We start from the raw sequence: 42,084 nt of genomic DNA on the forward strand, positions 1-42,084 counted from the left end.
CCCAGCCCCGTGCGCAGCCCGGCCAGCAGGCCGGGGGCCGAACCGGGCACCACCACCGTCCGCATCCGCGCCCAGAACCCGCCATGACCGAAGGAGGCCGCAACCTCATACAGTTCCGGGTCAATGGCGTGGACGGCCCCATAGGCCGCGTAGAAATTGATCCAGAAAACCGAAATGGCGATGACAAACGTGGCGCCCGCCGTGTTCAGTCCGAACCACAGAATGGCGAAGGGCACCCACGCCAGCCCCGGAATGGGGCGCAACACCCGCACCACCCCGGAGAGCAGCGCATCAAGCACTGGCATCGCCCCGCAGAGCAGCCCGATCACCGCACCCGTCACGGACCCGATCACCAGCCCGGTCATATAATGCGTCAGGCTGTCGCGGATGGCCTGGAGCCATGCCCCGTTACGCACCTCCCCCAGCCAGGCCGGTCCTAACGAAGAAGGCGCTGGCAACAGCCCGAACGGCACCCATCCCAGCCGGATCGCGGCTTCCCACCCCCCGAACAATACGATCAGGCCAATGGCCCCCAGCAGGGGGCGCAGCAGGATGGACCCCTTCAGGCTCACTGCGGGATCTGCCGGTAACTATCCAGATCGAACAGGGACGAGACCGGCTCCGCCTTCTGCAGTACACCCATCTGCACCTGAAAATCCTGCAGCTGGCCCACGGCGGTCACAATGGCGGCGGGATCGGACACGTAACCCGATGCGGACGCCTTCAGCGCCTCGATAATGATTTCCCGTGGCAGCATACCCCCACCCAGCGCCTGCTGCACATAGGGTTCAACCTGCTCCGGGTCGGTGGCCAGCAGATGCGTCGCCTTGACGAAGCTGGCTATGAACGGGCCTTTCCACGCCGCCCGGTCGGGCGCGTTTTCATTCACGATCGCCAGCACGGAACCCGGCTGGCCGGGCATCAGGTCATGACCGGTCGCCAGCACCCGCATGCCGGGAATCCGGTGGCGGATAATGGTCAGCGCCGGTTCACGCAGGATCGCGCCATCCACCGCCCCGGCCAGAAACGCCTGCTGGGCCGCGTCAATATCAATACCGATGATGTTGGCCACCCGCGCCGGGTCGAGCCCGTTGCGGGCCTTCAGCCAGTAGCGCAACAGGGTATCGGGCACCGAACCCTGCGGCTGGGCGGCAATCTTGGGCATGCGGTCCGTCACGGAAGCAAAATCGGCAAAACGCTGGCGCAGGGCTTCGGGCGTCAGCGCCTTGGGCTCTTCAGGCAGCCCCGAAGCCAGCGCCCCACGCGACACGACCTCCAGTTCCTCGATCGCGGCGCTGGCCACGACCTTTACATCCACGCCGTGCGCCCGCGCCTGCAACAGCGGCAGCACCCCCGCCACGTACGCATCAATCTGGCCCGAAACCAGCGCCTGCACTGCCTGCGGCCCGGACTGGAAGCGGACCAGCTGCAGGTCGATGCCCGCATCATGCGCCCAGTTCTTGCCCTGCATGACAAAAAGCGGCGCCGAACCGATGACCGGGATGTAACCCACCCGCACCGTCGCCGCCTGCGCGCCGCCGACCAGTCCAATCATGGCCACAAGAGCATAAAAGCCCCGACGGAATGCACGCCTGAAATTCGATCCTGTCATGAATAAAGCCCTGTCGGAAATGCAGGGTACGCCCTGCGTGGTGATGCCCTTTTCTAAACATACACAATATGGATTGAATATCTATATAACGATAGAAAAATGTTAGATTAAAAATGGGCACAAAAAAAACCCGGCCAAAGCCGGGCTTTTCAGGGAAAGACGAAGTCTCTCAGGCAGCCAGATCAGCTTCCTGCGCCGTTTCCGGGCGCGGGCCGCTATCCTGCCCCTTGGCCGAGACATCGCGATCCACCAGTTCGATCACGGCCATATCGGCCGCGTCACCATGGCGCATGCCGGCACGCAGCACGCGGGTGTAACCACCCGAGCGCGTCTTGTACCGGTCCGCCACCGTGGCGAACAGCTTGGACACGATCTTGTCGTCACGCAGCTGGGCGAAAGCCTGGCGGCGGGCATGCAGATCACCACGCTTGCCCAGCGTGATCAGCTTTTCCACAACCGGGCGCAGTTCCTTCGCCTTGGGCAGGGTGGTGGTGATCTGTTCGTGCTTGATCAGGGCGACAGCCATGTTGCGAAACATGGCCAGTCGATGGGACGAGGTAACGCCGAGCTTACGGCCGGCAACACCGTGACGCATGATGTAATTTCCTGTTTTTCCGGTTCAGAGGATCAGAACGGCTCGTCGAGCCTCTTTGCCAGATCTTCGATATTTTCCGGCGGCCAGGCCGGGACATTCATACCCAGTGAAAGCCCCATGGCGGTCAGGACTTCCTTGATCTCGTTCAGCGACTTGCGGCCGAAGTTCGGGGTGCGCAGCATCTCCTGCTCGGTCTTCTGAACCAGATCACCGATATAGACGATGTTGTCGTTCTTCAGGCAGTTCGCGCTACGGACCGACAGTTCAAGCTCATCGACCTTGCGCAGCAGGTTACGGTTGAACGGCAGGTCATCCTGCGGCTCTTCCGTGCGGACCGTGCGCGGCTCGTCAAAGTTGATGAAGAGCTGAAGCTGATCCTGCAGGATACGCGCGGCAAGCGCCACGGCATCTTCAGGCGTCACGGCGCCGTTCGTCTCGACCGTCAGCAGCAGACGGTCATAATCCGTCACCTGCCCCACGCGGGTCTGCTCGACCTTGTAGGACACGCGCCGCACGGGCGAATAGATGGCGTCCACCGGGATCAGGCCGATCGGCGCATCTTCCGGGCGGTTCGCCGCTGCCGGAACATAGCCCTTGCCCATGTTCACGGTGAATTCCATCCCGAACTTCACCCCTTCATCAAGGGTGCAGATCACCAAGTCGGGGTTCATGACCTCGATGTCATGGCCGGTCTGGATCTGGCCCGCACGCACTTCACCCGGCCCCGTGGCCGTCAGCACCATGCGCTTGGGCCCCTCGCCATGCATGCGCAGGGCAAGCTGCTTGATGTTCAGGACGATATCGGTCACGTCTTCACGAACACCCGCCACCGACGAGAATTCATGCAGCACGCCGTCAATCTGGATTGCCGTAACCGCAGCCCCCTGCAGGGACGACAGCAGAACCCGACGGATCGCATTGCCCAGCGTCATGCCAAAACCGCGTTCCAGCGGCTCGGCCACGACGGTGGCAACACGTGAAGGTTCCGCCCCCGGTTCGACTTCCAGCTTTTCCGGCTTGATCAGGGATTGCCAGTTTTTCTGGAGGACCAAGGTAATGGCCTTTCAAGACTGATCTGCCGCCCGCGGGGGCGACAGATGGTACCCCACATGGAGATACCGGAATGACAATCTTCCCCCGCATGCGGGGGAATACGACTTACAGATTGCGGATCAGACGCAACGGCGCTTGCGCGGACGGCAGCCGTTGTGCGGGACTGGCGTCATGTCACGAATGGCCGTGATCGAAAAACCGACAGCCTGCAGGGCGCGCAGTGCGCTCTCACGCCCCGAACCCGGACCGGAAACCTCGATTTCCAGCGTCTCCATGCCGTGCTCGCGCGCCTTGCGGCCCGCGTCTTCGGCGGCAACCTGCGCCGCGTACGGCGTGGACTTGCGCGAACCCTTGAAGCCCTGGGCACCAGCGGAGGACCAGGCAATCGCATTGCCCTGCGCATCCGAGATGGTGATCATGGTGTTGTTGAAGGTGGACAGCACATGCGCCACACCGGAAATGATGTTTTTCCGCTCTTTCTTGCGAATACGCGGAGCCGCAGCTTTCGCCATAGTTTTCTCGATCCTGTCAGTTCAAACGGTGCATGGAGCGCATACCGCCCCACGCATACCGGGCAATCCGCTGATTAGCGGGTAGCCTTCTTCTTGCCCGCAATAGCCACGGCCTTACCCTTGCGGGTACGGGCGTTGGTATGTGTCCGCTGACCATGGACAGGCAGCCCACGCCGATGACGCAGACCACGATAGCAACCCAGGTCCATCAGACGCTTGATGTTCATCGCCACTTCACGGCGCAGATCACCTTCAACGCGATACTCGCTGTCGATGAGTTCACGGATCTTGCCGATCTCGTCATCCGACAGTTCGTTCACGCGGCGCTCGGCCGGGATCGCCAGCTGATCGCAGATCGCCTGGGCCTTGGTAGCCCCGATACCATAGATATAGCGCAGGCCAATTGTAACCCGCTTGTTGGTTGGGATGTTCACGCCGGCAATACGCGCCACGCCACTTACTCCTCGTCCGCCCTTTCGGGGCACTAACATTCAGGCAGGGCTGCGTCACACCACCTGCCCTATCTGGCAGGAGCGCCGTGAACATACCGGCTTGAAACCGGCCAACCCCATCATCATTCATTCAGGCCGCACCTGCCGTGTCATCGTGACCGACTCATGCGACGCTCATACCTTGAGGGCGCGCAATATACCGCCGCCCCCTTCCGAGTCAATTATTTTGCATCACTTTTTAGTGATACGGTCGATAACACCAAAGACTTCCCGGGTTACCGTATCAATGTCCGCCATGCCGTCCACACGGTACAGACGCTTCTCCGCCTCATAATAAGGCAGGATCGGCGCGGTCTGTTCACGGTAGGCCCGCAGCCTCGCGGCCACGGTGTCGCGCCGGTCGTCGTCACGGCGGATGAAGTCGTGGCCCCCGCACACATCGCAGGTGCCAGCCACCTTCGGCCGCTTGAACAGGTCGTTATACCCGGCGCCACACTTCGCGCAGGTATAGCGGCCCGCGATACGGTCGGCGAGGGCGTTCTCATCCACGTCCAGCAGCAGCACGGCGTCGATATGCCGCCCGCTGCGCGCCAGCATGGTGTCCAGCGCCTCCGCCTGCGCCCGCGTGCGCGGGAAGCCGTCCAGAATGAACCCATGGGCACAGTCCGGCTGCTGGATGCGGCTCTCGATCATCGTAATGATCAGGTCGTCGGGCACCAGCCCGCCTTCCGCCATGATGCTCTTGACCTTCTGCCCCAGCGGACTTCCCGCCGCGACTTCGGCCCGAAGCATGTCGCCCGTGGAAATCTGGGCGATTCCATACCGTTCTTCCAGCCGCTTGGCCTGGGTGCCCTTTCCGGCGCCCGGCGGTCCGAGAAAAATAATATTCAACGCATTCTGCCCTTTCTGCCCCGTCCCCTGCGCATGAGTCCCTGATACTGGTGCGCGACGAGGTGAGACTGCACCTGTGTCACCGTATCGATCGTCACGGTCACGATAATGATCAGACTGGTGCCGCCAAAATAGAAAGGCACGTTGTAATGGCTGATCAGGATCTGGGGCAACAGGCAGACGGCAACAAGATACAGCGCGCCGATGGTCGTGATGCGCGTGAGGATCCTGTCAAAGAAGGTGGCCGTATTCGCACCCGGACGGATACCCGGCACAAATCCCCCCTGCTTGCGCAGGTTCTCCGCCGTTTCCTGCGGGTTGAAGGTCACCGCCGCGTAGAAATAGGAGAAGAAGACGATCATCCCCGCATAGAACAGCATGTAAAGCGGCTGTCCCTGCCCCAGTTCCTGCCCCAGGAAGGACAGCCATCCCGGCATCGAACTGTTGTTCACGAAGCCGGAAATCGTGACCGGAATCAGGAGAACGGAAGATGCGAAGATCGGTGGAATCGAACCCGCCGTATTGACCTTCAGCGGCATATGGTCGAATCGCCACCGAACATGCGCTGGCCGACCTGCCGCTTGGGGTACTGGATGACCACACGCCGCTGCGCCAGTTCCATGAACACGATGAACGCAATGGTCACGGCGGCCAGCACCAGAAACACCATGACGAAAAATGGCGAAAGCGCCCCGGTATAGCCAAGCTGGAACAGGCTCGCCATCGCATTGGGCAGATTGGCCACGATACCGGCGAAGATGATCAGCGAAATGCCGTTCCCCACCCCCCGGGACGTAATCTGCTCGCCCAGCCACATCAGGAACATGGTCCCGCCCACAAGGGTCAGCACACACGAAACGATGAAGAACACCCCGGGCGACACGACGGCCGACCCGGCCTCCGTATGCATGTTCTCAAGCCCGATCGCGATGCCGTAGGCCTGGAACAGCGCGATGATTACGGTCAGGTAGCGCGTATATTCATTCAGCTTGCGCCGCCCGCCCTCACCTTCCTTTTTCAGCGCCTCAAGCGACGGAATCGCCGCCGACATCAACTGCACGATGATCGAGGCGCTGATGTAGGGCATGATATTCAACGCGAACACGGTCATGCGCCCCAGCGCACCACCCGTGAACATATCGAACATGCCAAGTATGCCGCCCTGGTGCCGGGCCAGAAGCTGCCCCATGACCGTCGCATCGACGCCAGGAACGGGAATATAGGTGCCGATCCGATACACGATCAGCGCACCCAGCGTGAACCAGATGCGCTTCTTCAGTTCCGTCGCATTGGCAAAGGAACTGAAATTCAGATTGGCAGCCAACTGTTCGGCCGCGGAGGCCATGCGCCCATCCTTTCACAAGAACAGCGTCACCGCAGGAAACGGGGACGCTGTCATGATAAAAAAAACCGCAAAAAGTAATAAAGCGATGCGCCCGCCAAGTGCAAGCAGCATCGCTTTTATCATGCTTCAGGGACAGAACATGTCTGTGCCCGGAAACGGTCATTCTGCGGCAGGAGCCTGCTGCTTCTGCGCCTTGACCTGCACCTTGCCGCCCGCTTTTTCAACGGCGGCGACGGCACCGGCCGAAGCTCCGGCCACTTCAATCGTGACGGCATGGTTCAGTTCACCATCCGCCAGAAGGCGGATACCGGCGAAACGACCGGAACCGACCAGACCAGCCTTCGCCAGCACTTCCTCGGTCACGGGAGCCTTGGCATCGACCTTGCCCGCGGCAATCGCCTTGTCCAGCGCGCCCAGATTCACGATGGCATATTCCTTGCGGAAAATGTTCTTGAATCCACGCTTGGGCAGACGGCGGTAGATCGGAAGCTGACCACCCTCGAAGCCGTTCAGCGACACACCGGAGCGCGCCTTCTGGCCCTTCACACCCTTGCCGGATGTCTTGCCCTTGCCGGAGCCGATACCACGACCAAGGCGCTTTTTGGTGTAGCGCGCGCCTTCGTTGTCACGGAGTTCGTTCAGGTTCATCTCAATCCTCCACCTTGATCAGGTGGGACACCTTGCGGATCATGCCGCGAACCGAAGGCGTATCCTCCAGCTCACGGGTCCGACCGATCTTGTTCAGGCCGAGACCAACCAGCGTCGCCTGCTGGCCCGGCTTGCGCCCGTTCCCGGAATGCACCTGGGTGACGCGGACAGTCGCCTTGGTATCAGACATCAGCCGAAGCCTCCGTTGCTACCGCCGCCTCGCGACGCCCCAGAATGTCCGAAACCTTCTTGCCACGGCGGTTGGCGACCGAACGCGGGCTGGCGCAACGCTCCAGCGCGGCGAATGTCGCCTTGACCATGTTGTGCGGGTTCCGGGTTCCAAGGGACTTGGCCACCACATCGTTGATGCCCAGGCTCTCGAACACCGCGCGCATCGGACCACCGGCAATGATGCCCGTGCCCGCATCCGCGGAGCGCAGGACAACCTTGCCCGCCCCGAAGTGACCGGCCACATCGTGATGCAGCGTACGGCCTTCCTTCATCGGAACGCGGATCATCGCGCGCTTCGCACGGTCGGTTGCCTTGCGGATCGCTTCGGGAACCTCACGGGCCTTGCCCGCGCCAAACCCGACGCGTCCCTTCTGGTCACCAACCACGACCAGTGCTGCGAATGCAAAGCGACGACCGCCCTTTACAACCTTCGCAACACGATTGATCGTGACCAGCTTGTCGACCAGATCATCGCCCTCGCGGTCGCGATCGCGACCACCCCGGCCGCCTTCTCTCGGTTCACGTGCCATTATGCGTGACCCTTTCGTCAGAACGAGAGACCGCCCTCACGGGCAGCCTCCGCCAGGGCCTTGATACGCCCATGATAGAGATAAGCGCCGCGGTCGAAAACGACCTTCGACACACCGGCAGCCACCGCGCGTTCCGCCAGAAGCTTGCCAACCGCACCCGCCGCCTTGACGTCCGTGCCACCCGACAGGATGGAACGCAGGTTCTTGTCCAGCGACGATGCCGCGGCCAGTGTACGGCCAGCAGCGTCGTCGATCACCTGGGCGTAGATGTTCTTGCCCGAACGGAACACCGACAGACGCGGACGGCCACCGCTCTTGCGGCGAAGCTGGAAACGGAGACGCTGACGCCGCCGTTCCCGCAGATCCTTCTGCGTGCTCATTATTTCTTCTTGCCTTCCTTGCGACGGATGGTTTCCGTTTCATAACGGACACCCTTGCCCTTGTAGGGTTCGGGCTTGCGGAAGCTACGGATGTCAAGCGCAACCTGACCGACACGCTGCTTGTCGATACCTTCGACGGTGACAGCGGTCGGACGCGGCGTCGTGATCTTGATCCCTTCGGGAATCGCATAGACGATGTCATGCGAATAACCGAGATTCATGACCAGGTTCTTGCCCTGCACCGCGGCGCGATAACCCGTTCCGGTAATTTCCAGCGTCTTGGAAAACCCTTCGGACACGCCCTTGACCATTCCCGCGATCAGGGAACGGGTGGTCCCCCACATCATGCGGGCCTGGGCAGCGGTATCGGTCGGCTTGACCGCAACCTTGCCATCCGCAACGTCAACCGCGACATGACGGGACAGCGGCAGCTTGAGTTCGCCCAGCTTCCCCTTTGCCGTCAGCACGCCATCAGCAATGGAAACCTGCACACCCGACGGAACTTCGACGGGATATTTGCCCACTCGCGACATTTATCCCTCCTCAGAACACACGGCAGAGGACTTCACCGCCAACATTGGCAGCGCGGGCCTCCGCATCGGACAGGACACCGCGCGGGGTCGACAGGATCGACACACCCAGCCCGGCATAGACACGCGGCAGTTCCTTGATCTTGGAATAGACGCGGCGTCCCGGCTTGGACACACGGTGGATTTCTTTGATGACCGGCTCGCCATCGAGATACTTCAGCTCGATACGCAACTGGGCCACGCCCTTGCGCAGTTCCTCACGGGAGAAACCACGGATATAGCCCTCGCGGCGCAGGGCCTCCAGGACACTGGCGCGCAGCTTGGAAGCCGGCGCGACGCATGCGGCATGCCGTGCACGCTGCGCATTGCGGATCCGGGTGAGCAGATCACCCAACGGATCAGAAAGTGACATCGTTCCCTGCCCTTACCAGCTCGATTTGACCATACCCGGGATCTGACCATTGGAGGCCAAGTCGCGCAGGGCGATACGGCAGAGTTCGAACTTTCTGTAATTGGCGCGCGGACGCCCCGTCAACTTGCAGCGCAGGCGCACGCGGACGCGCGAACCATTGCGAGGAAGTTCAGCAAGCTTGAGCGATGCATCGAAACGATCTTCAACCGGCAGAGACCGGTCCATGATGATGTTCTTCAGTGCTGTCCGCTTAGCCCGGTCCCGGATTGCCATGCGCTCGCGCTTGACATTCCGGTTAACGGCGGAAATTTTGGCCATACCTTGTTTTACCCTCCGGAACCTGTCGGGCCATTCCCAACGGTTTTCCAAACAACGTGTCTATTAGGTCTTCTGGACTTCAGACGGAAGCCCTTTCGCTACATTTTTATGCAGCGAAGGGCAGATCAAACGCCTTGAGCAGAGCCTTTGCTTCCGCATCCGTCTTCGCGGTGGTCACGAAGATGATGTCCATGCCCCGGATCTCGTCTACCTTGTCGTATTCGATTTCCGGAAAGACGATCTGTTCCTTCAGGCCCATGGCGAAGTTGCCACGACCGTCAAAACCCTTGTTCGCCGGCAGCCCACGGAAATCACGCACGCGCGGCAGGGCGATCGTGACAAAACGGTCCAGGAATTCGAACATCTGCGTGCGACGCAGCGTCACCTTGCACCCGATCGGCAGACCCTCACGGATCTTGAAGCCCGCGATCGCCTTCTTGGCAACCGTCTTGACCGGCTTCTGCCCCGCGATCAGGGTCATTTCCTTGACGGCGGCGTCCAGCTTCTTCTGGTCACCGGCGGCTTCGCCCACGCCCATGTTCAGGACGATCTTTTCGAGACGCGGAATCTGCATCTCGTTTTCGTACCCGAATTCCGCGCGCAGCTTCGCGCGCAGCTCGTTCCTGTAGCGCTGCTGCATGCGCGGCACAGGGCGGGCCTCTTTCACTTCAGACATACCCGCCTCCTCAGCCTTCGATAACTTCGCCGGTCGCCTTGGCGACGCGAACCTTGCGACCATCTTCCAGAACCCGGAAACCCACCTTGGTCGGGTCGCCGCTCTTGGGATCGATCAGCTTCAGGTTGGACAGGTGTACAGGCATTTCCTTCTGGATGATGCCCCCCTGCTCACCCATGCGGGACGGACGGGTATGCCGCTTGGCGATTGCCACGCCACGGACGACAGCCTTGTTGGCCGCCGGCAGGACTGTAACAACCTCGCCACGGATTCCCTTGGAACCACCAGTGGTGACCAGAACCTGGTCACCCTTCTTGATACGAGCAGCCATTACAGCACCTCCGGTGCCAGCGAGATGATCTTCATGAACTTGCGCGCACGCAGTTCGCGCACGACCGGGCCAAAGATACGCGTGCCAATCGGCTCCTGCTGCTTGTTGATCAGCACGGCCGCGTTGCGGTCAAACCGGATGGCGCTGCCATCCGCACGGCGCACGGGGTAGGAAGTACGGACGATCACCGCCTGGTGAACGTCGCCCTTCTTTACCTTCCCGCGGGGAATGGCCTCTTTGACGGACACGACAATCACGTCGCCGACCGAGGCAGTCTTCCGCTTGGAACCGCCCAGCACCTTGATGCACTGCACCTGACGGGCACCGGAATTGTCGGCCACGTCAAGGTTGGTCTCGGGATGGATCATGGTCTATGCCCTTCTTTACGCCTGCGTACCAGACGCGGCACCGGCGGCAGCCGCGAGCGGCTGACCATTCCGGACAACGACAGTCCAGGTCTTGCGGCGGGAAATCGGGCGGCATTCTTCAATGCGCACCATGTCCCCCACCTTGCATTCATTCAAGCCGTCATGCGCCGCATACTTCTTCGAGCGACGAATGAACTTCTTATACAACGGATGGATAACGCGACGATCGACAAGAACCGTTACGGTCTTGTCCATCTTGTCGCTGGTTACCCTTCCGGTCAGGACGCGCCTTGGCATCGCCCGTCTCCCTTCAGGACTTTACTGCCGGCGCCTGGCCAGCGGAACTCTTCTTCACAACTTCGGTCGCAATCGTCTTCACACGCGCGATGTCACGACGGACCTCACGCATGCGGGACTGCCCCTCGGTCTGGCCGGTCGCGTGCTGAAACCGAAGATTGAACTGCTCGCGCTTCAGATCGACGAGAAGCGTATCCAGTTCTTCAACAGTCTTGGCACGCAGATCGGCCGGCTTTGTTGCCTTCGCCATCTCACGCCTCTCCGATACGGGTCACGAACTTTGTCTTGATCGGCAGCTTCGCCGCGCCAAGAGCCAGCGCTTCACGCGCGACTTCCGGCGGCACACCTTCGATCTCGAACAGAATTCGACCCGGCTTCACACGAGCCACCCAGTATTCAGGCGACCCCTTGCCGGACCCCATACGCACTTCTGCGGGCTTTGTCGAGACCGGAAGATCAGGGAAAATCCGAATCCAGACACGACCCGCACGTTTCATGGCGCGGGTAATGGCACGACGGGCAGCTTCGATCTGGCGGGCCGTGATCCGTTCAGGCTGGAGAGCCTTCAGGCCAAAAGCCCCGAAATTCAGGGTTGTGCCACCCTTGGCCAACCCATGAATGCGCCCTTTGTGGGCCTTGCGGTACTTTGTCCGCTTGGGAGAAAGCATTTTCTAAATCCTCACGCGCCGCCTGGCGCATCTAGGTCCATTTGACCGCGCAGATCAGCGCTGCGGGGCCTGTTCGGCGGCGCGACGGTCCTGCGCCAGCGGATCATGGGCAAGAATCTCGCCCTTGAAGATCCAGACCTTCACACCACAGGTGCCATAGGTCGTCTTGGCGGTCGCCACACCATAATCGATGTCCGCGCGCAGCGTATGCAGCGGCACCCGACCTTCGCGATACCACTCGATACGCGCGATTTCCGCGCCGCCCAGACGGCCCGAGCAGTTGATCCGGATACCCTGCGCGCCAAGGCGCATGGCGGACTGCACGGCGCGCTTCATGGCGCGACGGAACGCAACGCGACGTTCGAGCTGCTGCGCGATGTTCTCGGCCACGAGGGTCGCATCGATTTCCGGCTTGCGGATCTCGACGATGTTCAGCGCGACATCGGTCTTGGCCATGCGGGCCAGATCCTTGCGCAGCACGTCGATATCCTGCCCCTTCTTGCCGATCACCACGCCCGGACGGGCCGCGTAGATGGTAACGCGGGGCTTCTTGGCCGGACGTTCGATAACCACACGGGACACACCCGCACCGGACAGCTTGCGACGCAGATAGGCGCGCAGCTTCAGGTCATCATGCAGCAGGCGCGCATAATCGGCATCGGCGTACCAGCGGCTGTCCCATGTCCGGTTAATACCGAGCCGCAGCCCGATCGGATTAACTTTATGTCCCATGGATCAGGCTGCCTTTTTTTCGGTTTCAGCTTCGGACTTCTTTTCAGCCACAACGATGGTCAGGTGGCTGAAAAACTTCTCGATGCGGGCCGAACGGCCACGACCACGTGCGTGGAAACGACGCATCACGATCGACTTGCCCACCTCTGCGCGGGCGACAACCAGCTGGTCAACGTCCAGCTGATGGTTGTTCTCGGCATTGGCGATCGCGCTTTCCAGGGTCTTCTTGACCTGCTGGGCGATACGCCGCTTGGAGAAAGTGAGCGTGGCGATCGCCTGCCCGGCCGGCTTGTTGCGGATCAGACCCGCAACAAGGTTCAGCTTGCGCGGGCTGATGCGGATATTCCGCGTCATGGCCTGCGCTTCGGTTTCCGCGAGCGTGCGCGGATGCTTAGGCTTGCTCATGATCAGCCCCGCTTCGCTTTCTTGTCCGAAGAATGACCCGTGAAGGTACGGGTCGGCGAAAATTCACCGAACTTGTGCCCCACCATATTCTCGGAGACCTGCACGGGCAGGAATTTGTGCCCGTTATAGACGCCGAACGTCAGCCCGACGAACTGCGGCAGGATGGTGGATCGACGCGACCAGATCTTGATCACTTCGTTACGGCCCGATGCGCGCGATGCATCGGCTTTGTTCAGCAGATACCCGTCCACGAACGGGCCCTTCCAGACGGAACGTGCCATCTTAAATGCCCCTTACTTGCCGGTCTTCCGGCGACGGATAATCAGACTGTCCGTACGCTTGTTGACCCTGGTCTTGTAACCCTTAGTCGGCTTGCCCCATGGCGTAACCGGATGACGCCCGCCCGAGGTGCGTCCCTCACCACCGCCATGCGGATGGTCAACCGGGTTCATGACAACACCACGGTTATGCGGACGGCGGCCCAGCCAGCGGCTGCGGCCGGCCTTGCCCATATGCTGGTTCATGTTGTCCGGGTTAGACACGGCGCCAATGGTCGCCATGCATTCCGCGCGGACAACACGCAGCTCACCGGACTGCAGCTTGATCTGGGCGTAACCCATATCCTTGCCGACCAGCTGGGCATAGGTGCCAGCGGAACGTGCAATCTTGCCACCGCCACCGGCCTTGAGCTCGATGTTGTGGATGATCGTGCCCACCGGAACGGCGGACAGCGGCATCGCGTTGCCCGGCTTGATGTCGGCGCGCGCACCGGCGACAACCTGATCACCCGCCTTCAGGCGCTGCGGCGCGATGATGTAGGCCAGTTCGCCGTCTTCATACTTGATGAGCGCGATGAACGCCGTGCGGTTCGGATCGTATTCCAGACGCTCCACCGTGCCGACTACGTCGAACTTGCGACGCTTGAAGTCAACATAGCGATAGGACTGCTTGTGTCCGCCACCGATGAAACGCGAGGTGGTGCGGCCGTGGTTGTTACGACCGCCGCTCTTGTTCTTCCCCTCGGTCAGGCCCTTTACGGGCTTGCCCTTCCACAGCTCCTTGCGGTCGATCAGAACCGTTCCGCGCAGGCTGGGGGTAACTGGATTAAAGTGCTTCAATGCCATTTCTTGTCACCCCGCGTCAGACCAGCTTCGCGGTCAGGTCGATGGACTGACCTTCAGCAAGCTGGACAAACGCCTTCTTCACATCCGAACGCTGGCCGGGACGTCCCTTGAAGCGCTTGGCCTTCCCTTTCTGGATGAGTGTGTTCACACCCAGAACCTTCACACCAAACAGCGTCTCGACCGCTACCTTGATCTCCGGCTTCGTCGCGGTGATCGCGACCTTGAAACCGACCTGATTCTTCTCGGACAGGGCTGTCGCCTTTTCCGTGATCAGGGGGGAGCGGATGATGTCGTACATCGCTTCCCGGGACATACGCTCCGCCTTCTTGCGGATTGCCAGGATGTTGGTCATGCCAGACGCTCCTTCAGGCCCTCAACCCCGGCGCGGGTGATCGCCAGCACCTCATGGTTGAGGATGTCATAGACATTCGCGCCCACTGTCGGAAGAATGTCGATCTTCGGCAGGTTGCGCGCGGCGCGGCCGAAGTTCTCTTCAACCGCCGCATCCACGATCAGCGCAGACGTCCAGCCCAGAACCTTCAGCTTCCGGGCCAGTTCGGCCGACTTGCCCGACGCGGTCGCCGCTTCGAGCACGACCAGCTTTCCTTCCGCCGCCTTCTGCGACAGGGCGGAAATCAGGCCCAGGCGACGCACCTTCTTGGGCAGGTCATAGCCATGGTCACGCACGACCGGGCCATGGACCGCACCACCGGTACGATACTGCGGCGAACGCAGCGAACCCTGACGGGCGCTACCCGTGCCTTTCTGGCGGTAGGGCTTCTTGGTCGTGCCGGAGACTTCCCCCATGCCCTTGACCTTGTGCGTCCCTGCCCGGCGCTTGGCCAGCTGCCAATGCACCACACGCGCCATGATATCCGTGCGCGGCGTTGCGGCGAAAATCTCGTCCGGAAGGCTGGCGGTACCTGCGCTCCCGTTATCGAGGGTTTTGATTTCGTAATCCATTGCCCTCTATCCTCAGCCCGCAGCCTCAACCAGGGCCGCCGGATACGGCGCCTCGGCATGACGGGCCTTCTTGATCGCATCACGAACCAGAACCACTTCATTCTTTCCGCCCGGCACGGAGCCACGGATCATGATGAGGTTCTTCTCGCGTCGACAGCCGCTACCTCAAGGTTCAGCGTGGTCACACGCTCGGAACCGAGATGGCCAGCCATCTTCTTGTTCTTGAAGACCTTACCCGGATCCTGACGGTTACCCGTCGAACCATGGGAACGGTGACTGATCGAGACACCGTGGGTGGCTTCGAGACCGGCAAAGTTCCAGCGCTTCATCGCGCCAGCGAAACCCTTACCTTTGCTGGTGCCGGTAACGTCCACCTTCTGCCCCGCCACGAAATGGGCGGCGGACAGAGAAGCCCCGACTTCCAGAACGGCATCATCCGCAACGCGGAATTCAGCCAGCTTCTTCTTGGGCTCGACCTTGGCCTTGGCAAAATGGCCGCGGTTCGGCTTCGATACATTCTTGACCTTGGCCTTGCCCGCGCCGAGCTGCACGGCCGTGTAGCCGTCGCGTTCGGTGGTACGGACATCAACCACCTGCAGATCATCAACCTGCAGGACAGTCACCGGCACATGTGTGCCGTCTTCCTTGAACAGCCGGGTCATACCCAGCTTTTTTGCGATCAATCCGGTGCGCATCGTCTGGACCTTAGAGTTTAATCTCGACATCCACGCCAGCGGCGAGGTCGAGTTTCATGAGAGCGTCCACGGTCTGCGGGGTCGGCTCGACAATGTCGAGCAGCCGGCGATGGGTCCGAATTTCGAACTGCTCGCGGCTTTTCTTGTCCACGTGGGGGGAGCGGTTTACGGTAAACCGTTCAATATGCGTCGGCAGCGGGATAGGACCCCGAACCCGCGCACCCGTACGCTTCGCCGTATTGACGATCTCCTTCGTGCTGTTGTCTAGCACCCGATGATCGTACGCCTTCAGGCGAATGCGGATGTTCTGGTTGTCCATCTTTCTGTTTCAGTCCAACTTTACCTGATTCGGGGGAACCCGATCCGCAATGGAAACCCGGCCGGATTGCTCCGACCGGGATGCCACAGTTCAGTTACGTCCGATCACGCCGTGATGGAAGCAACGACACCTGCACCAACGGTACGGCCACCTTCGCGGATAGCGAAGCGCAGGCCTTCATCCATGGCGATCGGAGCGATCAGCTCCACATCCATGGCGACGTTGTCGCCCGGCATGACCATTTCCGTGCCTTCGGGCAGGTGCACAACACCCGTCACGTCGGTCGTACGGAAATAGAACTGCGGACGATAGTTGGTGAAGAACGGCGTGTGACGGCCACCCTCTTCCTTCGTCAGGATGTAGGCTTCGGCCTTGAACTTGGTGTGCGGGGTGATCGAACCCGGCTTCGCCAGCACCTGGCCACGCTCAACGTCTTCACGCTTCGTGCCACGCAGCAGCGCGCCGATGTTGTCACCCGCTTCACCACGATCAAGCAGCTTGCGGAACATTTCAACGCCGGTCACGGTCGTCTTCTGCGTCGGGCGCAGACCAACGATCTCGATTTCGTCGCCAACGTTCACCGCGCCACGCTCGACACGGCCCGTCACCACGGTGCCACGACCGGAGATCGAGAACACGTCTTCGATCGGCATCAGGAACGGACGGTCGATCGGGCGTTCCGGCTGCGGAATGTATTCGTCAACAGCGTTCATCAGGTCGAGAACGCGGTTTTCGCCCACTTCCGGGTCACCATCTTCCAGCGTCACCAGGGCGGAACCCTTGATGATGGGGATATCGTCGCCGGGGAACTGGTAAGCGGACAGAAGCTCACGCACTTCCATCTCGACGAGTTCCAGCAGTTCCGGATCGTCAACCTGATCAACCTTGTTCAGGAACACGACCAGAGCCGGCACGCCGACCTGACGGGCAAGCAGGATGTGCTCGCGGGTCTGGGGCATCGGGCCGTCGGCGGCGGACACCACCAAGATCGCGCCATCCATCTGCGCGGCGCCGGTGATCATGTTCTTCACATAGTCAGCATGGCCGGGGCAGTCGACATGCGCGTAGTGACGCTTCGCGGTTTCGTACTCGACGTGTGCGGTCGAGATCGTGATGCCACGGGCGCGCTCTTCCGGCGCCGCGTCGATCATGTCATACGCCTTGAACTCGGCGCCGCCGGACTTTGCCAGCGTCTTGGTGATAGCAGCGGTCAGCGATGTCTTGCCATGATCGACGTGGCCGATCGTGCCAATGTTACAATGCGGCTTATTCCGCTCAAATTTAGCCTTTGCCATCGTTTTCTCCGTTAACTCAGCCTCATGCCGAGAGTCGGGTTGGAAAGTTCCGTTTCGGAAGTCGAGCCGGTAGATAGACCGGCCAGACCGCCTTTACCAGCGGTAATGACTGAACGCCTTGTTGGCTTCGGCCATGCGGTGCGTGTCTTCGCGCTTCTTGACCGCGGCGCCACGATTGTTGACGGCGTCAAGAAGCTCGTTGGACAGGCGCTCCTGCATGGTGTTCTCGCCCCGCTTGCGCGAAGCGTCGATCAGCCAGCGGATGGCCAGCGCCTGGCGGCGCTCGGCCCGGACTTCAACCGGAACCTGGTATGTCGCGCCGCCAACACGGCGGGAACGCACCTCGACAGCCGGCTTGACGTTGTCCAGCGCACCGTGGAACATCACCACGGGGTCCGCGGCTGCGCCACCCCGGCGACGCAGCACCTCAAGGGCGCCATAGACGATCCCTTCGGCGGTGGACTTCTTGCCGTCGTACATCAGGGCGTTCATGAAACGCGTAATGACGACGTCACCAAATTTCGGATCGGGAAGAATCTCACGCTTGACTGCGCGATGACGGCGACTCATGCCTCGTTATTCCTTTTACTTAGGACGCTTCGCGCCATAGAGCGAGCGACGCTGACGACGCTTGGCGATACCCTGGGTGTCCAGAACGCCGCGCAGGATGTGATAACGCACGCCAGGAAGATCCTTAACGCGACCACCACGGATCAGGACAACACTATGTTCCTGGAGGTTATGCCCCTCACCCGGAATATAGCTCACAACCTCATAACCGTTGGTCAGGCGTACTTTTGCCACCTTACGCAGAGCCGAGTTCGGCTTCTTCGGTGTGGTTGTGTAAACACGAGTACAAACGCCACGCTTCTGCGGACAGCCCTGCAGGCAGGTACCTTGTTGCGTTTGGCTGCGGGCTCGCGACCTTTCGCGATCAACTGGTTGATGGTCGCATACGCCTTTCCCGATCCTTACAAAATTCGGCCGGCCAACCGCATATCCGGTTACCGACTGTCGTTCACAACAAAACCCCAACGAATGACAACCATCCGTTCGGGCATCATATTTACATCCGGCCTGGGCAGCCCGATTCCCGGACTGCGGCACCGCATGCCTGCATGCTGCATTCGACGGCCAACAACGTCTTTCAGACAGGGCTAGCCGAGGGCGCGGAACCTACGGGCATAATGACCAAAAGTCAAGCCTTCCGCAGGATTCGCTCTGGTCTGACGCAACGAATCCGTTCCATCAGTCTGGAACACCATTCCGTCCGGCAGCAGATAGCGCCGGAATCGGATGGTGACAATAGTGCAGCACCGAATCATTCCGGATACCAGCTTCCCGGTATCCGGACATGAGGTTCGTATGGTTATTCGGCGGCCTTGGTGGGGGCCACCGCAGCGCGGGCCTGGGCCAGACGCTGCTTGTCTTCCCCGGCGGCGACCGCGCGGAGCTTGTTCATGACGCTGCCCGTCCCGGCGGGGATCAGGCGACCGACAATCACGTTCTCCTTCAGGCCGTTCAGGGTATCCTTCTTCCCGGCTGTCGCGGCTTCTGTCAGGACACGTGTCGTCTCCTGGAAGGACGCGGCGGAGATGAAGGACTGGGTCTGCAGCGAGGCCTTGGTGATGCCCTGCAGCACCGGCATGGCCACGGCCGGGCGTTCACCCATGTTCATCCGCTTGGTGTTCTCTTCCTCATACTCGATGCGATCCACCGTCTCACCGATCAGGTAGGTCGTGTCACCGGGTTCGAGGATTTCCACCTTCTGCAGCATCTGCCGGACAATGACCTCGATGTGCTTGTCATTGATCTTCACGCCCTGCAGTCGATACACGTCCTGAATCTCGTTGACGAGATAGTCGGACAGCGCCTCGACACCCAGAACCTTCAGGATGTCATGCGGCACACGGGGACCATCGACCAGCGGATCCCCGACCTGGACAAAGTCACCTTCCTGCACGGAAACATGCTTGCCCTTGGGGATCAGGTAATCCGTCTCCTCGCCCGTCTCGTCGTTCTTCACGATGATACGGCGCTTGGACTTGTAGTCCTTGCCGAATTCCACACGCCCCTCGGTTTCCGAGATGATGGCGTGATCCTTCGGACGGCGGGCCTCGAACAGTTCGGCCACACGCGGCAGACCACCGGTAATGTCACGTGTCTTGGACCCTTCGCGCGGGATACGGGCCAGAACGTCACCCGCATTGACCTGCGCGCCGTTTTCCACCGACAGCAGCGAATCCGGGGAGAGGAAGTAGCGGGCGTCGTTCCCGTTGGCCAGCTTCACCACATCGCCCTTGGCGTCCTTGAGCTGCAGACGCGGCCGCAGGTCAATCCCCTTGGAGGCCTGCTTGTAGTCCACAACCACCTTGGAGGTCAGGCCGGTCACCTCATCCATCCGCTCCACCAGCGTGATGGAGTCGATCAGATCGAGATATTCGACCTTGCCGGGCTGCTCGGTGATGATCGGCAGGGTGTACGGATCCCACTCGGCCATCTTCTGGCCACGGGTGACATCGGCCCCGTCCTCGACCAGCAGGCGCGCGCCGTACGGCACGCGGAAGCGGGCGCGTTCCGTACCCCGGTCATCCGTCAGCAGGATTTCGCAGTTACGCGACATGACGATCGGCACGTTCTGGCTGTTATGGACGACGTTCTTGTTACGGATCGTCACCTTGCCATCACGCGAGGCCTCGACCATCGACTGCTCCGCGCCACGCTGCGCCGCACCGCCGATATGGAAGGTACGCATGGTCAGCTGCGTGCCCGGCTCACCGATGGACTGGGCGGCAATGACGCCAACCGCCTCACCGATATTGACCGGCGTGCCACGCGCCAGATCGCGTCCATAGCAATGACCACACACGCCCACGCGGCTGTCACAGGTCAGCACCGAGCGGATCAGCAGGCTTTCGACACCGGCCTTCTCGATCTGTTCAGCCTGGGCTTCCTCGATCAGCGTATTGCGCGGGAACAGAACCTTGCCCGTGGCGGGGTCGATCACGTCGGCCGCCAGCGTGCGCCCCAGCATCCGCTCGGACAGGGAGGCGATGACCTCGCCCCCATCCATGACCGCACGCACGGTCAGGCCACGTTCGGTGCCGCAGTCTTCCTCGACGATGATGCTATCCTGCGCCACGTCCACCAGACGGCGGGTCAGGTAGCCTGAGTTCGCGGTCTTCAGCGCGGTATCGGCCAAGCCCTTGCGCGCGCCATGGCTGGAGGTGAAGTAATCGAGAACCGACAGGCCTTCCTTGAAGTTGGCGATGATCGGCTGCTCGATGATCTCGCCCGACGGCTTGGCCATCAGGCCGCGCATGCCGGCAAGCTGCTTCATCTGCGCTGGCGACCCACGGGCGCCGGAATGGCTCATCATCCACACCGAGTTGGTCGGCTTGCCGATTTCCTGCTTGGAAATCTCCTTCATCATCGCCGCCTGAACTTCGTCCGTGCAGCGTGACCAGGCGTCAACCACCTTGTTGTAGCGCTCGCCAGCCGTAATCAGACCGTCCTGATACTGCTGCTCGAACTCCTTCACCTCGCGGCGGTGCGATCGACCAGTTCCTTCTTCTCGACCGGCACGATCATGTCGTCCTTGCCAAACGAGATGCCGGACTTCGCGGCGTGGCGGAAACCAAGCCCCATCAGCCGGTCACAGAAGATCACGCATTCCTTCTGGCCGCAGTGACGGTACACCGCGTCAATCACGTCCGACACGATCTTCTTGGTCAACTGGCGGTTGATCAGCGAGAACGGCAGGGCCGCGTTGCGCGGCAGTATCTGGGACACGAGCATGCGGCCCGGCGTGGTCACGACCGTCGTGCGCGTGACCTTGCCATCGGCGTCAAGGTTTTCGATGCGCGCGCGGATCTTGTCATGCAGCTTCACCGCGCCCGTGCTGAGCGCGTATTCCACTTCCCCCACGCTGGCGAAGGACGGCGCGCCCTCAACCGTGACCTGACCCTTGTCATCGTAGCTGTTCTGGTCAGGCGTCGCGCGGAATTCCGGCGTTTCAAGGCTGAGATAGTACAGCCCCAGCACGATGTCCTGCGACGGCACGATAATCGGCTTGCCGTTGGCCGGGCTGAGGATGTTGTTGGTGGACATCATCAGCACGCGGGCCTCAAGCTGGGCCTCAAGCTCAGCGGCACGTGCACGGCCATCTGGTCGCCATCGAAATCCGCGTTGAACGCGGTGCAGACCAGCGGGTGAAGCTGGATGGCCTTGCCTTCAATCAGGACCGGCTCGAACGCCTGAATGCCAAGGCGATGCAGCGTCGGCGCGCGGTTGAGCATGACCGGATGCTCACGGATCACCTCTTCCAGAATGTCCCAGACTTCGGGACGTTCCTTTTCCACCATCCGCTTGGCGGCCTTGATGGTGGTGGCGTGACCGTATTTTTCCAGCTTGGAATAGATGAACGGCTTGAACAGTTCGAGCGCCATCTTCTTGGGCAGGCCGCACTGGTGCAGCTTGAGTTCCGGCCCCACGACGATGACCGAACGGCCGGAATAATCGACGCGCTTGCCCAGCAGGTTCTGACGGAAACGGCCCTGCTTGCCCTTGAGCATGTCGGACAGCGACTTCAGCGGACGCTTGTTGGCGCCCGTGATGGCGCGGCCACGGCGACCGTTGTCAAACAGCGCATCGACCGATTCCTGCAGCATGCGCTTTTCATTGCGGACGATGATGTCCGGCGCGCGCAGTTCGATCAGCCGCTTGAGACGGTTGTTACGGTTGATGACGCGACGGTACAGGTCGTTCAGGTCGGACGTGGCGAAACGGCCACCATCCAGCGGCACGAGCGGGCGTAGCTCCGGCGGAATGACCGGCACCAGGTCCAGGATCATCCATTCGGGGCGGGATTCACTGTCCGCGAACGCCTCGACCAGCTTCAGGCGCTTGACCAGCTTCTTGCGCTTCGCCTCGGACGTGGAGTCTTTCAGTTCCTGGCGCAGTTCTTCCTTTTCGACCTTGCAGTCGATGCGCTCCAGGATCTTCTTGATCGCTTCGGCGCCGATGCCAACCTCGATCCCCTCGTCGCCATGCTCGTCCATGACATCGAGGTACTGGTCTTCCGTCAGCAGGCTGTACTGCTTGAGCGGCGAGGTGCCGGGTTCAAGAACCACATAGCTTTCGAAATACAGGATCTTTTCCAGATCCTTCAGCGTCATATCCACCATCAGGCCGATACGGCTGGGCAGCGACTTCAGGAACCAGATATGGGCGACGGGGCTGGCGAGCTCGATATGACCCATCCGCTCGCGGCGGACCTTGGCCAGCGTGACTTCAACACCGCATTTTTCGCAGATGATGCCGCGGAACTTCATCCGCTTGTACTTGCCGCACAGACATTCGTAATCCTTGATCGGACCAAATATCCGCGCGCAGAACAGGCCATCACGTTCCGGTTTGAAGGTCCGGTAGTTGATGGTCTCGGGCTTCTTGATCTCGCCATATGACCACGAACGGATCTGCTCGGCCGAAGCGAGCTGGATCTTGATCTGGTCAAAAGTCATGGCCTGGCCGCCCTGACCAAGGATCTTCATGAGTTCATTCATGCGCCGCAAACCCCCTGAGGGAATGAAGCGGAAGCAGGCGCGTCACCTGCTTCCACTCCTGAAAGAAAAACGTATGGACTGATGTGCACCATGGGGCCGGGATCAGGAGCCGCTCTGTTCAAGGTCCACATTCAGCCCAAGGGACTTCAGTTCCTTGATCAGGACGTTGAAGCTTTCCGGAATACCGGCCTCGAAGTCATCCTGCTCGCGCACGATCGCCTCATACACCTTGGTACGACCGGAGACGTCATCCGACTTGACCGTCAGCATCTCCTGAAGCGTGTAGGCGGCGCCGTAAGCTTCCAGCGCCCACACTTCCATCTCACCAAAACGCTGCCCGCCGAACTGCGCCTTGCCGCCCAGCGGCTGCTGCGTCACCAGCGAATACGGACCGATGGAACGCGCATGGATCTTGTCATCGACAAGATGATGCAGCTTGAGCATGTAGATGTAACCGACCGTGGTCCGGCGCTCGAACGGCTCGCCCGTGCGCCCGTCGATCAGCTGCGACTGACCGGACTTGTTCACGCCCGCCTTCTGCAGCATCGCCTCGATATCGGGGATGGAGGCCCCATCGAACACCGGGGTCGCGATCGGCACGCCCTTGCGCAGGTTGCCGCACAGTTCCACCAGCTGCGCATCCGTCATGTCACCGATCTGGTCTTCATAGACCTTGTCGCCATAGACGGACTTCAGCTCATCAAGCAGTTCCTGCCGCTTCTCGCCATTGCGCTGGTATTCATCGGCAAGCTGGCCGATCTGCCGCCCGATATTCGCGCAGGCCCAGCCGAGATGCGTTTCCAGAATCTGCCCCACGTTCATGCGCGAGGGCACGCCCAGCGGATTCAGCACCAGATCAACGGATGTGCCATCTTCAAGGAACGGCATGTCCTCGACCGGCACCACGCGGGAGACGACACCCTTGTTCCCATGGCGGCCGGCCATCTTGTCGCCCGGCTGGAGCTTGCGCTTCACCGCAACGAAGACCTTGACCATCTTCATCACGCCCGGCGGCAGTTCGTCGCCACGCTGGAGCTTTTCCACCTTGTTGTCGAAACGGGCCTGAATCCGGGCCACGGCGGTATCGAACTCGCGCCGCAGGGTTTCAAGCTCGGCCATGACCTCATCGGACATAACCGTCACGTTGCGCCATGCGCCGCGCGGATGCTCGGACAGGATCTCGTCGGTGATGACCGTGCCCGAACGGATGCCCTTGAAACCCGTGCCCGCCGTCTGCCCGATCAGGTGTTCGCGCAGGCGGTTGTAGAACGAACGCTCCTGAATGGCGCGCTCATCGTCACGGTCCTTCGCAAGGCGTTCGATCTCGGCGCGCTCGATGGCCATCGCACGCTCGTCCTTGTCCACGCCACGGCGGGAGAACACCCGCACATCGACGATGGTGCCCGACGTGCCCGGCGGCAGCTTGAGCGAGGTGTCACGAACGTCGGACGCCTTCTCACCGAAGATGGCGCGCAGGAGTTTTTCTTCCGGCGTCATCGGGCTTTCGCCCTTCGGCGTGACCTTGCCGATCAGAATATCGCCCGGGTTCACTTCCGCGCCGACATAGACGATACCGGCTTCGTCGAGGTTGCGCAGGGCTTCCTCGCCGACATTGGGAATGTCGCGCGTGATTTCTTCCTGACCCAGCTTGGTGTCGCGGGCCATGACCTCGAATTCCTCGATATGGATCGAGGTGAACACGTCGTCACGCGCGATCCGCTCGGAAATCAGGATCGAATCTTCGAAGTTGTAACCGTTCCAGGGCATGAACGCGACGAGCACGTTACGGCCCAGCGCCAGTTCACCCAGCTCGGTGGACGGACCATCCGCGATGATCTCGCCCGCGCGGACCTGATCGCCCACCCGGACCAGCGGACGCTGGTTGATGCAGGTGGACTGGTTGGAGCGCATGTACTTGCGCAGCCGATAGATATCCACACCCTGCGTCGCGCCACCTTCGTCCGTCGCACGGACAACGATACGCGCACCGTCGATCTGGTCCACGACGCCATGGCGGCGCGCCACGATGGCCGCACCCGAATCATGCGCCACGGCGGCTTCCATGCCGGTGCCGACCAGCGGCGCATCCGAGCGCACCAGCGGCACGGCCTGACGCTGCATGTTCGAGCCCATCAGCGCGCGGTTCGCGTCATCGTTCTCAAGGAACGGAATGAGCGCCGCCGCGACGGAGACAAGCTGCTTGGGCGAGACGTCGCAGGCCGTTACCTCGGTGGGGGGAACCTGACGGAAGTCACCGCCACGACGCACCGAAACCAGATCGTCCGTCAGGTGGCCCTGCGCGTCCTGCTTGGCGTCGGCCTGCGCGACGATCAGCTTTTCCTCTTCCATGGCGGAGAGGTATTTCCAGCCATCCTGCAGGACGCCGTTCTCGACCATGCGGTACGGGGTCTCGATGAACCGTACTTGTTCACCTTGGCATAGGTGGCGAGCGAGTTGATCAGACCGATATTCGGGCCTTCCGGCGTTTCGATCGGGCAGATACGGCCATAATGCGTCGGATGCACGTCACGGACCTCGAAGCCCGCGCGCTCACGCGTCAGGCCGCCCGGGCCAAGCGCCGAGAGGCGACGCTTGTGGGTCACTTCCGAAAGCGGGTTGGTCTGGTCCATGAACTGGCTGAGCTGGGACGAGCCGAAGAACTCGCGCACCGCGGCGGCAGCCGGCTTGGCGTTGATCAGGTCGTGCGGCATGACCGTATCGATATCGACCGAACCCATGCGCTCACGGATGGCGCGCTCCATGCGCAGCAGGCCGACGCGGTACTGGTTCTCCATCAGTTCGCCAACCGAGCGGACGCGACGGTTACCCAGATTGTCGATGTCATCGATCGTGCCGCGACCATCCTTCAGCTCGCACATGATCTTGACAGTGCGCAGGATGTCTTCCTTGCGCAGCACGCGCACCGTATCGGGCACATCCACGCCCAGGCGCATGTTCATCTTCACGCGGCCGACGGCGGACAGGTCGTAGCGGTCCGGATCGAAGAACAGGCCGGAGAACATGGCTTCCGCCGTTTCCGGCGTCGGCGGCTCACCGGGGCGCATGACACGGTAGATGTCGGTCAGCGCATCCTCGCGGGAGGTGTTCTTGTCCACCGCCAGCGTATTGCGGATCCACGGGCCGTTCGTGGCGTCGATCGCCAGCGTGGTCAGCGTGGTCAGGCCTTCGGCGTCGAGTTCCTCGAGCTTCTGCTCGGTCAGTTCGTCGCCCGCCTCGGCATAGATCTCGCCGGTGTTTTCGTTGACCATGTCGGATGCGATGAAACGCCCGATCAGGCCAGCGGGACCAACCAGCACTTCCTTGGTGGTCTCAGCGATCTTGCGCACCATGCGGGCGGTCAGCTTCGCATCGGCGGGAGCCACTTCCTCACCCGTCTGGGCGTCGATCAGCGGCTCGAGCAGCTTCTGGCCACGGAAGGCTTCCGCGTCGAAACGACGGGCCCAGCCCTTCGCGGTCTTGGTGAACTCGACCTTGCCATAGAAGTAGCTCAGGATCTCATCGGGATCCATGCCACGGATTTCCATGGCTTCCACATCCCCGCCCTCGGCGGCCTTGGCGGCGCGCGCGGCTTCGGATGCCGCGCCTTCCAGCGCGTACAGCAGCGTGGTGACCGGCAGCTTGCGCTTGCGGTCGATGCGGACGTAGATCAGATCCTTGCTGTCGAATTCGAAATCGAGCCAGGAACCGCGATAGGGGATGACGCGCGCGGCGAACAGGAACTTGCCCGAGGAATGGGTCTTGCCCTTGTCATGATCGAAGAACACGCCCGGGCTGCGGTGCATCTGGCTGACGATGACGCGCTCGGTGCCGTTGATGACGAAGGTGCCGTTATCGGTCATGAGCGGCATGTCGCCCATGTAGACCGGCTGTTCCTTGATGTCGCGGATCGAGCGTGACCCGGTGTCCTCGTCCACGTCCCACACGATCAGACGCAGGATCACCTTCAGCGGTGCGGCGAAGGTCAGGCCGCGCTGGATGCATTCCTCAACGTCGTATTTCGGCTCTTCCAGTTCGTAGCTGACGAATTCCAGTCGTCCGCGCCCGGCAAAATCATTGATCGGGAAGACGGAACGGAACACTTCCTGCAGGCCCGTTGACGTCCGGCTGTCGGGCGCCACATTCATCTGGAGGAATGTTTCGTAGCTGGCCCGCTGCACATCGATCAGATTGGGCATCGGAGCGACCTCGGGTATGTGCCCGAAGCTCTTGCGGATGCGTTTGCGTCCCGTGAACGATTTTGTAACCGCGTTCATCGCCTATCCTGCCCCCATCCACACAGGCCCGCACGGTCATGACACGAATGTCACATGGACTGCGCGGCCCTTGAAAATCCTTGGCGGATCAGTCCGGCTTGCAACCGGCCCGACCCTATCTACCACCGAAGGCGCCCGAAGCCTCGCGGCCAGGGCGCCTGTAACGGCCAAGGGGGCGGAAACCTGATGGTTTCCACCCTCACCTGAATATCTCAACCCGGTTACGCCACCATGGACGCATCCAGTTGGGCCGATTTATTTAACTTCGACAGAAGCACCGTTGTCTTCAAGGGTCTTCTTGATCTTCTCGGCTTCATCCTTGCTGGCGCCTTCCTTGACGGTCTTGGGCGCGCCCTCGACCAGATCCTTGGCTTCCTTCAGGCCCAGACCCGTGATCGCGCGGATTTCCTTGATCACGTTGATCTTCTTGTCGCCCGCCTTGGTCAGGACAACGTCGAATTCGGTCTTCTCTTCAGCCGGAGCAGCGGCAGCGCCACCCGGAGCGGCGGCAACGGCAACCGGAGCGGCGGCGGAAACGCCCCACTTTTCTTCCAGCAGCTTGGACAGTTCAGCAGCTTCCAGAACGGTCAGAGCGGACAGGTCTTCGACAATCTTGTTCAGATCGGCCATAATTCAGTCTTCCTAATTTATACACTGGTTGGCACAGCACAATCCCGTTTTTTCGGGAAAATGCCATTTTGTTGATGACCCGGCGGACCGGGCCATGGGGTCTCAGGCGGCTTCGCCCGTCTTGGCATAGGCACCAAAAACCCGTGCAAGCTGTCCGGCCGGCGCCTGGAGCACGCCCGCGATGCGCGTTGCCGGCGTGGAGATCATCCCCACCAGCTTCGCCCGCAGGGCATCCAGGGACGGCAGTTCGGCCAGGGCCTTGACGCTCTCGACATCGAGCGTCTGGGCACCAAGCGATCCACCGAGCAGAACAAGCTTGTCATTGGTTTTGGCGAACTCGACCAGCACCTTCGCCACGGCCACGGTTCATCCGCCCACGACAACGCGGTCGGCCCCTTCAGCAGCGGCTTGATGCCTTCGAACTGGGTCCCTGCCAGGGCGAGAGAGGCCAGCCGGTTCTTCGCGACCTTGTGTGTAGCTCCAGCCGCACGCACGCGACGCCGAAGATCCGTCACATCAGCACGCTCAGCCCGTCATTACGGGTGACAATGACCATGGACGTCTCAGCGAACACGGCTGCGAGGGAGGCAACAAACTCCCGCTTCTCCGTACGGTCCAAATCCCGTCTCCATCATCATCCGCCAGCGAAAACCGGCGGATAGGGTTTACCCTTGGGGCGCCACGGCAGGCCGATGGCATCCCGGTTCGCCTGTCCTTTCAAACGGAACAACCAGTGTGGGCTTTCGCCCCGATCCGGCAATCCCCGTCTCCCGGCTGTAGCCATATGGGCAATCAAGGCTTTCGCCACATCCGGTCATGGACAGGTTCGGAAGATGGGAAGCCAGCCTCCCATCCCCTGTCCCCCACCCCTTGCGGGGCGGAGTCATTCTTCAGTTGATGTCAGGCCGCCGTGAAGGCGGACACATCAACCGTAACACCCGGCCCCATGGTGGAGGACAGGGCGATTTTCTTCACATACGTGCCCTTCGCACCCGTGGGACGGGCCTTCTGGACGGCGTCCACGAACGCACGGATGTTCTCGGCCAGCTTGGATTCGTCAAACGAAGCCTTGCCAACGCCCGCATGCACGATACCGGCCTTTTCGGCGCGGTACTCGACCTGACCGGACTTGGCGGCGGAAACCGCGCCCTTCACGTCCATGGTCACGGTGCCCAGCTTGGGGTTGGGCATGAGCCACGCGGGCCGAGGATCTTGCCCAGACGGCCGACCAGCGCCATCATGTCCGGCGTCGCGATGCAGCGGTCAAACGCGATCTCGCCAGCCTGCACCTTTTCGGCCAGGTCTTCGGCGCCAACCACGTCGGCGCCAGCAGCCTTCGCCTCCTCGGCCTTGGGGCCACGGGCGAACACGCCAACGCGCAGGGTCTTGCCCGTGCCGTTGGGCAGGGACAGCAGGCCACGGACCATCTGGTCGGCATGACGCGGGTCGATGCCCAGGTTCATGGAGATTTCAACCGTCTCGTCGAACTTCGCCTTGGCGTTGTTCTTGACCAGGCTGATGGCCTCATCGAGGCCGTACTGCTTGCTGGAATCGACAGCGGCGCGGGCTGCGGTCAGACGCTTGTTCTTTGCCATTGTAATCAGCCCTCCACCACGTCGAGGCCCATGGAGCGGGCGGAACCCGCCAGCATGCGCACGGCGCCGTCGATATCGTTGGCGTTCATGTCTTTCTGCTTCGTTTCAGCAATCTCGCGCAGCTGCGCGATCGTGACCTTACCAACGGACGCGGCCTTGCCTACGGTCGAGCTGCCCTTGGAAATCTTGGCGGCCTTCATAAGGAAGTAGGTGTTCGGCGGGGTCTTGGTAATGAAGCTGAACGTACGGTCGGCATACGCGGTGATGACGACGGGAATCGGCATACCGGGTTCGAGACCCTGTGTCTTCGCGTTGAACTCCTTGCAGAACTGCATGATGTTCAGGCCGCGCTGACCCAGCGCCGGACCAACCGGCGGGGACGGATTCGCCTTGCCGGCGGGGATTTGCAGCTTGATGTAGCCAACGATTTTTTTGGCCATATCCGGGGCTCCTGACTGTTTCACCCGGACCGCGGTTCTGGTGGCCGGCCCTCGCCCCGATGGGGCGCGGCGCGCGACCTCCCGCGTTCCGATAAGAGGCGCGCACCTACCGCTGTTTAGGGGTGCCTGTCAAGTCCCCGTCATGAAATCCCTTGCCTGAGAGGTCATGGGATTCGGGGCCATTATCCACGCTGACGCCCTTGACCGGCGTCGGCATGCTCAGGTGGGTGTACTGCAGCGGCGAGAACGGACGGATCTGCTTGTTGTTGGGCAGTTCCGCCGTGGTCCACCCCCCGCCGAGCGAGCGGATGAGCTCCACCTGCGCCTGCATGTAGCGGGTTTCCACCTGCACTTCGGCAATGCGGGCCTGCAGGGCGGCCACCTGCGCCACCACCACGTCCAGATAATTGGTCAGGCCGCCGGTATAGAGCTGCATGGTCATGTTCTGCGTGCGCATGGAGGCCTGCACCGCCTCGGCCTGCTGGGCGGCCTCCACATCGAGGCCATGCGTCATGCTCAGCCCGTCCTCCACGTCCTTGAAGGCGTCGAGCACGGTGGCGCGGTACTGATCTTCCGACTGGCGGTACTGGGACCAGTTGCGTTGCAGTTCCGCGCGCCGCAACCCGCCCTGGAACAGCGGCAGGACCGCCTGCGCGGCATAGTTGTACATGCCATTCGCGATTTTATCGAGCGTGAAGCCGTTATCCATGAAACCGGCCGTCGCGCTGAAGGTACATGCGGATAGAAGGCCGCGCGTGACACGCCGATGGCCCGGTTGGCCGCCGCCATGTGCCGCTCCGCGCTGGCGATGTCGGGGCGGCGTTCGAGCAGGGTGGAGGGAATCCCCACCGGAATCCTGACCTTTGGAAAGCTGATCTGCGAACGGGGCGTGATGTGGAAGTCAGCCGGAGTCACATTGACCAGAATGGCGATGGCGTGCTCCATCACCGCGCGCCGGGCCTGAAGGTCGGTATCGGCCGCCTGGGTGGAGAAAAGCTGGGTCTGCGCGCGCGAGACGTCGATGCCCGCCGCGATCGCCCCCGCCTGCCGCATTTTCGTGATCTGCACCGCCGTCTCGTAATAATGGATCGAGTCGAGATAGACGGCGTGCTGCGCGTCCATGCCGCGCAGCTGCATGTAGTCATTGGCCAGTTCGGACTGGATGCTCAGCCGCGCGGTCGCGAAATCGGCCGCCGCCGCCTGCGCCATGCGCTGCTGCACACGCCTGCGGTTGCGGATGGAGGACCAGAAATCCGGCTCCCACCGCGCGGTGGCGCTGTACTGCTCGGATGACATGTAGGTCGGCCCCTGCGACCCCGCGCCACGCCACAGCCGATGCTGGGATGCCTGATTCTGCGATGCCCCGGCCCCGCCGGTGATCTGCGGGTAGAGGTTGGACTGCGCCTCCGCCGCGATGTCGCGCGCCTGGGTGAAGGTTTCCGCATCCGCCTGCAGGTTGGGGTTCAGGCGGCTGGCGCGTTCCTCGAGTTCATCGAGGGTGGAATCATTGAACACGGCCCACCAGTCCCCCCGCGGCGCGGCGTCGCTGGGCTTGCCGTACTGCATGAGGCCATCGCCCTTCCAGTCATCGGACAGCAGGTAGTGCTGGTGGCGATACCTGGGGGCGAGATCCACGCACCCGCCAAGGCTGCTGGCCAGAACGGCGCAGCCGGCAAGTGAGACCATGCGACGGGACAGGGGGGGCAAGGACCGGCTACGCGGTGCTGCATTCATTGACGCACCCCCGCGTCATTCGTGTTACTGTCACCCGCTGGCATGGCCCGCACGTCGTCTCCCTTTCCGACAGCGGGGGAGGCCGTGGCCCCGGCGTCGTTATATCCCGGCGTGGCGCCGACCAGATAGACCTTCTGGCCCTCCAGCAGCCCCGCGGACGGGTTGTTCACAATCCGGTCCTTCGGCCCGATCCCGGCCAGAATCTGCACCTTCGTGCCCAGGTTGGTACCCACCGTCACATTGCGCAGGCGGATGCGGTTATCCTCGTCCACCACGGCCACCTGCATGCCTGCGCGCGGAACACCAGCGCGCCTTCGGGAATTATCAGGATATCCGGGTCTCCGGGTGCGACAAAATGTATATTGGCGTAGGAATCCGGCCACAGTTCATGCTTGTCGTTATCCACCACCAGTTCCGTGGTCACGGTGCGGGTGCCCGCGTTGAACGCGCGCGCGGTGGCCAGGAACCTGGCCTGGAATATCCGGCCCGGATACTGCGGCACCGACACGTCGCCCGTCAGTTTCGGGCTGATGATGTCCGCGTAATCCTGCGGGATGGAGACGAATATGCGCATGCGGTGCACATCGGCCACACTGAACAGCTCGGTCGCCGTCCCGCGTGAGGACACGTCCCCCCCGCCCGCGTTCACATAATCGCCCACATCGGCCAGACGGGATGTCACCACGCCATCGAACGGCGCGACAAGCTGCTTGAACCCGATCAGGGCGGCGTAGCGCGAGACCTCATGCCGGGCGGCCTCGACCTCCGCCTCCCTGACCTCGGCATCGGCCACCTGCACGTCCACTTCCTGCTGGGACACGGCCTGCGTGCCCTGCAGCGCGCGCCAGCGCCGCGCCGTGATCTGGGCCAGGCGGTAGCGGGCCATGGCGACATCGAAATTCGCCTTCGACGCCGCGTACTGCGCGTCCAGGCCCGGCGTGTCGATGGTGGCGAGGATTTCACCCGCCTTCACCTTGGCCCCGATATCCTTGTACCACATCTGCACATAGCCCGAGACCTGCGCGTAAATGGGCGCCTGGTACCAGGCGGAGATATTGCCCGGCAGGTCCAGCGTGCGGGTCTTCGGCCCCCTTTCGGGCATGATGATCTGTACACGGGGTATGGCCGCGTCCTGCGCCGCCGCCCTCAGATGGGCGACATGCATCCGGCGCTCCACGATTCCGCCCACCACGACAGCGGCCAGCACGATCCCGCCAACAGCGACGTACAGCCGCCCGCGCCCGGACCGGCGCGGCGTCTGGTTTTCCCCTGAGGCGGTCATGCATGCTCTCCTTCACGGATGGCGGTCTTCTTGGATTTTCGGGAATGGATCAGCGCGAACACGCAGGGCACGAACAACAGCGTGGCGCAGGTCGCCACCAGCAGGCCGCCCATGACGGCGCGGCCCAGCGGCGCGTTCTGCGAATTGCTCAGGGACATGGGCAGCATGCCGATGATCATGGCCGAGGCCGTCATCAGCACCGGGCGGATACGTTCATAGCCCGCCTCCATCGCAGCGCGGATGGCGTCGCCATGCACATCCATCCGCTCCCGCGCGAAGGAGACGACAAGGATCGAGTTGGCCGTCGCCGTGCCCATGCACATGATCGCCCCCGTCAGGGCCGGAACCGACAGGGCGGTATGCGTCAGGAACAGGCTCCACGCGATCCCGGCCAGCGCGCCGGGCAGCGCGGTGATGATGATGAAAGGGTCAAGCCACGACTGGAAGTTGACCACGATGATGAGGTACACGAGCAGGATCGACATGGCGAGACCGCCGATAAGCTGCGTGTAGGCTCCGTTCATGGTCGCGGCCTGCCCCTGCACCGCCAGGCTGGAGCCCGTGGGCAGTTCCTTTCTGGCCGCATCGACCACGCGGTTGACCTCACGCGAGACCGCGCCGAGGTCCAGCCCCTCGTTCGAGGCGTAGATGTTGAATACCGGCATGATGTTGTAATGCGAGACCTCGCCCGGCGTGCCGGTCTGCACGATCTGGCTCAGCCCGCCCAGAATCTGGGGCGGCCGGTCGCCGGGGTTGCCATCCCCCTTGTCGATGGGAATGGTTTCCAGATCGTTCATGGTCTGGAGGAACTGGAGCGGGGTCTGGATATCCACCAGATGCGAAACCCCCGTCTTGGGGTCCAGCCAGTAGGTGGGCGCGACCTGCCCGCTGCCCGACAGCACGGCCAGCGCGTTGTTCGCCACGTCCGCTTCGGTCAGGCCCGTGCCCAGCGCGTAGGTGCGCCGGGCGTTGACGCGCAGCGTGGGCGTGTTCAGCGGTTCCTGCACCGATACATCGGCAATGCCGGTCACATGGCGCAGCTTTTCCGCCAGTTTCTGGGCAAAGTCGAAATTGGCGTACAGGTTGCGGCCCGATACCTGTATGTCCAGCGGCGCGGGCAGGCCGAAATTCAGGATCTTCGCCGTCAGGTCGGCAGGCATGAAGGTGATTTCGGTGCCGGGGAATTTCTGGGCCAGCCCCTTGCGCAGGATGCCACGGAACTCGGCCACCGGGGCTTCGTCATTCTTCAGCGTGACCGTCAGGTCGCAATCCTGCGCGCCGACGGTCGGCGTGGGAATGAAGGCCTGATTGAGCGGGCTGAACGGCAGGCCGCAGTTGTTGACGATCCCCTCGACCTGATTGGGCAGCAGGCGTTCGATCTCGTCGTTCACCAGCATGGCGATCTTGCCTGCCTCGGCAATCTTGGTGCCCATGGGCGCGCGCATGTGGATGGCCAGCGCGTTGGAATTGATCTCAGGAAAGAAGTCCTGCCCGGCGAAGACCAGCAGCCCGAGCGAGCAGAACGCCGCCAGCGCGAAAACCGGCACGAACTTCCCGCGGATGAAAAGCAGGTGCTCCAGCAGGCCGCGGTAACGGTTGCGGAACGTGACGAACCTGACCTCGAACCCCTGCTGGAAGCGCCCGAAGATGTTGCGCGGGGCGTGATGGCCGCCTTCCGCCTTTTCACGGGCATGGGCCGCCACCTGCGCCGCGAGCATGTATTTCGCCATGGTGGGCACCAGCGTGCGCGACAGGATGAACGACGCGATCATGGCGAAGATGATGGCCTCGGCCATCGGCATGAACAGCCAGCCCGCCACGCCGGTCAACTGGAACAGCGGCATCCACACGATACAGATGCACAGCGTGGAGACGAATGTGGGAATGACGATCTGGTTGGCGGCGTCGATGATGGCCGTTTCCAGATCCTTCTCCATTTCCAGATGCGCGTCGATATTCTCGATCATGACGGTCGCGTCATCCACCAGAATACCCACCGCCAGCGCCAGACCGCCCAGCGTCATGACGTTGATGGTCTGCCCCGCCGCCCCCAGCCCGATGACCGAACACAGCATGGCCAGCGGGATGGAGGTGGCGATGATGACGGTCGATCGCCACGACCCCAGGAACAGGAGCACCACAAGGCTGGTCAGCATGGCGGCGGTGCCCATTTCCTGCACCACGTCGCGCACCGCCTCCTTCACGAAGGTCGAGGCGTCGCCCAGCACGGTGATGTCGACCCCCGGCGGCAGCGTCCTGACAATGGAGGGCAGCAGCCCCTTGATCCCGCTGACCACCGACAGCGTGGAGGCGTCGCCGCTTTTCATGATGACGATCAGGACGGCCTGATGCCCCTTGACCAGCACCATGTTGGTCTGTGGCGGCCCGCCGGCATGCACCCATGCCACGTCACGCAGGTAGACGACGGAATTGCCTTCCTGCTTGATGGGCATGTTGTTGAACGTGTCGATCTCATCGGGCGAGGCATTGGTCTGGACCATCCAGTCGAACGCGCCGATCTGCTGGTCGCCCGCGGGCAGCACGATGTTCTGCTTGCCCAGCGCATTGCCGATATCGGTTGCCGAAAGCCCGTGGGCCAGCAGCTTGCTCTGGTCCAGATCGACCATGATATTGCCCGGCTGCCCCCCGTATGGATTGGGAATGGCGGCCCCCGCGACCGACACCAGCGCCGGACGGATCAGGTTGGAGGACATGTCGTAAATCTGTGACGCCGTCATGGAATCGGAGGAAACCTGCAACGTCAGCACCGGCACGGAGGAGGCGTTGTAGGTCAGCACCAGCGGCGGCGTCATGCCTGCGGGCATCTGCTTGATGACGGTCTGGGAGACGGAGGTGATCTGGGTCTGCGCCACGGCGGTGTCGGTGCCGGGCTGGAAGAACACCTTCACGATGCCGCGCCCGTAATAGGACTGGCTCTCGATATGTTCGATATTGTTCACCGTGGCGGTGAGCGCGCGTTCGTAATAATAGACCACGCGGCCGGACATGTCCTCGGGCATGAGGCCGGTATAGGTCCAGCAGATCGCGACCACGGGGATGTTGATGCTGGGGAACACGTCCGTCGGCGTGCGCAGCAGGCCCCGCACACCGAACACGACAATCAGGATCGAAAGGACAACGAAAGTATAGGGCCGCTTGAGCGCGGTAACGACAATACCGTTCATGCGCGGCCCGTCATCCTCCGCTGGAGCGGCCTACCCCTCGTCGCGGGCCGCGCGCCGCATGCTGGCTGCGCCCGGAACAGGTGGTCTTCTCGCATCTCTATCTCCCCGTCTGTCCTTCTGGTGTTAATGGGGGTGCAACGGGTGGCAAATGAAATTTCAATTTAGTTTCCCGGCGTCACCACGCTGCCCGGCGGGAAAACAATGCTCATGGTGGCCCCCGGCAGCGTGTCATGCACGCGTGACTGGGTGATCTCCAGCCGCGCGTGGTGCAGCGCCAGAATGGCCGACACCAGACTGAGCCCCAGCCCGCTGCCGGGAATGTGACGGCTTTTGTCCGAGCGGTAGAAGCGCCCCGTCACCGCCTTGCGCTCCCCGACGGGAATGCCGATGCCGGTATCGGCTATGCTCAGCAGGGCGCAGCTTCGTTCATGCAGGTGCGGATGTCCACCCGTCCGCGCTCGGGCGTGAATTTGATGGCGTTGTCCACGATATTGGCCAGCACCTCGATCAGCAGGTCACGGTCCCCCTGCACATGTATCGGCTCCCCATCCGTCTCATGGGAAAGGACTATACTTGGTCTCGGCTATGGGTTCATACAGATCGATGATATCCGCCACCAGCGCATCGAGATCGACCACGCCGAACCCCGCGCGCCGCCGCCCGTTCTCGATCTCGCCTATGCGCAGCAGCGCGGTGATGATGGCGAATGACTGGTCAAGATCATCAATGGTGTGTGACATGACATTGCGCAGCGCCTGGGCCGAATGGTCCGCGTTCAGCGCGCGGTCAAGGCGCGCGCGCACCCGCGCCAGCGGCGTGCGCAGGTCGTGGGCGATGTCGTTGCCCACGTCACGTATTTCATCGAGCAGCTGCTCCAGCCGGTCCAGCATGCGGTTGACGCTGCCCGCCAGCCGCTGGAGGTCGTCGTTCTGCCGGCCCGCGGGCAGGCGCTCGTGCAGGTCGCCCTCCATGATGCGATCGATCGCCTCATGCATGTCCTTGACGCGTGACAGCGCCCGGTGGCTGAGGATGATGCCGGTCATGAGCGCGAACAGGACGGTCGGCACGATCGAGACCAGCATGGAGTGCCGCATCATGAGCCGCAGTTCGGTGCGCATGTGCCGGCTGCGCCCCAGCACGAGGTAGCGCTCCCCCCGCACGGGCACGGCGACCATGCGCAGGGCGGTGGAGGATCCGCCCTCCATCGCTTCGGGCTCGATGACATGGACATGCCCGTCCGCCACCAGCCCGGTGGGCCAGCTATGCAGGTCGCCCACGATGTAATGCTGGCCGGCATCGAACAGGGTGGTGACGTTGAGCAGGATGCGCAGGTCATCTGTCGCGCGGTCGCGCACCTGCTGTTCGAGTTCCTGCGGGGTTTCACGTTGCAGGATGCTGGCCTCGCGCAGCAGCAGCATGTCCGAACGCCGGGCCTCGAACACATTGGCCTGACTGTAACCGAAGAAGAACTGCAACGCCGCCGAGCCGATCATGGCCGCCACCACCGCCAGCGTCAGGCGGAAGGTGGCGGTACGGAACAGCTCGTTACGAAACACGCAGCATGAACCCCGCGCCCCGGATGCTCTGGATCAGGGCGGGCCTGCCGCTTTCATCTATCTTGCGGCGCAGCTTGCCGATATGCACATCCACAAGGTTGGTCTGGGGAATGAAGCGGTAATTCCACACATCCTCCAGCAGCATGTTGCGCGTCAGCACCTGGTTGGGGCGGCGCATGAGATATTCCAGCAGGCGGAATTCCCGTGGCAGCAGCTCGATCGGCACGCCCTCGCGCATGACCGTGCGCTCGATCAGGTCCATTTCCAGCGGGCCCGCGCGCAGCATGGTCTGGCGTGAATTGTCCGGGCGGCGCAGCAGGGCCTCCAGCCGGGCGGCCAGTTCCTCCATGGCGAAGGGCTTGGTCAGGTAGTCGTCACCGCCCGCCTTCAGCCCGCTCACCCGGTCATCCACCGCCGAAAGGGCGGACAGCACCAGCACCGGCACATGGACCTTGCGCTCGCGCAGGGTCTCGATCAGCGTCAGGCCATCGAGTTCGGGCAGCATGCGGTCCACGATCATGACATCGAAATGCATGCTCAGCCCCATCGACAGCCCCGCCGCGCCGGATGCCTCGTGCTGGACAAGAAAGCCCCGGCTTTCCAGTTCCTCGATCACTTCCTGCGCGATCTTGCTGTCATCCTCGACCAGCAGGATGCGCGGCGCGGCCACGGGCCGGGGCGTGGCCGACGGCACGGGTTCAGGGGGGGGATTTCGGATGGCGCGTTCATGGTCCCCTCACTTATGCCGCGCGGGCCGGAAGCGGGCCAATTAAAATCGGTTTCAGCCATGCCCGGCTTCCCGCGCCCCGTCCCCTGCCCACAGGGGCGTCATGTCCGCCGGGCGTGGCGGCGTGGCGGTATTGTCCGGCGCGGGGGTGTCGGTGCGGGTGTCCACATCCAGTTCGCGCAGCCTGCGGGTGACGGCGCCGGTGCGCCTGCGCGCCTCATCGATGGAGGAGGACATGGCGGAGGCATTGCGGGCCAGCTTTTCCAGCACGCCATCCATGCGCAGCATTTCCTGCCGCGTGGCCCCGAGCAGGCGGGCGATGTCATCGGTACGCTTTTCCAGCGCGAGCGTCACGTAACCAAGATGGATGGTCCGCAGCATGGCGGGCATCAGCCCCGGCCCCATCACGATGACGCGATAGGCGCGGCCGATCTCATCCAGCAGGCCGGGAATCCGCGCCACCTCCGCGTACAGCCCGTCGGTGGGCAGGTAGAGCACCGCGAATTCCACCGTTACGGGGGGAACGATGTATTTGGTCGCGATCTTGCGCGCCTCGATCCGCAGCGTGGTTTCCAGCGCGCGGCGGGCGGCGCGCTCGGCCTCGGGGTTGCAGTCCTCCACCGCCTGCAAAAGCCGCTCATACGCCTCGGTCGGGAATTTGGAATCAATGGCCAGCACGGGGGCGACCGTGGCGCGCACCGGCATGCGGACCGCGAATTCCACCACTTCACGGCTGTCATCGCGCAGGCGGCGGTTGGTTTCATACGCGCCCTGGGGCAGCACATCGTCCAGAATGGTGCGCAACTGGGCCTCCCCCCAGCCGCCCCGGGTCTTCACGTTGGCGAACAGGCGCTTGAGATCCCCGATCTGCGCGGTCATGGCCGAGACCTCGCCCATCGCCTTCTGCATCGCCCCGATCTGCTCCAGCACGCGCTGGAAGGAAGTCTGCATCTGCTTTTCCACCGCCTGGTGCAGGCGCTCGTTCACGGCGGCGCGCAGTTCATCATTCTGCCGCCTGCCCTCCTCCGCCATTTCACGCAGGGATTCAGCCTGTGTCACCCGCATTTCGGACAGGTCGCGCCCCATCATGCGGGCGATGCGGTTGAAGGTTTCCGTCATTTCCTGATGGCGCTGGTCCAGCCGGGTGGCAAGCACCCGCTCCATTTCCGCCATGCGGGCGCGCTGCACGTCGTTTTCCGCCACGCGGGCGGCGGTCTCGCGCTCCATCATGATACACAGCCGCGCCAGCGCATCCCCATCCGCCTGCTGGCCCGCCAGTTGCGTGACACGGCGCAGCACGACAAGGGAAATCAGGCATGCCGCACCCGCGCACAGCATTGCGATCCAGACAATGGCGGATGCGGGCATATCGGACATGGCAGGATGTTTCCCATCAGAAAGAACAAATCAGGTCCGTGCCCTGTCATACCGCCAATGTAAAGCCTTCATGTTTTTTTGGAATATATGGCAACCGTGATATGCACCGAGCGGAATGCGCCGCATCCGGCCTGCCCGCCGGGCCGGCGCGGCGTCAGAACCGATAACCGCGCCGATTACGCCCCTGCCCCTGTCCCTGCCGCGTTCCGCCCGTGGCGTGTGTGGACGCACCGTTCTTGAGGACCATCCACAATGCCACAGGAAACACAGACCCGCCCGCAGGGCCAGCGCGCGCGTGGCGGTTCCCTGTTTCGCAGCCTGTACGCGCAGGTTGTCATCGCGGTGGTGGCGGGCATCGCGCTGGGGCATTTCTGCCCCCATGCGGCGGTGGCGCTCAAGCCGCTGGGGGATGCGTTCATCCGGCTGGTCAAGATGGTGATCCCGCCGGTCATATTCCTGACGGTGGTGACGGGTGTGGCCAGCCTGTCCGACCTGGGGCAAGCGGGCAGGCTCGCAGCCAGGGCCATGGCGTATTTTCTCACGTTCTCGTCACTGGCGCTGGTGGTGGGCATGGTCATGGCCAACATCGTGCAACCCGGCGCGCATATCCACGCCAGCCCCGCGGCGCTGGACGCGCACGCGGTCGCCGCCTACACGGCGAAGGCGCAGGCGCATTCCTTCGGTGATTTCCTGCTCAACATCATTCCCGATACGATCGTGAGCGCCTTTGTCTCGGGTGACATACTGCAGGTGCTGCTGGTGGCCATCCTGTTCAGCATCAGCCTTTCACGCATGGGCGCGCGCGGTCAGGCGATCCTGACGCTGCTGCGGCAGTTGACGCAGCTTGTGTTCGGGGTGGTGCGGCTGGTCATGTACGCCGCCCCCATCGGCGCGCTGGGGGCCATGGCGTTCACCATCGGGCGGTTCGGCATCGGCTCGGTCGTGCATCTCGCCTTCCTTGTCGCCACGTTCTACGCCACGTCCGCGCTGTTCGTGCTGGTCATCCTGGGGGGTGTCGCGCGGTGGAACGGCTTTCGCATCCTGCCGCTGCTGGCCTACCTGCGTGAGGAACTGCTGATCGTCCTGGGCACCAGTTCGTCCGAATCAGCCCTGCCCAGCCTCATGACCCGTATGGAAAACGCGGGCTGCGCGCCGTCGGTGGTCGGGCTTGTGGTGCCGATGGGCTATTCCTTCAACCTTGACGGCACCAATATCTACATGTCGCTCTCGGCCCTGTTCATCGCGCAGGCGACGGATGTCCATCTGGGGCTGGGCCAGCAGATCAGCCTGCTGCTGGTCGCCATGATCAGTTCCAAGGGGGCGGCGGGCGTGACCGGCGCGGGCTTTGTCACGCTGGCGGCCACGCTGGCGGTCGTGCCCGATGTGCCGGTGGCGGGCATGGCGCTGATCCTTGGCATTGACCGTTTCATGTCCGAATGCCGGTCACTGACCAATATCATCGGCAACGCCGTGGCCACCGTCGTCCTGGCCCGCTGGGAAGGCGCGCTGGATACGGAGCGCCTGGAGGCGGCCCTGTCCGGCCGCATCAGTGACGCGGAAGCGGACACGCCCGTCATCCCCGATATCGACACGCCCGCGCGCTCGCGTTCAGCGGGCTAGGGCCCCCCTTTCCCTTCCGGTCTTCCTTTTGCGTCCATAGGTTTTCCATCATGCCTGTTTTCCAGCCACAGATCGGCGCACTGACCACCGCCCAGAGAATACGAAGCATTATTGCGGGTTCGGCCGGGAATCTGATCGAATATTACGATTGGTACGTTTACGCCGCATTTTCCATGTATTTCGCCCATGCCTTCTTTCCGCCGGGCAACGCCACGACGGAACTGCTGCGCAGCGCGGCGGTGTTCGCCATCGGCTTTCTCATGCGCCCGGTGGGCGGGTGGCTCATGGGCTCATGGCGGACCGCCATGGCAGGCGGGCGGCGCTGAGCCTGTCGATCATGGCCATGTGCACGGGATCGCTGGCCATCGCCCTGTGCCCGACCTATGAGCGCATTGGCGTGCTCGCCCCCAGCGTGCTGCTGCTGGCGCGGCTGTTGCAGGGGTTGAGCCTGGGTGGCGAATACGGAGCCAGCGCCACCTACCTTTCGGAAATCGCGCCCCCGGCGCAGCGCGGGTTCTATGCCAGTTTCCAGTACGTGACGCTGGTGATGGGGCAGTTGCTGGCCCTTGTGGTGCTGCTGGTGCTGCAGTTCATCATGCTCAGCCCGCGCAGCTTGGCGCATGGGGGTGGCGGATTCCGTTTGGCATCGGGGCGCTGCTGGCGCTGTCGATCCTGTGGTTCCGCCGTGGCATGGCGGAAAGCGAGCAGTTCAGCACCG

At 62.5% G+C, this 42,084-nt stretch carries 36 protein-coding genes and 11 pseudogenes; 3 read left to right on the forward strand and 44 right to left on the reverse strand.

Going from position 1 to position 42,084, the window contains the following annotated elements; genetic code table 11:
- The 34 genes and pseudogenes from JCM25156_RS00830 to rpoB all read right to left on the reverse strand — a co-directional run.
- Positions 1-572 (reverse strand): ABC transporter permease (locus tag JCM25156_RS00830; RefSeq protein WP_025811591.1); only part of this gene is annotated, 572 nt, incomplete at its 3' end.
- Entirely contained in the window at positions 569-1,612 is a 1,044-nt protein-coding gene (locus tag JCM25156_RS00840; RefSeq protein ID WP_025811593.1) for an ABC transporter substrate-binding protein, read from the reverse strand. The genes JCM25156_RS00830 and JCM25156_RS00840, both read right to left, overlap by 4 nt.
- A 169-nt stretch (positions 1,613-1,781) precedes the next feature.
- Positions 1,782-2,207, reverse strand: a complete 426-nt coding sequence (gene rplQ, locus JCM25156_RS00845) for a 50S ribosomal protein L17 (protein ID WP_025811595.1) — start codon at positions 2,205-2,207, stop codon at positions 1,782-1,784.
- 32 nt (positions 2,208-2,239) lie between these two features.
- A complete protein-coding gene (locus JCM25156_RS00850; protein ID WP_025811597.1) occupies positions 2,240-3,259 on the reverse strand; it encodes a DNA-directed RNA polymerase subunit alpha in 1,020 nt (339 codons plus the stop codon).
- A gap of 120 nt (positions 3,260-3,379) precedes the next feature.
- Positions 3,380-3,772 (reverse strand): 30S ribosomal protein S11, encoded by a 393-nt coding sequence (gene rpsK / locus JCM25156_RS00855; protein ID WP_025811598.1) that lies wholly within the window; start codon positions 3,770-3,772, stop codon positions 3,380-3,382.
- 74 nt (positions 3,773-3,846) lie between these two features.
- Positions 3,847-4,224, reverse strand: coding sequence for a 30S ribosomal protein S13 (rpsM, locus tag JCM25156_RS00860; protein WP_025811600.1), 378 nt, complete (start codon positions 4,222-4,224; stop codon positions 3,847-3,849).
- Positions 4,225-4,455: 231 nt separating this feature from the next.
- On the reverse strand, positions 4,456-5,115 hold the full coding sequence (locus tag JCM25156_RS00865; protein WP_025811601.1) for an adenylate kinase: 660 nt from the start codon (positions 5,113-5,115) through the stop codon (positions 4,456-4,458).
- Positions 5,112-6,460 (reverse strand): annotated as a pseudogene (secY, locus tag JCM25156_RS20415) (preprotein translocase subunit SecY). Before secY ends, JCM25156_RS00865 begins: the two are co-directional and overlap by 4 nt.
- A gap of 159 nt (positions 6,461-6,619) precedes the next feature.
- Positions 6,620-7,108 (reverse strand): 50S ribosomal protein L15, encoded by a 489-nt coding sequence (rplO, locus tag JCM25156_RS00880; RefSeq protein WP_025811602.1) that lies wholly within the window; start codon positions 7,106-7,108, stop codon positions 6,620-6,622.
- Position 7,109: 1 nt separating this feature from the next.
- Positions 7,110-7,298, reverse strand: a complete 189-nt coding sequence (gene rpmD, locus JCM25156_RS00885; protein WP_025811603.1) for a 50S ribosomal protein L30 — start codon at positions 7,296-7,298, stop codon at positions 7,110-7,112.
- A complete protein-coding gene (gene rpsE, locus JCM25156_RS00890) occupies positions 7,291-7,869 on the reverse strand; it encodes a 30S ribosomal protein S5 (protein ID WP_025811604.1) in 579 nt (192 codons plus the stop codon). The genes rpmD and rpsE overlap by 8 nt, the downstream gene beginning before the upstream one ends.
- Before the next feature lie 17 nt (positions 7,870-7,886).
- The gene (gene rplR, locus JCM25156_RS00895) at positions 7,887-8,249 is read right to left on the reverse strand and encodes a 50S ribosomal protein L18 (RefSeq protein ID WP_025811605.1); all 363 of its coding nucleotides are present in this window, start codon (positions 8,247-8,249) and stop codon (positions 7,887-7,889) included.
- The gene (gene rplF / locus JCM25156_RS00900) at positions 8,249-8,782 is read right to left on the reverse strand and encodes a 50S ribosomal protein L6 (protein WP_025811607.1); all 534 of its coding nucleotides are present in this window, start codon (positions 8,780-8,782) and stop codon (positions 8,249-8,251) included. Before rplF ends, rplR begins: the two co-directional genes overlap by 1 nt.
- Positions 8,783-8,792: 10 nt before the next feature.
- The gene (rpsH, locus tag JCM25156_RS00905) at positions 8,793-9,191 is read right to left on the reverse strand and encodes a 30S ribosomal protein S8 (RefSeq protein ID WP_010506719.1); all 399 of its coding nucleotides are present in this window, start codon (positions 9,189-9,191) and stop codon (positions 8,793-8,795) included.
- Between the two features lie 12 nt (positions 9,192-9,203).
- Positions 9,204-9,509 (reverse strand): 30S ribosomal protein S14, encoded by a 306-nt coding sequence (gene rpsN / locus JCM25156_RS00910; RefSeq protein ID WP_025811609.1) that lies wholly within the window; start codon positions 9,507-9,509, stop codon positions 9,204-9,206.
- Positions 9,510-9,615: 106 nt separating this feature from the next.
- A complete protein-coding gene (rplE, locus tag JCM25156_RS00915) occupies positions 9,616-10,185 on the reverse strand; it encodes a 50S ribosomal protein L5 (RefSeq protein WP_034957938.1) in 570 nt (189 codons plus the stop codon).
- Between the two features lie 10 nt (positions 10,186-10,195).
- Positions 10,196-10,516: a 50S ribosomal protein L24 gene (gene rplX / locus JCM25156_RS00920; protein WP_025811612.1), complete on the reverse strand. Its 321-nt coding sequence runs from the start codon at positions 10,514-10,516 to the stop codon at positions 10,196-10,198.
- Complete coding sequence (gene rplN / locus JCM25156_RS00925) at positions 10,516-10,884, reverse strand: 50S ribosomal protein L14 (RefSeq protein ID WP_007399629.1); 369 nt, start codon at positions 10,882-10,884, stop codon at positions 10,516-10,518. Before rplN ends, rplX begins: the two co-directional genes overlap by 1 nt.
- A 15-nt stretch (positions 10,885-10,899) precedes the next feature.
- Entirely contained in the window at positions 10,900-11,181 is a 282-nt protein-coding gene (gene rpsQ / locus JCM25156_RS00930) for a 30S ribosomal protein S17 (protein WP_025811618.1), read from the reverse strand.
- Positions 11,182-11,194: 13 nt separating this feature from the next.
- Positions 11,195-11,431: a 50S ribosomal protein L29 gene (rpmC, locus tag JCM25156_RS00935; protein ID WP_025811620.1), complete on the reverse strand. Its 237-nt coding sequence runs from the start codon at positions 11,429-11,431 to the stop codon at positions 11,195-11,197.
- Position 11,432: 1 nt separating this feature from the next.
- A complete protein-coding gene (rplP, locus tag JCM25156_RS00940) occupies positions 11,433-11,849 on the reverse strand; it encodes a 50S ribosomal protein L16 (protein ID WP_007399626.1) in 417 nt (138 codons plus the stop codon).
- Between the two features lie 54 nt (positions 11,850-11,903).
- Complete coding sequence (gene rpsC / locus JCM25156_RS00945; RefSeq protein WP_007399625.1) at positions 11,904-12,581, reverse strand: 30S ribosomal protein S3; 678 nt, start codon at positions 12,579-12,581, stop codon at positions 11,904-11,906.
- Between the two features lie 3 nt (positions 12,582-12,584).
- Positions 12,585-12,986, reverse strand: coding sequence for a 50S ribosomal protein L22 (rplV, locus tag JCM25156_RS00950; protein ID WP_025811622.1), 402 nt, complete (start codon positions 12,984-12,986; stop codon positions 12,585-12,587).
- A gap of 2 nt (positions 12,987-12,988) precedes the next feature.
- Positions 12,989-13,267 carry a 30S ribosomal protein S19 gene (gene rpsS / locus JCM25156_RS00955; RefSeq protein ID WP_007399623.1) on the reverse strand — a complete coding sequence of 93 codons (279 nt, stop codon included), beginning with the start codon at positions 13,265-13,267 and terminating at the stop codon, positions 12,989-12,991.
- A 12-nt stretch (positions 13,268-13,279) separates the two neighbouring features.
- Positions 13,280-14,110, reverse strand: a complete 831-nt coding sequence (gene rplB, locus JCM25156_RS00960; protein WP_025811624.1) for a 50S ribosomal protein L2 — start codon at positions 14,108-14,110, stop codon at positions 13,280-13,282.
- A gap of 16 nt (positions 14,111-14,126) precedes the next feature.
- Positions 14,127-14,423 (reverse strand): 50S ribosomal protein L23, encoded by a 297-nt coding sequence (locus tag JCM25156_RS00965; protein ID WP_183479344.1) that lies wholly within the window; start codon positions 14,421-14,423, stop codon positions 14,127-14,129.
- A gap of 35 nt (positions 14,424-14,458) precedes the next feature.
- Entirely contained in the window at positions 14,459-15,073 is a 615-nt protein-coding gene (rplD, locus tag JCM25156_RS00970; protein WP_025811627.1) for a 50S ribosomal protein L4, read from the reverse strand.
- A gap of 12 nt (positions 15,074-15,085) precedes the next feature.
- Positions 15,086-15,768: pseudogene (gene rplC / locus JCM25156_RS00975) on the reverse strand (50S ribosomal protein L3).
- A gap of 10 nt (positions 15,769-15,778) precedes the next feature.
- On the reverse strand, positions 15,779-16,087 hold the full coding sequence (gene rpsJ / locus JCM25156_RS00980; RefSeq protein WP_007282720.1) for a 30S ribosomal protein S10: 309 nt from the start codon (positions 16,085-16,087) through the stop codon (positions 15,779-15,781).
- Positions 16,088-16,191: 104 nt separating this feature from the next.
- The gene (gene tuf / locus JCM25156_RS00985) at positions 16,192-17,382 is read right to left on the reverse strand and encodes an elongation factor Tu (RefSeq protein WP_007399618.1); all 1,191 of its coding nucleotides are present in this window, start codon (positions 17,380-17,382) and stop codon (positions 16,192-16,194) included.
- 93 nt (positions 17,383-17,475) lie between these two features.
- On the reverse strand, positions 17,476-17,952 hold the full coding sequence (gene rpsG / locus JCM25156_RS00990) for a 30S ribosomal protein S7 (protein ID WP_025811641.1): 477 nt from the start codon (positions 17,950-17,952) through the stop codon (positions 17,476-17,478).
- Positions 17,953-17,967: 15 nt separating this feature from the next.
- Positions 17,968-18,329: pseudogene (rpsL, locus tag JCM25156_RS20420) on the reverse strand (30S ribosomal protein S12).
- 422 nt (positions 18,330-18,751) lie between these two features.
- Positions 18,752-22,946, reverse strand: a pseudogene (gene rpoC, locus JCM25156_RS20425) (DNA-directed RNA polymerase subunit beta').
- A gap of 102 nt (positions 22,947-23,048) precedes the next feature.
- Positions 23,049-27,220: pseudogene (rpoB, locus tag JCM25156_RS20430) on the reverse strand (DNA-directed RNA polymerase subunit beta).
- On the opposite strand from rpoB, the gene JCM25156_RS30135 reads away from it, so the two are divergent.
- Complete coding sequence (locus JCM25156_RS30135) at positions 27,195-27,407, forward strand: hypothetical protein (RefSeq protein ID WP_206777841.1); 213 nt, start codon at positions 27,195-27,197, stop codon at positions 27,405-27,407. The pseudogene rpoB and the gene JCM25156_RS30135 overlap by 26 nt on opposite strands.
- Before the next feature lie 68 nt (positions 27,408-27,475).
- On the opposite strand, the gene rplL is transcribed toward JCM25156_RS30135, so the two are convergent.
- The 10 genes and pseudogenes from rplL to JCM25156_RS01055 form a co-directional block, all read right to left on the reverse strand.
- The gene (rplL, locus tag JCM25156_RS01010) at positions 27,476-27,850 is read right to left on the reverse strand and encodes a 50S ribosomal protein L7/L12 (RefSeq protein WP_025811645.1); all 375 of its coding nucleotides are present in this window, start codon (positions 27,848-27,850) and stop codon (positions 27,476-27,478) included.
- Positions 27,851-27,952: 102 nt separating this feature from the next.
- Positions 27,953-28,469 (reverse strand): annotated as a pseudogene (rplJ, locus tag JCM25156_RS20435) (50S ribosomal protein L10).
- Positions 28,470-28,750: 281 nt separating this feature from the next.
- Positions 28,751-29,445: pseudogene (rplA, locus tag JCM25156_RS01020) on the reverse strand (50S ribosomal protein L1).
- Between the two features lie 5 nt (positions 29,446-29,450).
- Positions 29,451-29,885, reverse strand: coding sequence for a 50S ribosomal protein L11 (rplK, locus tag JCM25156_RS01025; protein WP_010513094.1), 435 nt, complete (start codon positions 29,883-29,885; stop codon positions 29,451-29,453).
- A 106-nt stretch (positions 29,886-29,991) separates the two neighbouring features.
- Positions 29,992-31,619 (reverse strand): annotated as a pseudogene (locus JCM25156_RS20440) (efflux transporter outer membrane subunit).
- A pseudogene (locus JCM25156_RS20445) lies at positions 31,616-32,901 on the reverse strand (efflux RND transporter periplasmic adaptor subunit). The pseudogenes JCM25156_RS20440 and JCM25156_RS20445 overlap by 4 nt, the downstream one beginning before the upstream one ends.
- The gene (locus tag JCM25156_RS01040; RefSeq protein ID WP_025811651.1) at positions 32,898-36,086 is read right to left on the reverse strand and encodes an efflux RND transporter permease subunit; all 3,189 of its coding nucleotides are present in this window, start codon (positions 36,084-36,086) and stop codon (positions 32,898-32,900) included. Before JCM25156_RS01040 ends, JCM25156_RS20445 begins: the two are co-directional and overlap by 4 nt.
- A gap of 161 nt (positions 36,087-36,247) precedes the next feature.
- Positions 36,248-37,642: pseudogene (locus JCM25156_RS20450) on the reverse strand (sensor histidine kinase).
- On the reverse strand, positions 37,632-38,360 hold the full coding sequence (locus tag JCM25156_RS01050) for a response regulator transcription factor (protein WP_051577441.1): 729 nt from the start codon (positions 38,358-38,360) through the stop codon (positions 37,632-37,634). The pseudogene JCM25156_RS20450 and the gene JCM25156_RS01050 overlap by 11 nt, the downstream one beginning before the upstream one ends.
- A 63-nt stretch (positions 38,361-38,423) precedes the next feature.
- Entirely contained in the window at positions 38,424-39,746 is a 1,323-nt protein-coding gene (locus JCM25156_RS01055; RefSeq protein ID WP_025811655.1) for a DNA recombination protein RmuC, read from the reverse strand.
- Positions 39,747-39,998: 252 nt separating this feature from the next.
- On the opposite strand from JCM25156_RS01055, the gene dctA reads away from it, so the two are divergent.
- Positions 39,999-41,366, forward strand: coding sequence for a C4-dicarboxylate transporter DctA (gene dctA, locus JCM25156_RS01060; protein WP_025811657.1), 1,368 nt, complete (start codon positions 39,999-40,001; stop codon positions 41,364-41,366).
- A gap of 50 nt (positions 41,367-41,416) precedes the next feature.
- Positions 41,417-42,084: pseudogene (locus JCM25156_RS20455) on the forward strand (MFS transporter); the annotation flags it as partial.

This window comes from Komagataeibacter kakiaceti JCM 25156 (genome assembly GCF_000613305.1).

What these genes read in the sequence shown, in the direction of transcription:
- rpsS (WP_007399623.1), bottom strand. Translation starts at nt 13,267, where the DNA reads ATGGCACGTTCCGTCTGGAAGGGCCCGTTCGTGGACGGGTATCTGCTG.
- rpsC (WP_007399625.1), bottom strand. Translation starts at nt 12,581, where the DNA reads ATGGGACATAAAGTTAATCCGATCGGGCTGCGGCTCGGTATTAACCGG.
- rpsH (WP_010506719.1), bottom strand. Translation starts at nt 9,191, where the DNA reads ATGTCACTTTCTGATCCGTTGGGTGATCTGCTCACCCGGATCCGCAAT.
- rplD (WP_025811627.1), bottom strand. Translation starts at nt 15,073, where the DNA reads ATGGATTACGAAATCAAAACCCTCGATAACGGGAGCGCAGGTACCGCC.
- rpsJ (WP_007282720.1), bottom strand. Translation starts at nt 16,087, where the DNA reads ATGGACAACCAGAACATCCGCATTCGCCTGAAGGCGTACGATCATCGG.
- rplP (WP_007399626.1), bottom strand. Translation starts at nt 11,849, where the DNA reads ATGCTTTCTCCCAAGCGGACAAAGTACCGCAAGGCCCACAAAGGGCGC.
- rpsN (WP_025811609.1), bottom strand. Translation starts at nt 9,509, where the DNA reads ATGGCCAAAATTTCCGCCGTTAACCGGAATGTCAAGCGCGAGCGCATG.
- JCM25156_RS00840 (WP_025811593.1), bottom strand. Translation starts at nt 1,612, where the DNA reads ATGACAGGATCGAATTTCAGGCGTGCATTCCGTCGGGGCTTTTATGCT.
- JCM25156_RS01040 (WP_025811651.1), bottom strand. Translation starts at nt 36,086, where the DNA reads ATGAACGGTATTGTCGTTACCGCGCTCAAGCGGCCCTATACTTTCGTT.
- rplV (WP_025811622.1), bottom strand. Translation starts at nt 12,986, where the DNA reads ATGAGCAAGCCTAAGCATCCGCGCACGCTCGCGGAAACCGAAGCGCAG.
- dctA (WP_025811657.1), top strand. Translation starts at nt 39,999, where the DNA reads ATGCCACAGGAAACACAGACCCGCCCGCAGGGCCAGCGCGCGCGTGGC.
- rpmC (WP_025811620.1), bottom strand. Translation starts at nt 11,431, where the DNA reads ATGGCGAAGGCAACAAAGCCGGCCGATCTGCGTGCCAAGACTGTTGAA.
- JCM25156_RS01055 (WP_025811655.1), bottom strand. Translation starts at nt 39,746, where the DNA reads ATGTCCGATATGCCCGCATCCGCCATTGTCTGGATCGCAATGCTGTGC.
- rplN (WP_007399629.1), bottom strand. Translation starts at nt 10,884, where the DNA reads ATGATCCATCCCGAGACCAACCTTGACGTGGCCGACAATTCCGGTGCC.
- JCM25156_RS00965 (WP_183479344.1), bottom strand. Translation starts at nt 14,423, where the DNA reads ATGTCCCGGGAAGCGATGTACGACATCATCCGCTCCCCCCTGATCACG.
- tuf (WP_007399618.1), bottom strand. Translation starts at nt 17,382, where the DNA reads ATGGCAAAGGCTAAATTTGAGCGGAATAAGCCGCATTGTAACATTGGC.
- rpsG (WP_025811641.1), bottom strand. Translation starts at nt 17,952, where the DNA reads ATGAGTCGCCGTCATCGCGCAGTCAAGCGTGAGATTCTTCCCGATCCG.
- rpmD (WP_025811603.1), bottom strand. Translation starts at nt 7,298, where the DNA reads ATGTCTGATACCAAGGCGACTGTCCGCGTCACCCAGGTGCATTCCGGG.
- rplX (WP_025811612.1), bottom strand. Translation starts at nt 10,516, where the DNA reads ATGGCTGCTCGTATCAAGAAGGGTGACCAGGTTCTGGTCACCACTGGT.
- rplK (WP_010513094.1), bottom strand. Translation starts at nt 29,885, where the DNA reads ATGGCCAAAAAAATCGTTGGCTACATCAAGCTGCAAATCCCCGCCGGC.
- rplE (WP_034957938.1), bottom strand. Translation starts at nt 10,185, where the DNA reads ATGTCTGAAGTGAAAGAGGCCCGCCCTGTGCCGCGCATGCAGCAGCGC.
- rpsE (WP_025811604.1), bottom strand. Translation starts at nt 7,869, where the DNA reads ATGGCACGTGAACCGAGAGAAGGCGGCCGGGGTGGTCGCGATCGCGAC.
- rplQ (WP_025811595.1), bottom strand. Translation starts at nt 2,207, where the DNA reads ATGCGTCACGGTGTTGCCGGCCGTAAGCTCGGCGTTACCTCGTCCCAT.
- rpsQ (WP_025811618.1), bottom strand. Translation starts at nt 11,181, where the DNA reads ATGCCAAGGCGCGTCCTGACCGGAAGGGTAACCAGCGACAAGATGGAC.
- rplR (WP_025811605.1), bottom strand. Translation starts at nt 8,249, where the DNA reads ATGAGCACGCAGAAGGATCTGCGGGAACGGCGGCGTCAGCGTCTCCGT.
- rplL (WP_025811645.1), bottom strand. Translation starts at nt 27,850, where the DNA reads ATGGCCGATCTGAACAAGATTGTCGAAGACCTGTCCGCTCTGACCGTT.
- rplF (WP_025811607.1), bottom strand. Translation starts at nt 8,782, where the DNA reads ATGTCGCGAGTGGGCAAATATCCCGTCGAAGTTCCGTCGGGTGTGCAG.
- rplB (WP_025811624.1), bottom strand. Translation starts at nt 14,110, where the DNA reads ATGGCATTGAAGCACTTTAATCCAGTTACCCCCAGCCTGCGCGGAACG.
- rpsK (WP_025811598.1), bottom strand. Translation starts at nt 3,772, where the DNA reads ATGGCGAAAGCTGCGGCTCCGCGTATTCGCAAGAAAGAGCGGAAAAAC.
- rplO (WP_025811602.1), bottom strand. Translation starts at nt 7,108, where the DNA reads ATGAACCTGAACGAACTCCGTGACAACGAAGGCGCGCGCTACACCAAA.